A 56753-nucleotide genomic window follows, 5' to 3' on the forward strand; every position below is an offset into this window, starting at 1 on the left:
GGCTGGCGCTGTTCGTCGGCTGGTGGCTCTCGCAGCGCGCGCAACCCACCCTGTTCCCGGAGACCTCGCCCTGCTACGGCGCCGGCGCCCCGGTCTCGCGCTACTTCCCGCCGGACTCGTTCTGCCTGCACGACGACGGGGAGCTGCGGTCCGTCAACGGCCCGGCGGGCAAGCTCGTGTTCTGGCTCGCCCTGGGAACCGTCGGCGCCGTGCCGACGGCCGTCCTCGTGCAGCGCCGCACGGAGTCCTAGAACCCGCTCACCCTGGCTCCTGCACCGGTGGTTCGCCCTCGAAGCCGTTGGCCCAGTAGCGGCCGCGCAGGGAGAGGTCGAGGAGCATGCGGGTGGCCTCCTCGGGGGGCATCGGGCGGGGGTCCTCCTCCAGCCACCAGCTCAGGACGGCGAGTTGCTCGCCCACCCAGGCGCGTGCGAGGACGTCGACGCTGATCCGGGTGGTGACGCCCTCGTGCTCGGCGCGGGCCCGGAACACCCCGGCCGTCGCCTCCGCCTGGGCCCGCGTGAACTGGCGAAGGGCTCGGCCGTCACCCTCGCCGCGCAGGATCATCCGGTAGGCGTCCCGTTCCTCGTCGGCGTGCCGGAAGATCTCCAGCGCCGGCTTGCCGGTGAAGCCCACCTCGGAAGCCTGGACGAGCGGGTTCAGCCGGTCCTGCAACTCGTCGAGCAGGTCGGTCACCACGCGGTCGAGCAGGTCGTCCTTGTCCGTGTAGTGCTTGTAGAACGTGGCCCGGCCCAGGTCCGCCCGCTCCGTGATGTCCTCCACGGTCACCGTCGCGTAGCCCCGCTCAAGGGACAGCGACACCAGCGCGTCGCGCAACAGACGTCGGGTGCGGCGTACTCGGCGATCGCCCGCTTCCGGCGGCATGGTCCGGCTCCTCTCGCGTCCCCCGGTCGATTGCGGAAGCGTACACCCGATCATTGACACCCCGAAGGTTTGTAGACACGCTGTCTCCAACTGGTCGCCATGGCGATTTGAGCCGACGAGCGTGGGAGCAGTCCGTTGAACCTGGGCACGTACATCACTCGAAGCAGCACCTTCTGGCCCGAACGCGAGGCCCTGATCTGCGGGGAACGCAGGCTGACCTACGGAGAGCTCGAGCGGGTCACCAACCGCCTGGCCTCCGCGCTCATCGGGCGCGGCCTCGCGCCGGGGCAGGCCGTCGCGACGTACGCGGGCAACTGCGCGCAGGCCGTCGAGACCGAGATGGCCCTCTCCAAGAGCGGCCTCGTCCGGGTGCCGATCAGCCCCCGGCTCTCCGTCGACGAGGTCGCGCACATCCTCGACGACGCCGATGTGCGTGTTCTGTTCGTGGACAGCGAGCGCGTCGAGGCCGCCCGCGCCGCGTTGGAGCGGGCCTCCGTGGACTGTCTTCTGGTCGACTACGGGGAGCAAGGCGCCCTCGAGTACGGGGAGTTGCTCGCCGAAGGCGCCGAGGGCGCCGTCGCCGTCGAGGTCGACCAGCACGACGCCGCCGTCCTCAACTTCACCTCCGGATCCACCGGCAAGCTGAAGGCCGCCGTGCAGACCCACGGCAACCGCCTCGCCAACATGCGCAAACGGATGATGAGTTCGGACGCCTCGCCCGCGACCCGCGAGTGCTATCTCGCCGCCGGACCCATCACGCACGCCCCCGGCATGCCACTGCTCGCCCTCCTCGCCTCCGGCGCCACCGTCGTCGTCCTGCCGCGCTGGGACGCCGAGGAGTTCCTCGCCACGGTGGAAGCGGAGCGGATCAGCGCGACCTTCCTCGTGCCGACCATGCTCGGCATGCTGCTCGCCCACCCGAAGACCGCCACCGCCGACCTCTCCAGCCTCCGGTCGCTGCACGTCGGCGGCGCGCCCGTCTCACCGCAGCGGCTTCGCGACGCCGTCGAGGCGTTCGGCCCGATCGTCATGCAGGGCTACGGGCAGGTCGAGACGACCAGCGGCATCACCGTGCTCACCCGCGAGGACGTCCTCGCGGGCACCACCACCGACCCCGACCTGCTGCTCTCCTGCGGCCGGCCGGTGTTCGACACCGAGATACGGGTCGTGGACGAGGCGGGCACCGCGCTGCCCGCCGGAAGTATCGGCGAGGTCGTCGCCCGCGGCCCCGACTGCGTCACCGCGTACTGGCACGAGCCCGAACTGTCCGCCGAGACCTTCAAGGACGGCTGGGTGCACACCGGCGACCTCGGCTATCTGCGCGAGGACGGCTACCTGTTCATCGTCGACCGCAAGAAAGACATGATCATCTCCGGTGGCTACAACGTCTACTGCAGCGAGGTCGAGGCCGTCCTGTACGACCACCCCGCGCTCGCCGAGGCGTGCGTCGTCGGCGTCCCCGACGAGAAGTGGGGCGAGGCGGTGAAGGCGGTCGTCGTGCGCAGGCCCGGCGCCGAAGTCAGCGAGGGCGAGGTCGTCGACTTCTGCGCCGCACGCCTCGCCCGCGTGAAGAAGCCGCGAACCGTGGAGTTCGTGGACGCGCTGCCCGTCAACCGCAACGGGAAGATCGACCGCCGCGCCGTCCGCGCGCGCCACTGGGCCGGCGCCGAGCGCCACGTCCACTGACAGGAGACGAGCACCACCATGACCTTCACCCTCACCCCCACGTACGAGGACAATCCGCGGCTCCAGGACCTGGTCGGTCGACTGCGTAAGTACCTCGACGGCGAACTCGCCGACTACGAGACCGAGTTGGGTCTCGTCCCCGAGGCCGGTTACACCCGCGCCCAGCTCGAACCCGTCTGGCGGCGCAGCCGCGAACTCGGCTTCTACGGCATCCACCTGCCCAAGGAGCACGGCGGCCAGGACCTCACGTACACCGAGCTCGCCGCCCTCAAGGAGGAGGTCGGCGCCTCGGGGCGGATCCTCCAGCACAGCGTCCTCGGCGACATGGGCGGTCCGCTGCGCGCCGGGTCGATCCTCCAGTACGCCACCGAGCAGCAGATCAAGACGTACCTGGAGCCGGTCATCCGAGGTGAGCGCGCCTGCTGCTTCTCGCTCACCGAGACCGACGCCGGTTCCGACGTGCGCGCCATGAGCACCCTCGCCACGCCCGACGGCGACGGCTGGCGGATCACCGGGCACAAGGTGTTCTCCTCGGCCGGACCGTTCGCCGACTTCTCCGTCCTCATCGCGCGGATGGCGCCCGAGCCGAACGCGCCCGAGGACGCCAAGCCGGTGTTCTCCGCGTTCCTCGTCGACCTCGATTCCCCCGGCTGCACCGTGCTGCCCGGCGAGACGCCGATGTCCGGCGAGCACATCGAGAGCGACATCGTGCTCGACAACTGCCGTGTGGAAGCGGGGCAGTTGCTCGGCAAGGTCGGCGACGGGCTGCGCATCGGGCTCGGCCGCGTCACCACCAACCGACTGCTGCACTGCCCGACCGTCCTCGGCCAGGCCCGCCGCGCCCTCGCCCTCACCGTCGACTTCGCCCGCACCCGGCAGGTCTTCGGCGCGCCGCTCGGTGCGCTCCAGTCCATCCAGCACAAGCTCGCCGACATGGCCACCTCGTACTACGCGGCCCGCAGCATGACGTACGACGCGCTCGCCGACCTCGACGCGGGCAGGGAACCGCGCACGGAAGCCTTCATGTGCAAGCTGTTCGTCGCCGAGAACGCCTTCCGGATCGCCGACGAGGCCGTGCAGATCCACGGCAAGGCGGGCCTCGTGCGCGGTGCCGAAGTCGAGTCCATCTTCCGGAAGCTGCGGATGTTCCGCGTGCTCACCGGGTCCTCCGAGATCCAGAAGAACGGGATCGCCCGGCAGTTGCTGATGCCCGGCTGACCGGCGCGGCACCACGGCGCCACCGCACGTCCCGCTGTGCTCACCCCATCAGGAGGTTTCTCCCGCATGTCGTCCGTCACCGCACCGTCGTACACCGAGCGCGCCCACGACCTTCACCCCGAACTCGTCGCGCTGCGCCGCGCCCTGCACCGCGAACCCGAACTCGGCCTCCAACTGCCGCGTACCCAGGAGAAGATCCTCGCCGCGCTCGACGGGCTGCCCCTGGAGATCACCACCGGCAAGGACCTCAGCTCGGTCACCGCCGTCCTGCGCGGCGGCAGGCCCGGCGGCGCCGTCCTCCTGCGCGCCGACATGGACGCCCTGCCCATCACCGAGAACAGCGGCGTCGACTACGCCTCCGAACTGCCCGGCGCGATGCACGCCTGCGGCCACGACCTGCACACCGCCGGACTCGTCGGCGCCGCACGGCTGCTGGCCGAGCGCCGCGAACACCTCGCGGGCGACGTGGTGTTCATGTTCCAGCCCGGCGAGGAGGGCTTCGGCGGCGCCCGCGTCATGCTCGACGAGGGGCTCCTGGAGGCGGCCGGAAAGACCATCGACGCGGCGTACGCGCTGCACGTCGCCGCCGACCGGCTGCCCGGCGGCATGGTCTCCAGCCGGGCGGGCACCGTCACCTCCGCCTCCGACGTCCTGCGTGTCACCGTGCGCGGCCAGGGCGGCCACGGCTCGACCCCGTACGCCGCCAAGGACCCCATCGCCGTGGCCTGCGAGCTCGTCGGCGCGATCCAGACCTGGGTGACCCGCCGCTTCGACATCTTCGACCCGGCCGTCGTCACCGTCGGCACCTTCCACGCCGGCACCCAGCAGAACGTCATCCCCGAGACCGCGACGTTCGAGGCCACCGTCCGCAGCTACTCCGAGCCCGTCCACGCACGCCTCATCGAGGGCCTGCCGCGCCTGGTGCGCGGCATCGCCGAGGCGCACGGCGTCGAGGCCGAGGTGACGTACGACGTGCAGTACCCGGTCACCGTCAACGAGCCGGACGAGACCGCCTTCGCGCTCGACACCGCCCGCGAGCTGTTCGGCGCCGAGCAGGTCCACGAGTCGCCCAAACCGGCCAACGGCTCCGAGGACTTCGCGTTCGTCCTCCAGCGCGTGCCCGGCGCGATGCTGCTCGTCGGCGCCGCCCCCGAGGGCGTCGACCCGGCACGCACCGCCGGGAACCACTCGCCGCGCGCCGTGTTCGACGACCGCGTGCTGCCGCGCCAGTCCGCGCTGCTCGCCGCGCTCGCCGAGGGACGCCTCGCCCGAGGAGCCGCCGCATGAGCGCGGCCACCGCACCGCCCGCGGGCGGCAAAGTGCGCGCCGTGGTCGGCCTGCTCGTCGCCTTCGAGCTGATCAGCGGCTTCCTCCAGGGCGCCGCCGTGCCCCTGGTCCCCGAGATCCAGCACTGGCAGGGCATCGGCACCGGACAGGCCCAGTGGATCACCTCGGTGCAGTACCTGGCCGCGGCCGTCAGCGTCCCCGCCCTCGGCCGCCTCGGCGACCTGTACGGACACCGGCGGATGATCCGGATCGCCCTGGTCACCATCGCCGTCGGCACCCTGCTGGTCGCCTGCGCGCCCAACCTCGGCGTACTGCTCCTCGGCCGCGCCCTGATGGGACCGCTCGCCGCGCTGCTGCCGCTGGAGATCGGCCTCGTGCGCGACCGGCTCAGCGTCGACGGCGGGCGCCGGGCGGTCGGCCTCCTCGTCGGCTCGCTCACCCTCGGCTCCGTCCTGGGCCACGCGCTCGCCGGACCCCTGCTCGCGCTCCTCGGCGAGCTGCGCCCCACCCTGTTCGCCCTCGCCGGACTGGCCGTCGCGTGCGTCGCCCTGTCCTTCATGGCGATCCCCGAGTCCCGGACCCGGGCGAGCGGCCGGATGGACTGGTCGGGGGCGGCGCTGCTGGCCGTGGCCCTCGTCCTGCTGCTCGGCACCGTCTCCCGGGGCTCCAGCTGGGGCTGGGCGTCGGCGCCCACGCTCGGCGGCCTCGCCGCGGCCGTGATCCTGCTGTACGTCTGGGCCCGCCTCCAACTCCGCAACCCGGAGGCACTGGTGGACGTGCGCGCCCTCGGCCGTCGCGCGAGCGCCCCGTACTACGCCTCCGGGTTCGTGCTCGGCGCCGTCCTGCTGGGCGGCCAGACCGTCGCCGTCAGCTTCATGGCCACGGCGCCGAAGGACACGGGCTACGGGTTCGGCCTGGCGGCCTGGCAGATCAGTCTGTGCGGGATCATCCCGCACGTCATGGCCTTCGTCGGCTCCTCGCTGTGCGCGAACCTCGCGGGGCGGATCGGCTACCGCCGCCTCCTGCTGCTCGCATTCACGCTGCTCACCTGCGGGTACGGTGGGCTGATCGCGCTGCACACGGGCCTGGTGCCGTTCACCGTCGCCAACGCCCTGGTGGGCTTCGGCGTCGGCCTCGCGCTCGGCGGGCTGCCCACCGTGATCGTGGAGAGCAGCGCGGCCGACCGCACGGCGAGCGCCACCGCCGTCTACAACAACTTCAAGACACTCGGCGGCAGCGTCGGCGGCGCGGCGTTCGGCGTGGTCCTTGGCTCCTTGGTTCTGGCGGGTACGGACACACCGACGCTCAGCGCGTACGTGACGATCTGGACCTGCGCCGCAGTGGCCTGCCTTGCGGCGGTCGGCGTCCAACTCCTGGCGCGCCCGGCCCGGGCCACACCCACGGAGCCCGCCGCCCCCGTCGCGTCGGCGCCGAGCTCGTCCGCCTGAGGCCCGCCCCTCCGTGCCCTTGGCTAACCTGCACGGATGAGCACCGACCTGACCCTGCTGCCCCGCGTCGCCCACCGCGGGCAGGAGGTCACCGCGCCCCGGCTGCGCGGCCTGCTCGCCCTCCTCGCGAGCGAGCCGCGCACCGGGTGCAGCACGGAACGGCTCGTCGCCGGACTGTGGCCGGAGGAGCTGCCGCAGCGCCCCGGCAAGGCGGTGCAGGTCCTCGTCGCGCGGGCCCGGGCCCAGCTGGGCGCCGACGTCATCGAGAGCACACCGACCGGCTACCGGCTCGCCCTCACCGACGACCAGGTCGACAGCTCCGCACTGCTGCGGTACGCCGCCGTGTGCGCGGAACGGACCAGGGCGGGCGACCACGTGGGCGCGCTTGCCGCGGCAGAGGCCGGGCTCGCCCTGTGGGAGGGCGCCCCGGAGGAGGACGGCGGCACGGAGGATCCCGTGTCCGCGCTGCGCGCCGAACGGGCCCCGGCCCACCGGGACCTCGCCCGCGCGCGGGCCCTCGCACTCGCCCGGCTCGGCCGGTACGCGGAAGCGGCAGGACCACTGGAGCAGACCCTCGCGCGGCTGCCGCGCGACGAAGAGGTGCTCGCCGAACTGCTGCGCGCCGAGGCGGCCACGGCGGGACCGCCCACCGCGCTCGCCCGCTACGAGACGTACCGCCGCGGCCTGCGGGAGACTCTCGGCGCCGCCCCGGGCCCTCAACTCTGGGACATCCATGAGGAGTTGCTGCGCGAGGAACCGGCCGTCGTGTCGCACGGCGTACCCCACGAACCGAACCAACTCATCGGCCGCGACCAGGACATCGCCGCGGTGGAGCAACTGCTGCGCGACGCGCGGGCCGTCACCGTCGTCGGTCCCGGCGGACTCGGCAAGACCCGGCTCGCGTACGCCGTGACCCGCCGGGCGGGGCAACGCGTCGTGCACGCCGTGCCGTTGGCCGCCGTCCCCGCGGACGCGGACATCGCCGCCGAGGTGGCCTCCGCGCTCGGCGTGGGCGAGGGGCGGCACGGCGGCGTCGGCGGGCACGCCCCGGCCGACCCGGTGTCCGGCATCGTCGGGGCCCTCGGCGCCGGACCCGCGCTGCTGGTCCTCGACAACTGCGAGCACGTCGTCGGCGGCGTCGCCGACCTCGTCCAGGCACTGCTGTCCCGCGCCCGCGACCTGCGCGTACTCGCCACCAGCCGGTCCCCGCTCGGGCTCACGTCGGAGGCCGTGTACGCGCTGCCCGAACTGGATCCCGAGACGTCCGCCCTGCTGTTCGCCCAGCGGGCCAGGGCCGCGCGCCCCGGCGTCGACCTGCCCCCGGCCGCGGTCGCCGAACTGTGCGGACACCTCGACGGGCTGCCACTCGCCGTGGAGCTGGCCGCCGCGCGGGTGCGGTCCCTGTCCGTGCCCGAGATCGCGCGCCGCCTCGCCGACCGTTTCGCGCTGCTGCGCGGCGGCGTACGCGATGTGCCCGAGCGGCACCGCACCCTGCACGCCGTCGTGGAGTGGAGCTGGAACCTGCTCGCCGACGAGGCCCGCGCCGCCATGCGCACGCTGTCCGTCCTCCCCGGCGGCTTCTCCGCCGACACGGCGGAACGGGTCCTCGGTGACACCGCGCTGGATGTGCTGGAACAGCTCGTCGAGCAGTCGCTGCTGACCGTCGCCGACACTCCGTCAGGTGTCCGGTTCCGGATGCTGGAGACCGTACGGGAGTTCAGCGCGGCCCGACGCGCGGAGTCCGGCGAGGAGAAGGTGGCCGTCGGTCAACTCTGCACCTGGGCACGCGAGTTCGGCCTCGCCCACCACGACACGCTGCTCGGCCCGCGGTCCCCGGACACCCGGGACCTGATCAAGGCCGAGCAGGACAACCTCGTGACCGCCCTCCGGCACGCCCTGGCCCGCGACGAGGGAGCCACCACCGCCGCGGTCACCGCCGTGCTCGCCGCCCTGTGGTCCACCGACTCCGACTTCGCCCGCCTCTCGGCCCTCGCGGCCGACACCGGCGGACCGCTCTCGCACTACCGCCCCGAGGCCGAGTACGTCGAAGTGGCCCGCGCCGCAGCCGTGTTGTGCGCGGCGAGCCTCATCGTGGACCACGCACCGCGCGTTCTGCGCCACCTCGTCACGCTGCGCCGACTGCCCCCGGCCCCGCCGGACACGCTGCTGCGTGCCATCGCGGTGGTGCTGGTCGCCGTACCCGAGATGCTGCCTCCCGACTACGGCGTCCTGCGCGAACTCTGCGACAGCGACTACCCATTGGTGGTGTCCGTCGCCGAGAGTGTCGCCACCTACGTCTGGGAGTACGAGCACGACATCGACCGCACGCTCGCCTCGGCGCGCCGGGTCGTCGACGTCCTCGGGCCGGTCGACAGCCCGCCCCTGGAGGTCATGGGCTACTCACGCCTCAGCCAACTGTGCCTGACGACGGGGGACGGCGACGCCGCCTACCGCTACCTCGGGGCCGCCCGCGAGGCACTTCCCCGGTTCGGCGACGAGAACGACTACGTCGGCATCCGCTGGGGCTTCGCGCTCGCCTGCCTGCAGCGCGGGGACCCGGACGAGGCCGAGACCTGGCAGCGCCGCGCGGAGGCCGACGGCACCGCGCAGAAGGACCCCTTCTACAGCCCCGACCTGGGGGTACGCGCCGAGATCGCGCTCGCCCGCGGCGACACCGCGACGGGGCTCGACCTGTGGCGCCGCGCCGTCGACCGGCTGCCCGTGGCCGGCGCCCAGTACGACGGCGAGCCGTGGCACGACCCGTGGGCCCTGCAGATCCAGGCGACGGCGGTGACGGCGCACGCGTACGCGGGCCGGCTCGCACCGGTCGCCGACACGGTCGACCGACTGCGCGAGGTCCTCGCCGGACCGGCCGCCGAGCTCCTCTCGCTCCCCGTCCTCGGCACCGTGCTCCACGCGCTCGGCACGGCCGGCCTCACGGACCGCGCCCCCGAGGCCGCACGGGCGCTCGCCCTGGCCGAACGCCTGTGGGTGCTCCGCGACTTCCAGCCCACGATGTCCCCCACCCGGGCCCGCCGCGCGGCCGAACACGCGGACAGGGCGGCGTACACGGCCGCGGTGACCGAGTACGCCGCCCTGACCAGGGACGAACTGTGGGAGGCGGCCAGGGCGTCCACCTTGTAGACCGGGCGCGCCGGGGGTGGGTGACGCTTCGCCCCTACTTCGGATCGCGGTTGAACAACGCCCGCGACCAGAAGAACCCGAGCCCGGTCAGGCCCACGCACCAGGCGACCGCGAGCCACCCGTTGTGACCGATCTCCGAGCCGAGGAGCAGTCCGCGCAGCGTCTCGATCAGCGGCGTGAACGGCTGGTACTCGGCGACCGGCCGGAACCAGCCGGGCATCGCGTCGATCGGCACGAAGGCGCTGGAGATGAACGGGAGGACGATCAGCGGCATCGCGTTGTTGCTCGCCGCCTCGGCGTTCGGACTGGCCAGGCCCAACCCGACGGCCACCCAGCTCAGCGCCACGGCCACCAGCACCGTCAGGCCGAACGCCGCCAGCCACTCCAGGACCGTCGCGTCCGTGGAACGGAAGCCGATGGCCACCGCCACCGCGCCGACGACCAGTACACCGGCGACCGCCTGCAGCACGCTGCCCACGACGTGCCCGATCAGTACGGACCCGCGGTGGATGGCCATCGTACGGAAACGGGCCATGATCCCCTCCGTCATGTCCATCGTGACGGAGATCGCCGTTCCGGCCGGGACCGCGCCGATGGTCATCAGCAGGATGCCCGGCACGAGATACCCGATGTACGCGGCGCGGTCCGCGTGACCGCCGCCGATCCCCGCGCTCATCACGTCGCCGAAGACGTACACGAAGAGCAGCAGCAGAACGATGGGTGTCAGCAGGATGTTCAGGGTGAGCGAGGGATAGCGGCGGGCGTGCAGGAGGTTGCGGCGCAGCATCGTGGACGAGTCGCGCACTGCGAGGGACAGGGCGGTGCTCATCGGAGGGCCTCCTCGGGCCGGGTGGTGCGCTCGACGCCGCCGGTCAGGGCGAAGAACACGTCGTCGAGGTCGGGGGTGTGCACGGACAGCTCGTCCGCCTCGACGCCCGCCGCGTCCAGCCAGTCGAGCACGGAGCGCAGTTCGGCTTGCGTGCCGTCGCTGGGGATCCGCACCGTGAGCGCCTCGTCGTCCGTGGTGACGTCGCGGAGCGCGGCGACGGCGGCCCGGTAGCCGCCCGGATCGGTGAACCGCAGCCGCACATGGCCGCCCGGCACCAGCCGCTTCAGCTCATCGGCGGAGCCGGTGGCGGCGATCCGGCCCTCGCTCAACACGGCGATCCGGTCGGCCAGTTCATCGGCCTCGTCCAGGTACTGCGTGGTGAGGAAGACGGTGACGCCGTCGGCGACCAGCTCGCGGATCATGCGCCACATGGTGTGGCGGCTGCGCGGGTCGAGCCCGGTCGTTGGCTCGTCGAGGAAGAGGATCCGCGGGGAGCCGACCAGCGTCATGGCGATGTCGAGGCGGCGCGTCATGCCGCCGGAGTAGGTCGACGCGGGCCTCTTCGCCGCCTCGGTGAGGTCGAACCGGTCGAGCAGCTCGGCGGCCGCCCGGCGGCCCTCGCGCCGGGGCAGATGGTGCAGGTCCGCCATGAGATGCATGTTCTCCTCACCGGTGATCAGCCCGTCGACGGCCGAGAACTGCCCGGTCACCCCGATCGCCGCGCGCACGGCCTGCGGATCGGCCGCCAGGTCGTGCCCGCCGACGGAGAGCTCGCCCGCGTCGGCGGTGACGAGCGTGGAGAGAATCCTGACGGCGGTCGTCTTGCCCGCGCCGTTCGGCCCGAGCAGCGAGAACACGGACCCGGCCGGCACCGCGAGATCGATCCCGTCGAGAACGGTCTTCTCACCGAACGCCTTGCGCAGGCCCCGCGCTTCGATGGCGAGGGGCGGAGAACTGACTGTCGTGGTGGTCATGCGGCAGAGCCTGCGGCACGCCGCACTCAGCCCGGTTTCACCGTGGTTTCAGCCGGGGCGCCCGCACCTGAAACCGATGGCTCGTTCCCGCGCTCTTGCCGGAGCCGCCCGCCCGTGCTGTGATGCCAACTGCCCGTCCTCGCAACAATGTTCAACGAAGTCCAACGCAATACACCGCAGTTGCACAGACCCGAGCGGCGAGCCGCCACTCTTCCTCGACGCGCCCCAGCACAGGAGGATCCGTGCGCACCAGACGAGCCAAAAGTCTCAGAAGTTCCGAAGAATCCCGAACCCCCGGGCGTCGCGCAAGCGCAAGGCGCCTGTCCCTGCTCCTCGCCGCGGCGCTCGGCCTCAGCGCGCTCGCCGCGGCCCCGTCCGGAGCCGCCGCCGGCGCGGAAGACGACGATCCGGTCGTGGCCCACGGGCTCAAGGGCGAGTACTACACCCAGTCCGCCGCGGGCGCCTTCGACTTCGACAAGCTCAAGGCCACCGGCTTCGACCCGCAGATCGACTTCAACAGCCTGGAGTCCCGGCTCTCGTCCGCGACCGGTCAGGCGGACGACGCGAGCGTCCGCTGGACCGGAAAGCTGGTGCCGGAGAAGTCCGGGCCGACAACGTTGTCAATGATCGGTGACAACGGCTTCCGGCTCTGGGTCGACAACAAGCTGGTCATCGACCACTGGGTCGACGACTGGGACAAGGAACAGACCTCCCAGCCCGTCGACCTGACCGCGGGCAAGGCCGTCGACATCAAGGTCGAGTACTTCGAGCACTACGGCGGCTCCAACCTCCACCTGCGCTGGACCGAGCCCGGCGCGCAGAAGGAGGCCATCCCGTCCTCCGCGTTCCGGCTGCCCGACGACTGGAAGTACGACGGCGCCATCGGCACGACCGTGCTCGGCGACGGCCGCACCCTGAAGCTGGACTTCGCGCAGAAGCTCGGCGCCGTCCCCGGTGACATCGGCGATCACCTCAACGCCGTCATCGGCGGCGCCAAGTGGCCGCTCGGCAAGGTCGAGGCCGACCCCGACGACCCGCGCGCGCTGCTCGTCGGCCTCGACGAACCCGTCGTCGGCAACAAGGACGGCGACGCCTCCGGCCAGGCCGACGTCACGTACGACGGCAAGGGCGGGCTGACCGGCAGCGACGGCACGGCCGTCGGCTCCTTCTGGTCGAGCGGCCCGAACCACTCGACGCACGAGCTGACCACCAAGTGGGGCGACGACGTCACCCCGGCCAACGCCCACCGCGAGTACCCGCGCCCCCAGCTCACCCGCGACAAGTGGAAGAACCTCAACGGCAGTTGGCAGTTCGCCGCCGCCAAGGAGGGCGAGCAGCCGCCCGTCGGCAAGAACCTCGGCGAGAAGATCCTCGTGCCCTACCCCGTCGAGTCCCAGCTCTCGGGCATCGAGCGCCACGAGGACCGCATGTGGTACCGCCGCACCTTCACCGTGCCCGCCGACTGGAAGGTCGGCGACAAGCAGCGCCTCCGCCTCAACTTCGGCGCCGTGGACTGGAAGTCGGAGATCTACGTCAACGGCACGAAGGTCGCCGATCACAAGGGCGGCTACGACAAGTTCAGCGCCGACGTCACCGACGCCCTCAAGCCGGGGCGCACCCAGGAGCTGATCGTCGGCGTCTACGACCCGACCGACGCGGACAACGCCGAGAACCCGCCGATGGGCAAGCAGCGCCTCGACCCCAGCGGCATCTGGTACACCCCGTCCTCCGGCATCTGGCAGACCGTGTGGATGGAGCCGGTCGCCGCCGACCACGCCACCGACCTGATGGTGACGCCGAATGTGAAGACGGGCGAAGTGGCCGTGTCCGCCACGGGAGTTCGGGACGGCGTGCCCGTCACGGCAACCGCGTACGCGGACGGCAAGAAGGTCGCCACCGCCACCGGCACCTCCGGCTCCCCGCTCACCCTGAAGATCGCCAAGCCGCACCTGTGGTCCCCGGACGACCCGTTCCTCTACGACCTCAAGGTGAGCGTCGGAAGCGACCGGGTCGGCAGCTACTTCGGGATGCGCTCCATCTCCGTCGAGAAGGTGAACGGCACCCCGCGCACCCTGCTCAACGGCAAGCCGACGTTCCTGATGGCCACTCTCGACCAGGGCTTCTGGCCCGACGGCCTGCACACCGCGCCCAGTGACGAGGCGCTCGCTTACGACCTGAAGATGCACAAGAAGATGGGCTTCAACTCGGTCCGCAAGCACATCAAGGTCGAACCCGACCGCTGGTTCTACTGGGCCGACAAGCTCGGCCTGATGGTGTGGCAGGACATGCCCGCGATGGAGGCCGGGAAGAACCCGTCCACCGAGGCGCGCGCCGAGTACGAGCGCGAGATGAAGACGATGATCGACCAGCACATCAACCACCCGTCGGTCGTCATGTGGGTCACCTTCAACGAGGGCTGGGGCCAGTACGACGAGGGCCGCATCGCCGAGCAGGCGAAGTCCTGGGACCCGACCCGGCTGATCAACGGCCAGTCCGGGCTCAACCTCGGCCGCGACGGCGGCGCCGGCGACATCATGGACGAACACGGCTACCCGAGCCCCGCCCTGCCGCCGAAGCCCGACGGCGAACGCGCCCTGGTCGCGGGCGAGTACGGCGGCCTCGGCCTCGCGGTGCCGGGCCACGCCTGGTCGGTCCAGCAGTCCTACGTCGACGTGGACCCGGCGACGTACACGGACGACTACCTGGGGAAGCTGGACGAGGTCCACAAGCTGGCCTGCAAGGGCGGCAACGGCGCCGTCTACACGCAGATCTCCGACGTCGAGGGTGAGCTGAACGGCCTGCTCACCTACGACCGCCGTGTCGTCAAGCCCGACGTGAAGCGGGTGCACGACGCCCAGCAGGCGCTCATCCGTGACGCCTCGCAGGACACCGTGGCGAACTGCTCCTGACCCCGTACGCCCCCCCCGGGGCGGGCCCGTACCCACGGGCCCGCCCCCTTTCTCGTAGGAGGCAGCTCATGACTGTGACGCGACGCGGCGTGCTGCAGGCCGCGACGGTGGCCTGCGCGGCCACCGCGTGGGGCGGTGCGACGTCGGCGACGGCCCGCGCGGACGCGTCGGGACCGGCCGCCGACGTGTTCACGCGCCTGCCCGTCGGCAGTGTCACCGCCCGCGGCTGGCTCGCCGGCCAACTGCGGCTGGAACTCGCCGGATTGTGCGGGCGGTACGAACAGAAGTCGCACTTCCTGGACATGGACACCTGCGGCTGGATCCACCCGGAGCTCGGTGGCTGGGAGGAAGTCCCGTACTGGCTGCGGGGGTTCGTGCCCCTCGCGATCGCCACGCGCGACGCCGACGCGCTCGCCACGTGCAAGCGCTGGATCGAGCCCATCCTCGCCACACAGCAGTCCGACGGATTCTTCGGCCCGCGCGCCCTGCGCACATCGCTGAACGGCGGCCCGGACTTCTGGCCGTTCCTGCCGCTGCTCATGGCGCTGCGCACCTGGGAGGAGTACACGCACGACGAGCGCATCGTGCCGTTCCTGACCCGCTTCACGACATACATGGAGGCCCAGGGGAAGGGTGCCTTCGACAGCAGCTGGGTGTCCGTGCGCTGGGGCGACGGCATCGACACCGCGCGCTGGCTCTACGAGCGCACCGGCGACGCCCACCTCGTGAGCCTCGTCGACAAGATGCACCGCTACGGCGCCGACTGGACGGGCGAGCTCCCCACCCCGCACAACGTCAACATCGCCCAGGGCTTCCGCGAACCCGCCCAGTACGCCCAATGGGCCACTGGGGGAGGTGCGGAGCTGCGCCGCGCCACCTACCGCACGTACGACCAAGTGCTGGAGGACTACGGCCAGTTCCCCGGCGGCGGTATGGCGGGGGACGAGAACGCCAGGCCCGGCTTCGGCGACCCCCGCCAGGGCTTCGAGACCTGCGGCATCGTCGAGTTCATGGCCAGCCACGAGCTGCTCACCCGCATCACCGGTGACCCCGTGTGGGCGGACCGCTGCGAGGACCTGGCCTTCAACATGCTCCCCGCCGCCCTGGACCCGACCGGCAAGGGCATCCACTACATCACCAGCGCCAACGGCATCGACCTGGACAACTCCCGCAAGACCAATGGGCAGTTCCAGAACGGCTTCGCCATGCAGTCCTACCAGCCCGGCGTCGACCAGTACCGGTGCTGCCCGCACAACTACGGCATGGGCTGGCCCTACTTCACCGAGGAGCTGTGGCTCGCGGCCCCCGACGGCGGGCTCGTCGCCGCGATGTACGCGCCGTGCGAGGTGCGCGCCCAGGTGGGCGACGGGGTCGGGGCCACGGTGCGGGAGGAGACGGACTACCCGTTCGACGAGACGGTGACCCTGCGGATCGGCGTGGAGCGGGCCGTCGAGTTCCCGCTGCGGTTGCGCATTCCGGGCTGGTGCGAGGCGCCGCGCCTGACCGTCAACGGGCGTGCGGTGAAGGTCGCGAAGGGGCCCTCGTTCGCGGAGGTCCGGCGCACCTGGCGGGACGGCGACGAGGTGCGCCTGCGCCTGCCGCAGCGGACGTCGCTGCGCACCTGGAGCGGCAACCACGACAGCGTCAGCGTCGACCGCGGCCCGCTCACGTACTCGCTGCGGATCGGCGAGCGCTATGTGCGCACGGGCGGCGACGACACCTTCCCCGAGTACGACGTGCACGCCACCACTCCGTGGAACTACGGCCTGGTGCCCGGCGGTTCGATCACCGCACACCACAGGGAGGGGCCGCTCGCGGACAACCCGTTCACCCTCGACGGCGCGCCGCTCACGCTCACCGCCCGGGCCCGCCGGATCCCCGAGTGGATCGCCGACGAGGAGGGCGTCGTCGCACCCCTCCAGCCGAGCCCCGCGCGCAGCCGCGCGGCGGTGGAGGACGTGACCCTGGTGCCGATGGGCGCGGCCCGGCTGCGGATCACCGCCTTCCCGACGGCGGCCCCGAACGGCAGGCCCTGGACGCCGGAACCCGGGTACCACCGGGTGCTGAACCGGCACAGCGGCAAGGTCCTCGCCGTCGACGGCATGTCCACGGACAACGACGCGCGAGTCGTGCAGTTCCGCAACTCCGGCACCGGCGACCACGCCTGGCAGCTCCTCCCGGCCGGCGGTGGCGCACTGCGCATCCGCAACGGACAGAGCGGCAAGTACCTGGCGGTGAAGGGGAGTTCCACCGCCGACAGTGCCCTCGTCGTGCAGTACGAGGACGACGGCGGCGGCCGGGAGGACCTGCTGTGGGAGCGGGAGGACCAGGGCGACGGCTGGTTCCTGCTGCGCAACCGGCACAGCGGCAAGGTGCTCGGCGTCGACGGCATGTCCACCGCCGACAGCGCACAGGTGGTGCAGTTCGCCGACAACGGCACGGAGGACCACCTGTGGCGTGTGGAGTCCTGACGGTGGCCGGAGTCTTGACGGGCCGTTGGGGCACGCGAAGAATGACCAGCCATGCTGACAACGTTGTCGAGAGGTGCATGATGAGAAGGCGCAGAAGACCCGTCCGCCGCGCTCTGGGGGTGCTCGCCGGGGCGGTCGCGCTGCTCGGCGCCGGCCTCGCGGCACCCGCCGCGGCCTCGGCCCCGGCCGCGGGCGGTCAACTGACCGATCTGGTCAACCCGTTCATCGGGACGGAGAACGAGGGCAACACCTATCCGGGTGCCGCCGTGCCCTTCGGGATGGTGCAGTTCTCGCCCGACACCGGGCACAATACCGGCTACGACTACTCGGAGAACCACATCCGCGGGTTCTCCACCGTCCATCTGTCCGGTGTGGGCTGCGGACTGGGCGGTGATCTGCCGGTGCTGCCGACCGTGGGCGACATCGGGAGCACGGACTACGCCAAGTACGCGGCCGAGTTCAGCCACGACGACGAGAAGGCCTCGCCCGGCTACTACAAGGTGGGCCTGAAGTCCGGCATCGGCGCCGAGCTGAGTGCCACCAAGCGGACCGGCGTGCAGAAGTACACGTTCCCGGCCACCGACAAGGCCAACGTGATGATCAACGCCGGCCAGTCGCTGCACAAGACCGTGCACACCAAGGTCGACATCCTCGACAGCCGGACCGTGCGCACCGCCATCACCGGCAGCGGTTTCTGCCAGGACACCAAGCAGTACACGCTCTATACGATCACCAAGTTCGACCGGCCGTTCACCTCGTCCGGCACCTGGAAGGGCGACACCGTCACCGCGGGCTCCAAGGCCTCGGCCGCGGACGCCGAGCGCAACGGCGCGTACGTCCGCTTCGACACCGGCAAGGACCGCACCGTCGAGGCGACCACCGCGATCTCCTACGTGGACGCGCACGGCGCCTCGCTCAACCTCGCCAAGGAGGGCGGCCGTTCCTTCGACTCCGTGCGCGGCGCGGCGCAGGCCGCGTGGGAGGACCGGCTCGACGATGTGAAGGCGCAGGGCGGCAGCGAGACGCTGCGGCGCACCTTCTACTCCTCGCTGTACCGCTCGTTCCTCGCGCCGAACATCGGCAGCGACGTCGACGGCCGCTACACCGGCTGGGACCAGAGGATCCACCGCGCCGACGGGTTCACGTACTACCAGAACTGGTCGCTGTGGGACACCTACCGCACGCAGGCGCAGCTCCTGTCGCTGCTCGCACCGCGCGAGTCGCGGGACATGGCCCTTTCGGTGATCCGGATCGACAAGGACAGCGGCTGGCTGCCCAAGTGGGGCTACGGCACGGTCGAGACGAACATCATGACCGGCGACCCGGTCACCCCGTTCCTCACCAACGCCTACCAGCAGGGCCTGCTGAAGGGGCATGAGGAGGACGCCTACCGGGCCCTGAAGAAGAACGCCGACGGCGTGCCGCCGGCCGACTCCGCGCCCGTGGGCCGCGAGGCCAACAAGGAGTACCTGGCCGACGGGTTCGCGCCGTACATCAAGGACCGCGCGCACGTGAAGCCCGGCGACTCCGATTACGACCACGGGGCCTCGGCCACCCTGGAGTACGCCCTGTCCGACGCCATGCTCGGCCAGATGGCCAAGGAGCTCGGCCACAAGGACGACGCGAAGCGGTACGCCGAGCGGGCGCAGAACTACCGGAAGATCTTCGACGACTCGACCGGATTCTTCCGCGCACGGGACGCGTCCGGCGCCTTCACCGGGCCCGCCGACCCGGCCAAGAGCGAGGGCTTCCACGAGGGCACGTCCTGGCAGTACCAGTGGCTGGTGCCGCAGGACCTGCCCGGCATGGTCGGCCTGATCGGCGGCAAGGAGGCCGCGAACAAGCGGCTCGACTCCTTCTTCGCCTACGACCAGCTGGTGAAGGATCCTGCGAAGACCGCCCGTGAGGTGTGGGTCAACGGCCCGTACGACTACTACAACGCGGACAAGTACAACCCGCAGAACGAGCCCGACCTGATCGCGCCGTACACGTATCTCTCCACCGGCCAGCCGTGGAAGACCACCGACGTGGTGCACGCCGCGCTGACCCTGTTCACCGACACCCCGACCGGCATGACCGGCAACGACGACCTGGGCACGATGTCCGCCTGGAACGTCCTGTCGTCGATCGGGATCTTCCCGGTGCAGCCCGGAACGGACACGTGGAGCCTGTCGACGCCCGTCTTCGAGCGGGTCGACGTCACGCTGGACCGGCGCTACTACCCGAAGGGCGCGCTGACCGTCCGGGCGCCCGGCACCTCGGAGGGCAACCGGTACATCCAGTCGGCGCGGACGGACGGCGCCGCGTACGACAAGACGTATCTGACCACGGAGGATCTGCGGGGCCTGCGGAACCTGTCCTTCACCGTCGGCGGCGAGCCCTCGGCGTGGGGGACCGGTGCCGACGCGGCGCCGCCCGCCCTCAAGTGACGTAACAGACACGCCACTTGAGTGGTCCACTGAGTCACATGAGGCCCGCCTCTCCCAGAGAGGCGGGTCTTCATCAGTTGTTAACGCAGCGTGCCGTGATCGTACTTGACCGTAATCGACTGCGGGGGGTTGACTGCCCTCTCCCGTTGTCGACGCGAGAGCCCTCCATGACCTCTCTGAGTTCGGACTTGCTCGCTCCACTCGACCTGACCTTCTGGAACATCGAGACCGCCGAACACCCCATGCACCTGGGGGCGCTGGGCGTCTTCGAGGCCGAAGGGCCCGGCGCCGCCCGGCACGCCTTCGAACTGCTCGCCGCCCGCGCCGCGGGCGTGCCGGGCCTGCGCATGCGGATCGCCGGTGTGCTCGTGCCGGTCGGCGGCGCGGCCCGCGTGCCCGCCGCCGACTTCGACCCGCTCGAGCACGTGTGGCTGACCGGGCCCGTGGAGGACTTCCACGCCGCCGCCGGCGCGCTCATGGAACACCCGCTCGACCGCGGCCGCCCGCCGTGGGAGGCGCACGTACTGCCGGCCGCCGACGGCGCGTCGTTCGCCGTGCTCTTCAAGTTCCACCACGCCCTGGCCGACGGCCTGCGCGCCCTGACCCTCGCCGCCGGTGTCATGGACCCCATGGACCTGCCCGCCGGACGCGCCCCGAAGGAGACTCCCGCCCCGCCCCGCGGACTGCGTCTGCCGGTCCCCGGCATGCGCGCGATCACGCTCGGCGACCTCGACCCGCGCCGCTACGCCGACCACGTACGCACGCTGGCGGCCACCGCCACGCAGGCCGTGTCCATCGGCGCCTCCGTCGCCCGCGCCACCTGGGGCGTGCGCACGTCGCCCGCGCTCACCTCGAAGGCCAGCGGCACCCGGAGCACCGCCGGGGTCGTCCTCGACCTCGACGACGTGCACCGCATCCGCAAGACGGTCGGCGGCACCGTGAACGACGTGCTCATCGCCGTGGTCGCCGGGGCTGTGCGCCGCTGGCTCGACGAGCGCGGCGACGGCAGCGACGGCGTCGAGCCCCGCGCCCTCGTCCCGGTCTCCCGCCGCAGGCCCCGCACCGCGCACCCGCAGGGCAACCGGCTCTCCGGCTACCTGGTCCGCCTCCCCGTCTCCGAGCCCGACCCCGTCGAGCGGCTGCGCGCCGTCCGCGCGTCCATGGACCGGCACAAGGACGCCGGGCCCACGCGAGGCGCCGGCGCCGTCGCCCTGCTCGCCGACCACGTGCCACCGATCGGCCTCCGGCTCGGCGGCGGCCTCGTCGGCCAGAACGCCCGGCTGCTCTTCGACCTGCTCGTCACGAGCGTCCCGCTGCCCAGCCTCGGCCTGAAACTGGGCGGCTGCCCGCTCACCGAGGTCTTCCCGCTGGCACCACTCGCCCAGGGCCAGTCCCTGGCCGTCGCCGTGTCGACGTACCGCGGGCGCGTCCACTACGGGCTCGTCGCCGACGCGAAAGCGGTGCCGGACCTGGAGACCCTGGCCCGCGCGGTGACCGAGGAACTGACGGAGCTGCTCGAAGCCTGCGCGCTCCAGGCGTTCGGGCACGTGGGGGACGGCAGGCCCTAGGCAGGGTCCACGCCCGGCCTGCCCAGGTCCGTGCGGAGCTCGTCCAGGGTTCGGGTCAGCGCCTCGGCATTGGCCGGGGTGAACCAGGTGGTGCGGACCCGTTCGTTCGTGCCCTTCGGGGTCTCGTGGTCGCCCGCCAGCTGCTGGACGGAGCGCGCGCTGTCGCCCAGCGAACGCCCGACGTTGTGGAAGAGACCGCGGACGTACCGGTCGGCGTCCTCGGGGGCGACACCCTGCCGGGCGGCCCACTCGGTGAGCGTCGCCAGGTACCAGTAATGGGTGGTCAGGGTGGACGTCAGCGTCTGGAAGACGTCGAGCGTGGGCTCGTCGGCGACCGGCAGCGCCCCGCCGAGGCGGTCGAAGAGGCCGTCGACGGCGGGGTGGGCGGGGCAGGTCACGGTGACGGCGCCGCGCTCGCGCACGGCGGGCATCGGGATCGCGCGCACCACGGCGGCGGCGCCGAGCAGCCGGCGCACCTCGTCGATGCCGACGCCCGCCATGGCGCTGACCACGACCTTGTCCGGGCCCACCCGCAGCCCGGAGAGCGCCTCCACGCGGTCCTGAGGACGGACCGTGAGGATCACCGTCGAGCAGCGGTCGAGCACTTCCTGGTTGTCGGCGCAGACCCGCGCGTTCGCGAAGCGCTCGGAGAGCTCGGCCGCCGCCCGTGCGCCGCGCGGGGAGAGGAAGACGTCCGGCGGGTCCTCGACACCCGCGCTCAATCCGGTCACGAGGGCCCGGCCGAGCTCGCCGACGCCGATGATGCCTATGCGGTCCACTGGATGTCCTTTCACGCAGGTCTCGCGTCACGTTGGGCTCACGTCACGCAGGTCTCGCGCCACGCAGGTCTCGCGGGCGGGTCCATCCTTGATCCCCGCGGGAGCCGTGTCGACAGGGCGGTCCGCCGGTCCCGCGGCCTTCCGGCGGCGGCGTGGGCGCGTGACACCGGCCACTGAACAGGGGCCGGGGCCACCACGGGTTTGGAGACAGGCACCGCCGCTCCGTAAAATTCCGCCTTCGAGTGCTTTGGCAGCGAGCGCGGTCCGCGCGCGACGCGCGAGACCCTAGGAACGGCAGCGGCGATGACGGTGACAGACGACAACCAGGCCCCTCAGGCCTCCGTGGATCCGGAGGTCGCCTCCACGGACCCGGAGGCCGAGTTCGGTCCCGGCATCGACCCCGAGCGGCTCGCCGTCTGCCTCAGCGTGCTGGAGGAGCTCGACGAGATCGACGTCGACCACCCCGACGCGATCACCGTCCGCCGCGCCACCGCCGGCATCTACCGGACCGTGAAGCAGCGCCGCCGCCAGGAGCGCCGTGCCGCCAAGACCGCCCACGACAAGGCGGTCACCGAGGCGACGGCGACCGGCTCCGCGCAGCGCATCGACGACGAGACCGAGGGCATCCTGCCGTCCTCGCAGACCGAGGAGGGCAGGCTCGCCGGGATACTCCAGCGCCCGCGCTCCTGCTACACCTGCAAGACCCGGTACGTGGAAGTCGACTACTTCTACCACCAGCTCTGTCCCGCCTGCGCCCGCCTGAACCGGACCAAGCGCGACGCCCGCGCCGACCTCTCCGGCAAGCGCGCCCTGCTCACCGGCGGCCGCGCCAAGATCGGCATGTACATCGCGCTGCGCCTCCTGCGCGACGGCGCGCACACCACGATCACCACCCGGTTCCCCAAGGACGCCATCCGCCGCTTCAAGGCGATGGAGGACTCGGCGGACTGGATCCACCGCCTGGAGGTCGTCGGCATCGACCTGCGCGACCCGGGCCAGGCCGTCGCCCTCGCCGAGCAGGTGTCCGCCGCGGGCCCGCTCGACATTCTCATCAACAACGCGACGCAGACCGTGCGCCGCCTGCCCTCCGCCTACGCCGCCCTCGTCGACGGCGAGAGCGCGCCGCTGCCCGCGGGCGAGCTGCCGCCGCACACCGTCATCGGCGCCTTCAACTCGGGCTCCGTCGACGGCATCCAGGCGCTGCCGCTGGGCACCAGCGGCATCGACGCCCAGAAGGTCGCCGACCTCGCGCTCGTCGCGGGCAACGCGAGCGTCGAGCGGCACCTCGACGGCTCCGCCATCGACGCGGGCGGCCTCGTCCCCGACGTCGTCGAGTCCAACACCTGGGTGCAGACCATCGACCAGATCTCCCCGGTCGAGCTGCTCGAGACCCAGCTGTGCAACTACACGTCGCCGTTCATCCTGATCAGCGCGCTGCGCCCGGCGATGTCCGACGCCGCGAAGAAGGCGGAGAGCGGCCGCGCGTACGTCGTGAACGTCTCGGCGATGGAGGGTGTCTTCGGCCGCGGCTACAAGGGCGCGGGCCACCCGAACACCAATGCCGCCAAGGCCGCGATGAACATGGTGACCCGCACCAGCGCGCAGGAGATGTTCCAGGCCGACGGCATCCTCATGACCTCCGTCGACACCGGCTGGATCACCGACGAGCGCCCGCACTACGACAAGCTGCGCCTCGCCGAGGAGGGCTTCCACGCCCCCCTCGACCTGGTCGACGGCGCCGCCCGCGTCTACGACCCCGTCGTGCGCGGCGAGGCGGGCGACGACGTGTACGGCGTCTTCCTGAAGGACTACGAGCCCGGCAAGTGGTGACGCAGCCGCTGGTGGACGGCGTCGTTCGCGGCGCCGCCCGCTGAGGCCGCGCGCACCCGCGTACCGCCGTCCACAAGCAGGTCGGCGCCGGTGATCCAGGACGCCTCGTCCGACACCAGCCAGCGCACCGCGCGCGCCACGTCCTCCGGCTCCCCGATCCGCCCGGCCGGAAGGCCCGCCGCCACCGACTCCTCGGCCCGCTCCCACACGAAGCGGGCCATCTCGGTGCGCACGAGGCCGGGGGAGACGGAGTTGACCCGCACCAACGGGCCCATCTCGCCCGCCAGTTGAGCGGTCAGGTGCAGCAGCGCCGCCTTGCTGGTGCCGTACGCGCCGACGTTCGGGCCGACATGGCCCGCGCCCTCCGTGCACACATTGACGACGGCGCCGCCGTGCTCGCCCATCCACGCCCGCCACGCGCACTGCACCAGCCGCAGCGGCGCCTCCACGTTCACCGTGAACGCCGTGCGCCAGGTGTCCGGGTCGGCGTCCATGAGCGGGCCGTACGGCTGGTTGGTCGCCGCGTTGTTCACGACGATGTCGACACGCCCGAACTCCGCCATCGCCCGCTCCGTCACCTCCCACAGATGCGCCGGATCGGCCACGGACCCGGGCACACCCACGGCTCGCGCGCCGCGCGCCCGCAGCGCATCGACGGCCTCCCGCACCCCGTGCGGATCCCGGGCGGTCACGCACAACAGGGCGCCGCAGTCGGCGAGTTCCTCCGCGATCGCGCGGCCGATGCCGCGCGAGGCGCCGGTCACGACGGCCGCCCTGCCGTCGAGCACACGCGGGTGGTCCGTGGGACGCGAGGTCATGGGCGTACGGTCTCATGGGCGGCCAGTGCGTGACGATGTGTCAGCCGTGCATGGTTCGTGGCTGGTTGGTGGAGGCCGGGCTAGCGCACGTACGAGGCGTGGGCGGCCGCCACGAGTTCGAGGACCGGGCGCCAGTCCTCCATGACCCCGGCGTCCAGGCCCACGACCTTGCCCGCGTCGTCCGCGTGCCGCACCGTCACCGCGTCCTCCGCGTGCGGGTCCGCCTCGAACGCCGCCACCTCCCGCGGCGTCATCGGCCCGCCCTGAACGCCCAGCGTCAGCGCGCTCTGCGCGGACAGGCCGCGCCCCGGCTCGGTCGTCGCCAGATACCGCTTCGCCGGCACGTGCAGCCGTACGAGCCGGGCCACCCGCTCGCCGAGCAGCCCGCGCACCGCGTCCGCCGCCCGGTCCGCGTGCCCCGCGTCGTCGCCCGGGCACAGCAGATGCCCGAGGTCGTGCACGAGCCCCGCGACCTGCAACTCCTTGTCGCTCGGCCGGGAGCGGCGCAGCAGGGCCGCCGTCTGCAGCGCGTGGTCGTGCAGGTCGACGGGGTCGCCGCTGCGGTCCGGCGTGTCCCACGCGCCCCGGCAGGCGTGCAACGAGGCCATCAGTTCCTCGACGGTGCGCAGTTCGACGCGTTCCATGGACGACTCCTCCCGAAGCTCTTCCGCAGCCTGCCCGGAAGCCCACCATGGCGAACCGAGGACGAGCCGACCCACCGGTCAACAGGACGTGAACGCTGTCCCTTTTCCCCCATGGTGCAGAATTGCCCGCATGCGCCGCCTCACCCTCCCCGCTCTCCTGGTGACCCTCCTGGTCACCGTGGTGGGCGCGGCATGGGGCGGCGACTTCGGCGGCACACCCGCCGAACCGTCCCCGGCCCTCGCGTCCGTGCAGCAGCTGTCGTCGCCCGGCGGCACGACCGACTGCGACCCGCAGGGGCAGCACGCCCCCGACAGCCGCCAGGGCGTGCCCTCGCGTGGCACGAGCGCCCACGAACTCCTCGCCCCGCTCGCGTACGCGCACGGGCACGGCGTCACCGCGCCGCTCACCGGCATCGTGCCGCCGACCCCTGCGGGCCGCGGACCGCCGCCGCCCAAGGACCCGCCCACCCCGGTCGAACTGTCCGTCCTGCGCGTGTAGATGACGCCCCGCCCCACCCGTCATCACGCATTCCCCACGCACGCAAGGACGACTTCGTCATGCCCAAGAACACCACCACCGCCCGCGCCAAGCAGCGCCGCTCCGCCGCGATCGCCGCGGCCGTCGCCGTGGCCGCGATCCTCCTCGGCACCGTCTCGTACACCGCGACCAAGCCGGACGCCCGTACCGATGCCGCCGCATCCGACCAGCAGCAGGCGGACACCGCCGAGGCCAAGGACGAGCTGACCGACAAGCTCACCAAGCTCGCACGGCGCGACGCCAAGGACCCGCTCGCGCAGGGCCGCGCCGACGCGCCCGTGGTCCTCATCGAGTACGCCGACTTCAAGTGCGGCTACTGCGGGAAGTTCGCCCGCGACACCGAGCCCGACCTGGTGAAGAAGTACGTCGACGAGGGCACGCTGCGCATCGAGTGGCGCAACTTCCCGATCTTCGGCGCCGACTCGCAGTCCGCCGCGCGCGCCGCCTGGGCGGCGGGCCAGCAGGGCCGCTTCTGGCAGTTCCACAAGGCGGCCTACGCCGAAGGCGCCAAGGACAAGGGCTTCGGCGCCGACCGCCTCGACGCGCTCGCCCGCGAGGCCGGAGTGAAGGACCTCGACCGGTTCCGCACCGACCGCGAGGGCAAGGCGGCGCAGGCCGCGGTGAAGCAGGACAGCGACGAGGCGTACGCGCTCGGCGCCACCTCCACGCCGTCCTTCCTCATCAACGGGACGCCCATCGCGGGCGCCCAGCCCGAGGCCGCCTTCGAGCAGGCCATCGAGGCGGCGAAGGCGCAGTCCGCAGCGAAGTCCGGCGGCGGCAAGTGAGCGACATCGGCTACTTCGCGGCGTTCCTCGGCGGCCTGCTCGCCCTGCTCAGCCCGTGCAGCGCGCTGCTGCTGCCCGCGTTCTTCGCGTACTCCATCGACAGCCCGACCCGGCTCGTCGCCCGCACCGGCGTCTTCTACCTGGGCCTCGCCACCACGTTGGTCCCGCTCGGGGCCGCCGGCTCGTACGCGGGGCGCTTCTTCTACGGCAACCGTGACCTGCTCGTGTCCGTCGGCGGCTGGCTGATCATCGCGCTCGGCGTGCTGCAGATCGCGGGCCGCGGCTTCGCCTCCCGCCGCATGTCGGAGATCTCCGGCCGGATCCGCCCCACCAACGCGGTGTCGGTGTACGCGCTCGGGGCGGTCTACGGCCTCGCCGGATTCTGCGCGGGACCGATCCTCGGCAGCGTCCTCACGGTTGCGGCGCTCGGCGGGCACCCGGTCTACGGCGGGGCACTGCTCGCGGTGTACGCCCTGGGCATGGCCGTGCCGCTGTTCCTGCTCGCCCTGCTGTGGGAACGCTTCGACCTCGGCAAGAAGCGCTGGCTGCGCGGCCGCCCGGTCCGCATCGGCCGTTTCGAGACGCACTCGACGTCGCTCGCCTCCGGCCTGTTCTTCCTGGCGCTCGGCACGCTGTTCCTCGTCTTCGACGGGACGACGGCGCTGCCCGGGCTCCTTGACGTCGACAACTCGTTCGCCGCCGAGCAGTGGGCGCGCGGTATGGGCGACCGGGTGCCCGACCTGCTCGTCCTCGTCGTGGCGGTCGTGCTGGTGGGCGCGTTCTTCCTCGTACGGGCGCTGCGCGGGCGCGCGGAGAGCGTGCCGGTCGAGGCCGATTAGCGCCCGGCGGCAGGGGGCGAGTTGACGCCAATCTCTCGCGTCGGCCGCCCCCGCCCCACGCGCCCCGACGGCCCCGGACGACGCCTTGGGCCGCGCGGGCACAGCACGGCGACACGCCACGATGTCCTGAAGTGCCCCCGTACGAGCGAAAACCCGTCGCGCCGGGCCCGGTGGTCGTGGCTGAATGAACGCCAGGCGACCTCCGAAAGACCCAGAGATTTCAGCCCCAGTGAGCGGACCCCCGCTCATATGGTTAGGCTGTAGCCGCACGGTTACCGCAAGTGGGTCCGACACCTTGACCCATGGTGGCCGTACAGGGAGAGACCGAGAACCACGGCCGACCCCACCAGCGACAACCGGCGCCACCGCGCCCGAACTGGCCCTCTACACCAGCCCATCGGGCGCCGGACCCCGCGCGACGCTGGGCCGGAGCGCCGGAGCGGGTTACCCGACACACAAGGAGTGCGCGGTGACACCAGAGAAGACGAATCGCGAACAGAGCCCCAAGGATCGAGCAGAGCGGGCCGGCCGGCGCAGGCCGGAGAAGCTCGGCAGTCTCGACGTCTGGGCGAGGTCGGCGCCGATCCGCCTCGCGGGGTACGAGGACGATTTGGCGGAGCCGCACATTCTGCCCAGCGTGGATTGAGCCGGGTCTCTTCGTTGCGCCGTGCCGGGGCTGGGGTCGCGGGGCTCTGCCCCGGGCCCCGCGCCTCAATCTCCCCCAGCTAACGCTGGGAGGTGCCCCCTGCGGGGCTTGATTTGCCGGCGCGTCAGCCGGCAAACACCCGTTGCCCGTCCACGAAGGTCTGCTCGACCCTCGTCGAGCCGATCTCCTCCGGCGGGCCCGCGAACGGGTCCCGGTCCAGGACCGTCAGGTCCGCCAAGTAACCCGCCGCGATCACCCCCGTCTCCGCGTCCAGATGGTTCACGTACGCGCTGCCGGAGGTGTACGCCGTCAGCGCGTCCGCGAGGCCGATCCGCTGCTCCGGCAGGAACACCGGAGTGCCGGCGGGCGCGTCCGGCAGTACCCGGTTCACCGCCACATGGATCCCCTGCAAGGGATCCGGGCTGCTCACCGGCCAGTCGCTGCCCGCCGCGAGCGTCGCCCCGGCCCGCAGCAGCGCCGCGAACGGGTACTGCCGCGCCGAGCGCTCCGCCCCGAGGAACGGGATCGTCAGGTCGTCCATCTGCGGCTCGTGCGCCGCCCACAGCGCCTGCGTGTTCGCCGTCGCGCCCAGCTCCCGGAACCGGCCGATGTCATCGGGGTGCACCACCTGGAGATGCGCGAGGTGCGGGCGCGTATCCGTCCAGCCATTGGCCTCCCGTGCCGCTTCGACGGCATCGAGTGCCTCGCGGACGGCCCGGTCGCCGAGCGCGTGGAAGTGCACCTGGAAACCGTGGGCGTCCAGTTCGGTCACGTACTTCTTCAGCGCCTCGGGCGGTACGAAGCTGATCCCGCTGTTGTCCGAGCGGCAGCCGCAGCCATCGAGATACGGGCCGAGCAGTGCCGCCGTGCCGTTCTCCGCGACGCCGTCCTGCATGATCTTCACGGTCGTCGAGCTGAGCCGGCCGCGGGTGCCGGCCGCGCGCCGCGCGAGGAGTTCCTCGATCTGTTCGGTGCCGCGCGCCCGGTCCCACCACAGCGCGCCCACGACTCGCGCGGTGAGCCGCCCGTCGTCGGCGCAGGCCAGATACGCGTCCGTGGGGTCGGTCAGATTGGCGTGATCGCCGAGGATGGCGTCCTGCCAGGCCGTGACGCCGAGGGAGTGCAGGTGCTCCTGGGCGCGGAGCAGCCCCGCGATCCGCTCCTCGCGGGTGACCGGCGGGAGCAGCCGTCCGACGAGGTTCGCGGCGCCCTCCTGGAGCATGCCCGTCGGCACGCCGTCCGCGTCGCGCTCGATACGGCCGTCCGACGGGTCGGGGGTGCGGGCGTCGATCCCGGCGGTCCGCAGGGCGCGCGAGTTGACCCAGGCCCCGTGGTGGTCGCGATTGACCAGATACACCGGCCGGTCCGGCACCAGGGCGTCCAGCTCGGCCGCCGTCGGCAGCCCGCCGGGGAACGCCTCCATCGCCCAGCCGCCCCCGGTGATCCACTCGGCGTCCGGGTGCGCGCTCGCGTACGCGGCGATCCGCTCCCGGTACTCGGCGAGCGTGGTGAAGCCGCTCAGGTCGCACTGGCCCATCTCCATGCCCGCCCCGACGGGGTGCGCGTGCGCGTCCTGAAAGCCGGGGACCAGCAACTTCCCCTTCAGGTCGACGACTTCGGTGCGCGGGCCGATGAACTCGCGCACCTCGTCATGGCCGACGGCGACGATCCACTCGCCCCGCACCGCGACGCTCGTGGCGCGCGAGCGGGAGGGGGAGCCGGTGTGGACGGGACCGCCGGTGAGGACGAGGTCGGCGGGTGCGGGCATGGTCTCAACTCCTGGTACGTGTACGGGTGTTACAGGGGTGTGGTCAGGTGGCCGTCGGCCCGGCCAGTTCGACGGCATCGGCGTCCGTGCCGCGCCCGGTCCTGAAGTACGGGGAGCGGCGCCCGTACTTGGCGACGGCGGCCATCGCCAGACCGGACACCACGATCGTCGCGGGCACCGCCAGCATGAACCAGCCGTTGTCCGGCGACAGTTCGAGGTGGTCGCTCATCGTCGCGTACGAGTACGCCAGGTACGCCCCGATGCCGAGCAGGGTGAGCGCGCTGAGCCCCGGCACGACGACCGCGCGCACCGCCTCCCGGGGTGCGGTGCGCAGCAGCGCGCGGAAGCGGACCGAGCAGGCGAGGGCCGTGAGGCCGTAGTAGAGGGCGACGGTGAGCCCGATGGAGTTCACCGCGGCGAGGATCATCTCGTTCAACTTCGGTATCGCCAGGGCCAGCAGGGCGACCGCCGCCGCGATCGACATCACGACGACGGTGCCTGCGGCGGGCGAACCGTAGCGGGGGCTCACCCGCGTCCAGATCCGCCCCATCGTGCGGTCCCGGCCCATCGCGAGGAGTCCGCGGGCCGTCGGGATCACGCTGGCCTGCAGGGACGCCACCGCAGAGAAGAGCAGTGCGAGCAGCGGCAGGCTGGCGACCGGCTCGTCGGCGAGCTTCGCGCCGAGGTAGGTGAGGGCCTGCGGGCCCTGCTCGACCAGTTCGGGCAGGGACATCTCGCGCTGGAAGGCCACGGAACCGTAGAGGAAGAGCCCGAGCATCGCGAACAGGGCGATCAGTCCTCCGCGGCCCGCGTCCCGCACGTCCTTCGTCTCCTCGGTGACCGTGAACGCCGCGTCCCAGCCCCAGTAGAAGAACACCGCGAGGACCAGGCCCTGTGCGAAGGCGGTGCCGTCGTGGATGGCGAAGGGGTTGAACCACGACCACTGGAAGGCGTGCGAGCCGGTGACCAGGGACCAGCCGCAGAACCCGAGCAGCACGACGTACTCGAACCCGAGCAGCCACGCCTGGAGGCGGGTCGCCTTGCGGACGCCGGTCACCGCCGTGATCGTGACGGCGGTGAGCACGAGCAGGCCGACGACGGTCGAAAGCGCCGTCGAGTTCGGGTCGAGGTCGAGGCCGAACAGGGTATGCAGCCGGGCCTTGTTGGCGAACTGCAGGAAGACGGACCCCGTCACGGCGCTCGTGTACGCCATGAAGACCAGCGTGCCGACGAGGGTGACCCAGCCCGTGAGGAAGCCCAGCCAGGGGCCGAGGGAGCCGCCCACCCAGACGTAGCCGCTGCCCATGTTCGGTTCCTGGCGGTTCAGGCGGGCGTAGGCCACCGCGATCCCCAGGATCGGCAGGAACGCGACCAGCAGGACCGCCGGGGCGTGCAGCCCGACCGTCGCGGCGAGGGAGCCCATCCCGATGCCGATGCTGGTGGTCGCGGCGGTGCTGGACGCGGCGATGGCGATGCCGTCGACGACACCGAGGGAACGGCGCAGGCCTGGTGGTTCGCTTCTCATGGTCGATCTCCTGACGGCAGGGAGGCAGGGGAGAGGGAGGTGCGCGAGGGGCGGTGACCGCGATCAAATCGGGCTTGTCAGCTTGCGTCAATGGTGTTGTCATAAGCCGGACGTGCTGGGCGAGGGAGGGCGGACAGCCATGTCGGAGGGGCGGATTCCGGAGGAGCGGCGGCGCCGCAAGCCGACGAAGTCGGGGGTGCTGCTGTCGGAGGACGTGATCGTCGACTGCGCGCTGCGCCTGGTCGGACAGCACGGCCCCGACGCGCTGAGCGTGCGCCGTCTCGGCGCGGCCCTGGGCTGCGATCCGAGCGCGCTGTACCGCTACTTCCACAGCACGGACGATCTGCTGCTCGCCGTCTCCGACCGGATCATCGGCGAGGCCATGGACGGCTTCGAGCCCGAGCGGATGACCTGGCGCGACGGGCTGCGCGAGTTCGCCCTGCGCATCCATCGCGGGTATCGCGCGCACCCGCGGGTGGCGGCCCTCGCGGCGTACCGGGTCACGCGGCGCGCGCACGAGTTCCGGGCCGTCGACGCGGGTATCGGCCTGCTCCGCCGGGCCGGCTTCGGGGCGGAGGACGCGGTGCGGCACTACTCGGCCTTCGTCGACACCGTCCTCGGCCACGCGGCCCTGGACGCCGCGTACCTGGCGCTGCCCGCGGAGCGGCGGGAGGCGGACGACCGGGCGTGGACGGGGGAGTACGCGAACCTGCCGGCGGAGTCGCATCCCCAACTCGGCGAGGTGCGGGAGCACTTGCCGCTGATGGCGGGGAGCTCGTTCGAGGTGGCGTTGGAGCTGTTGCTGACGGCGGTGGAGGTGGCGGCTTCGGAGTGAGGGCGTGCGAAGGCCCCACGCCCGCGGCAGGCGTGGGGCCTTCGTGAACGTCGCGTCGCCGGTCTCAGAGGTGCTTGCCGAAGAAGTCGACGAGCTTGGCGGTGGCCTGGGTGACGGCCTCTTCCATGTCGTACAGGTCGACGTGTGTCGCGCCGGGCACGGTGAACAGTTCGGCGGTGGGTCCCGCCTTCTCCACCGCGTCCTGGCTGAAGGCGAGCGTGGCGGCCTCCGTGCCCGCGATCATCAGCAGCGGACGCGGGGCGATCCTGTGCACCTCGGCGTAGGCGTCGAACTGGGCCAGCTGATCGGCGCTGCGCAGCGCGTAGGCGCCGATCGAGCGCGGGTGCTGGGCGCGCGGCGTCCTGTAGTAGTCGAAGAACTCCCGGACGGGCGCGGGCGTCGACTCGTCCACCGCGTCCGGCAGTACGGGCACAAGTCGCACCGGTTCGCCCGCGGCCTCCTCGGTGCGGGCCTTCCCGGACCGGGCGACGAGTTCCTCGAAGCCCTCCGGGTCGGCGGAGTGGAAGAAGCCGGGCACGTCCGCCGCGCTCACGGTGGCGACCGCCTTCATCCGGTGATCGGTCTGCGCGGCGTACGGGGCGTAGCCGCCGGAGCCGCAGATCCCGAGGACGCCGATGCGCTCGGGGTCGACGTCCTCGCGGGTGGTCAGGTACGTGACGGCGTTGCGGAAGTCCTCGGCGCGCTGGAACGGGTTCTCCAGAGCACGCGGCAGGCCCTCGCTCTCGCCCTGGTGGGCGGCGTCGAAGGCGAGCGCGAGGTAGCCCGCGTCGGCGAGCCGCTGGGCGTAGAGGGCCGCGGTCTGCTCCTTGACGCCGGTCGTGGGGTGACCGACCACGACGGCGGCGCGGCGTTCGCCGTCCGGGCGGACGACGGGGGAGTAGAGGTGCCCCGCGAGTTTCATTCCGCTGCTGAGGAATGCGACGTCGGTCTTCATTTCTGTTTCCTCTTTCGAGTCGATGCGAGCCAATGCGCCGATACCGGGTGGCGACATGGAGACGGTCACACGCACCGCACGGGCACACAATGGGCCTTTTCGGGCCTGGGACAGCGGTGTCCTGGGACAGAACCGTCCCCCTCACGGAGGGGCCGCCCCCTGGCACACTTCAGACATGAGCGGTGACAAGCACCCCAACGAACTGGGCGCGTTCCTGAAGGCCCGCAGGGCCGAGCTGAGCCCCCGGACGGTCGGCCTGCCCGATCCCGGGGTGAAGCGCCGTGTCAAGGGGCTGCGCCGTGAGGAGGTGGCCTTGCTCGCCTCCATCAGCACCGACTACTACACCCGCCTCGAGCAGGGGCGCAGGCAGGCGTCGGGCCCGGTGCTCGACATCCTCGCGCAGGTCCTGCACCTCGACGACGAGGAGCGGGCGTATCTCTTCGAACTGGCGGGGAGGACGACCGCGGCCCGGCCCCGCAAACAGTCCGCGCAACAGGCGCAGCCCCAACTGAGGCGCGTCATCGACGAACTCACCACGACACCGGCGATGGTCCTCGGCCGACGTATGGACATTCTGGCGTGGAATCCGATGGCGGCCGCACTGCTCGTCGATTTCTCGGCGGTCCCGGAGAAACGCCGAAATTACATCTGGCTGTTGTTCACGGACCCGAAGATGAAGTCGGTGCACGCGGAATGGGAGAGGACCGCACGTTCCTGTGTCGCGATGCTGCGCAAGGAGGCGGGGCGCAATCCGCAGGACCAGCGGATGGCCCAGCTGATCGGTGAGCTGTCGATGCGGGACGAGGACTTCCGTCGCTGGTGGGGCGACCACCGAGTGGCCTCGCTCGGCCGTGGCAGCAAGGTCCTGCACCACCCCGTGGCCGGCGAACTCACCCTGGACTGGGACGCCCTCGCCTGCGCCACGGACCCCGACCAGCAACTGGTCGTCTGGACGGCGGAGCCGGGCACGCCGTCGCACGACGGGTTGCGCATCTTGGCGTCGTGGTCGACCACGACGAGCCCCGCCGGAGGGGCGAGCGCGCGCTAGGGGGACCGTCGGGGCGCGGGGGCGTCAGTCCAGCTGGCCCCGCAGCCACTCCTCCACCTCGCCCACATGCGCCGCGGCGGCGGCCCGTGCCGCCTCCGGGTCGTGGGCGGTCAGGGCGCGGAGGATGCGGGCGTGTTCGCGGCGGGTGCGTTCGAAGGCGCCCTCCTGTTCGTAGCCGCGCCACACGCGGGCGCGGAAGGTCCGGGAGGACAGGCCTTCCAGGATCGCCGCCATCGTGTCGTTGCCCGCGGCCGCCGCGATCGTCCGGTGGAACGCGAGGTCGTGCGAGAGGATCTCGTCCGGGTCGTCCGTCGCCTCCATCGCCGCCAAGTGGTCTTCCACCTCGGCGAGTTGAGCGCGGGTGATGCGGGCCGCGGCGAGCGCCGTGGCCGTCGACTCCAGGATGCGGCGCACCTCCAGGAGTTCCACCAGTCCAGGCCCGCGCGACAGGTCGGCGACCACCCCGAACGTCTCCAGGAGGTCGCCGGCCTCCAACTGCGTGACGTAGATGCCTGATCCGTGCCGTGCCTCCAGGGCGCCGAGCACCGTGAGCGCCCGGATCGCCTCCCGCATGGAACTGCGCGAGATGCCGAGCTGCGCCGCCAGGTCCCGCTCGGTGGGCAGCCGTTGGCCCGGCTGCAGCTCGCCGCTGCCGATCATCGCCTTGAGCTGTTCAATGGCCCGCTGGGTGACGGTGGCCTTCTGCATGCCGCGCAGTGTAGCCAGCCGGGTGGTCGGACCACTAGCGGGAAAGTCGGACCTCTTCACGGAGTCGGGCCCAGTAAATACCCAGAAAACTTGGGTACGAAGGGTGTTGGGGCGGCGAAGTGGTCTGATAAATATCTCGGCGCGGGCCGGATCCGGAGGGGTGGAGACCGGCCGCGCCCATGACTTCAGGAGCCGAGGAGCAGTCCGATGACTGGCACCACGATGGACTCGAAGGGGACGACCAGGAGGAACGGGGCGGCACGCGCCCGCAGTTCCCGAAGGCGAGGGCTGGGCGCCGTGGCCCTGTTCGGCTGCGCCGCGCTCGCCCTCGCCGCCTGCGGCAGCACCAAGGACACCGCCGCCGGAGCGGGCGGTGGCGGTGGTGGAGGCGGCGACGGCAAGGGCAAGGTCGGCGTCGTACTGCCGCTGCTGACCTCGCCGTTCTGGCAGTCGTACAACGACTACGTGCCGAAGATGGCGAAGTCCGAGGGCGTCGACGCGCTGAAGACCGTCAACTCCAACAGCGACCCCTCGCAGCAGATCACGGACATCAACAACCAGCTCAACCAGGGTGTCAAGGGCCTCGTCGTCGCACCGCTCGACAGCGCCGCCATCGGCGCCGGGCTCGACCAGGCCGAACGCAAGGGCGTGCCGGTCGTCGCCGTGGATGTCGCGCCCGACAAGGGCAAGGTCGCCATGGTCGTCCGCGCCAACAATGTCGCGTACGGCAAGAAGGCCTGCACCTACCTCGGTGATCACGTGAAGTCGGGAAAGGTCGTCCAGATCATGGGTGACCTCGCCTCCGTGAACGGGCGCGAGCGCTCCAAGGCGTTCCGGGACTGCGTCAAGGAGAAGTATCCGAAGCTGAAGGTCCTGGAGATCCCGGCGAAGTGGGAGTCGGACACCGCCGCCTCCAAGCTCGACACCCTCCTCAACGCCAACCCCGACATCAAGGGCATCTACATGCAGGCGGGCGGCGTCTATCTCGCGCCGACCCTGCAGACCCTCAAGTCCAAGGGAATGCTGGAGAAGGCGGGATCCGCCAAGCACATCACGATCGTGTCGAACGACGGCATCCCGCAGGAGTTCGACGCCATCCGCAAGGGTCAGATCGACGCGACGGTCTCGCAGCCCGCCGACACGTACGCCAAGTACGGCATGTACTACATCAAGGCGGCCATGCAGGGGAAGAAGTTCAAGCCCGGACCGACCGACCACGGCTCGAAGATCGTGAAGCTGCCCAGCGGCACCCTCGAGGACCAGCTGCCCGCCCCGCTGGTCACCAAGAAGAACGTCGACGACCCCGAGCTGTGGGGAAACACCGTCAAATGACCGCCGCCACCCCGCCCTTGGTCGAGGCCCGCGGCATCGTCAAGCGCTACGGGCCCACGGTCGCCCTCGCCGACGGCCGGCTCACCGTGCGCGCCGGCGAGTCCCACGCGCTCGTCGGGCGCAACGGCGCGGGCAAGTCCACGCTCGTCCAGGTCCTCACCGGACTCCAGGCCGCCGACGAGGGCACGCTCACCTTCGACGGGCGGCCCGCACCCGCGCTCGGCGACCGCGAGGCCTGGCGTGCCAAGGTCGCCTGCGTCTACCAAAAGCCCACCGTCATCCCCGAGTTGACCGTCGCGGAGAACCTGTTCCTGAACCGGCAGCCCGGTTCCCGGCGCGGCTTCTTCAGCTGGAAGAAGCTCGACGCCGAGGCCGGCGAACTGCTCGACACCTGGGACGTTCGCGTCGACCCCGGCGCGCGCACCGCCGACCTCAAGGTCGAGGACCGGCAAATGGTCGAGATCGCACGGGCGTTGAGCGGCGGCGCCCGCTTCATCGTGCTCGACGAGCCGACCGCGCAGCTCGACAACCGCGAGATCGAGCGTCTCTTCGCCCGCATGCGCGCCCTCCAGGACTCCGGCGTCACCTTCCTGTTCATCTCGCACCACCTCCAGGAGGTGTACGAGGTGTGCCAGACGGTCACCGTGCTCCGCGACGCCCGCTGGATCACCACCGCTCCCGTCGCCGAACTGCCCCGGCCCGCCCTCGTCGAGGCGATGGCGGGGGAGGCGGTCGCGGAACAGGCGGCGGCAGCGGCGGAGGCCGTCGTCGAGCAGGCCGCCGAGGAGGCCGTCGAGCCCGTCGTGCTCGAGGTCGCAGGCCTCACATCGGAGACGTACGAGGACGTGGAGCTGACCGTGCGGCGCGGCGAGGTCGTCGGGCTCGCGGGCTCCAGCGGCAGCGGCAAGATCGCCCTCGCGGAGTCCCTCGCCGGACTGCACACACCCACATCCGGCACCGCCCGGCTCGACGGGCGTCCGCTGCCCTTCGGAGACGTGTCCGCCGCGCTCGCCGCGGGGGTGGGGTGTGTGCCGCGCGACCGGCACGACCAGGGTCTCGTCACCGGGATGTCCATCGGCGACAACTCCACGCTGTCGGTGCTCGGGCGGCTCGGCCGGCGCGGATTCATCGGCACGGAGAGCCGCCGACGGTTCGCCCGTGAGCTGATCGAGCGGCTCGACATCCATGCGGAGGGGCCCGACCAGCCGGTCTCCGACCTGTCCGGCGGCAACGCGCAGAAGGTGGTGATGGCCCGAGCGCTCGCCTCCGACCCGCGGCTGCTCGTGCTCATCAACCCGACCGCCGGGGTCGACGTGAAGTCGAAGGAGTCGCTGCTGCGGAGGGTCGACAGCGCGCGGGACGACGGCACGGCGGTGCTCGTCGTGTCGGACGAGCTCGACGACCTGCGGCGCTGCGACCGGGTGCTTGTGCTTTTTCACGGGCGGGTGGTTGCGGAGCATGTCGCGGGTTGGGCGGACCATTCGCTGATCGCGTCGATCGAAGGGGTTTCCAGTGACGTCCACCCGTAAAGTTGCGGTCACTCCGGTGCCCAGGCCTCGGGGCTCTGCCCCGGACCCCGCTGGCTCTCGTCCAACAGCGGGGCTCAAAAGTGCCAAGGGCGTCCTGCTGCGCCGTGCACGCGAACTCGCCCTCGTCCCCGCCCTGTTGCTGCTCCTCGTCCTCGGTGCCGTGCTCAACGACTCGTTCCTGACCGAGCAGAACATCATCTCCATCCTCGGCTCCTCCGCCGCCCTCGCGATGGTGGTGCTCGCCGAGTCGCTCGTGCTCATCAGCGGCAAGTTCGACCTGTCGCTGGAGTCGGTCGTCGGTATCGCGCCCGCCTTCGGCGCCCTGCTCGTGCTGCCCGTCGCGCAGTCCGGGTTCGGGACCGAATTCCCCGTCGCCGTCTCGCTGTTGGCGGTGCTCGTGGCCGGGGCCTGCATCGGCGCGTTCAACGGTGTGCTCGTCGTCAAGCTGAAGCTCAACGCGTTCATCGTGACGCTCGCGATGCTGATCGTGCTGCGCGGACTGCTCGTCGGCGCGACCAAGGGCAAGACGCTGTTCGGGATGCCCGACGCGTTCTTCGCGCTCGCCACCTCCACGTTCCTGCGCATCCCGATGTCGGTGTGGTTCGCCGCCGTCGCGTTCGGGATCGCGGGGCTCGTCCTCAAGTACCACCGCGTGGGCCGCGCCCTGTACGCGATCGGCGGCAACGCCGAGGCCGCGCGCGCCGCCGGCATCCGGGTCGAGCGCGTCATGCTCGGTGTCTTCGTGGTCGCGGGTGTCCTCGCCTCCGTCGGCGGCATCATGCAGACCGGATACGTGGGTGCCATCAGCGCCAACCAGGGCAACAACATGATCTTCACGGTGTTCGCCGCCGCGGTCATCGGAGGCATCAGCCTCGACGGCGGCAAGGGCACCATGTTCGGCGCCCTGACCGGCGTGCTGCTGCTCGGTGTCGTACAGAACATGCTGACCCTCGCCCAGGTGCCGTCCTTCTGGATCCAGGCCATCTACGGCGGAATCATCCTGCTCGCCCTCATGGTCGCCCGTGTCACCACCGGCCGCGCCCAGGACTGACGCCGCCCGCCCACGCCCCCGCCCGAAAGGCAGCACGTGTCCTCCACCTCGCCCCGTGTCACCGCCGTCGACACGTACGACATCCGGTTCCCGACCTCCCGGGAGCTTGACGGCTCCGACGCCATGAACCCCGATCCCGACTACTCCGCCGCGTACGTCGTGCTGCGCACCGACGACCCGGACGGGCACGAGGGGCACGGATTCACCTTCACCATCGGGCGCGGCAACGACGTCCAGGTCGCCGCGATCCGCGCGCTGAGCCACCACGTCGTGGGCCGCCCGCTCGACGCGCTGTGCGCCGACCCCGGAAGCCTCAACCGCGACCTGATCGGCGACAGCCAACTGCGGTGGCTCGGGCCCGAGAAGGGCGTGATGCACATGGCGATCGGCGCCGTCGTCAACGCGGCCTGGGACCTCGCCGCCAAGCGTGCCGCCAAGCCGCTGTGGCGGCTGCTCGCCGAGGCCGAGCCCGAGTGGCTGGTGTCCCAGGTCGACTTCCGCTACATCGCCGACGCGCTCACCCCCGAAGAGGCCCTGGAGCTGCTTCGGGCGGGACGGCAGGGCGCCGCCGACCGCACCGCACGCCTCGTCGAGCGCGGCTACCCCGGCTACACCACCTCGCCCGGCTGGCTCGGCTACAGCGACGAGAAGCTCACCCGCCTCGCCCGGCAGGCCGTCGCCGACGGCTTCACCCAGATCAAGCTGAAGGTCGGCGCCGACCTCGACGACGACATCCGCCGCTGCCGCACCGCCCGCGCGGTCGTCGGCCCCGACATCCGCATGGCCGTCGACGCCAACCAGCGCTGGAACGTCGGCGACGCCGTCCAATGGACCAACGCCCTCGCCGAGTTCGCGCCCTACTGGGTGGAGGAGCCCACCAGCCCCGACGACATCCTGGGGCACGCCGCCATCCGTCGCGGAGTCGCACCCGTGAAGGTCGCCACCGGCGAACACGTGCAGAACCGCGTCGTGTTCAAGCAGCTCCTCCAGGCCGGCGCCATCGACATCCTGCAGATCGACGCCGCACGCGTCGGCGGTGTCAACGAGAACCTGGCGATCCTGCTGCTCGCCGCGAAGTTCGGCGTCCCCGTGTGCCCGCACGCGGGCGGCGTCGGCCTGTGCGAACTCGTCCAGCACCTGTCGATGTTCGACTACGTCGCACTGTCCGGCACCACCGAGGACCGTGTCATCGAGTACGTCGACCATCTGCACGAGCACTTCGTCGACCCGGTCGTGATCCGCCAGGGCCACTACGCCGCCCCGACGGCCCCCGGCTTCTCCGCGACCATGCACGCCTCGTCCATCGCCGAATTCACCTACCCGGACGGCGAGTTCTGGGTGAAGGACCTCGCCACCGAACCGAACGGAGCCGCCGCATGAGCGATGCCAGTGTCCTGAACGTGAAGGACTTCGCAGGCCTGAAGGCCCTCGTCACCGGCGGCGCCTCCGGCATCGGCCGCGCCACCGCGGAGCTGCTCGCCGAGCGCGGCGCCGAGGTCGCCGTGCTCGACCGCGACATCACCGACGTGGAGAAGCCACTGCGCGGATACGCCGCCGATGTCACCGACGACACCGCCGTGCGGGCCGCCGTGGCCGCGGCCGTCGGGGACCTCGGCGGACTCGACGTCCTCGTCAACAACGCGGGCATCGGCGCCCAGGGCACCGTCGCCGACAACGACGACGCCGAATGGCACCGCGTCCTCGACGTCAACGTCGTCGGGATGGTCCGCGTGGCACGGGCAGCGCTCCCCGCGCTGCGGGACTCCGAGTCCGCCGCGATCGTCAACACCTGCTCCATAGCCGCCACGGCGGGACTCCCGCAGCGGGCCCTGTACGCGGCGTCCAAGGGCGCCGTCCTCTCCCTCACCCTCGCGATGGCCGCCGATCACATCCGCGAGGGCATCCGCGTCAACTGCGTCAACCCCGGCACCGCCGACACACCCTGGGTCGGCCGCCTCCTCGACAAGGCCGACGATCCGGCCGCCGAACGCGCCGCCCTCGAAGCCCGCCAGCCCACCGGTCGCCTGGTCTCCGCCGCCGAAGTCGCGGGCGCCATCGTCCACTTGGCGAGCCCGCTGTCCGGCGCGACGACCGGCACGTCCATAGCCGTGGACGGCGGCATGCAGGGGCTGCGCCTGCGCCCCGTGGAACAGTGACCCGCATGCGCACCCGCACGCTCGGCCGCACCGACGTCCCGGTCAGCGCGCTCGGCTTCGGCGGCGCGGCCATCGGCAACCTCTACACACCCGTCCGCGACGACGAGGCCCACCTCGCTCTGGACGCCGCGTGGGAGGCGGGCCTGCGCTACTTCGACACCGCGCCGCACTACGGCCTCGGCCTCTCCGAGCGCCGGATCGGGGAGTACCTGCGCGGCCGGCCCACGGGCTCGTACACCCTGTCCACGAAGGTCGGCAGGCTCCTCGAACCGTACGACGGGGGTGGCGACGACAGCGCCCACGGCTTCGCCGTGCCCGCCACCACGCGCCGGGTGTGGGACTTCAGCGCGGCCGGGGTGCGCCGCTCCATCGAGGAGAGCCTCGGCCGGCTCGGCCTCGACCGGATCGACGTCGCCTACCTCCACGACCCCGACGACCACGCGAAGGAGGCGTTCGGCGAGGCCTACCCCGAGCTGGAGCGGCTGCGCGGCGAAGGGCTCGTCGGTGCCATCGGCGCGGGCATGAACCAGTCCGCGATGCTCACCCGCTTCGTCCGTGACACCGACGTGGACGTGGTGCTGTGCGCCGGCCGCTACTCCCTGCTCGACCAGCGGGCCCTGAAGCAGCTGCTGCCCGCCGCCACCGAACGCGGCGTGTCCGTCGTCATCGGCGGCGTCTTCAACTCCGGACTGCTCGCCGATCCCAAACAGGGCGGCACCTTCGACTACGCCCTCGCCCCGCCCGAGGTCCTCTCCCGCGCCCGCCGCTTCCAGGACCTCGCCGAACGTCACGGCACCACGCTGCGCGCCGCCGCGCTGGCCTTCCCGTTCGGCCACCCGGGCGTCACCAGCGTGCTCGTCGGCACCCGCTCGGCGGCCGAAGTCGCCGACACGGCAAGGCAGTTCGCCGCCGAGGTCCCCGCCGCGTTCTGGCAGGAGGCCCGAGACCAGCACCTCCTCCCGGCCGACGTGCCCGTCCCCGCTGAACAGGAGCCGCACACGTGAGAATCGCCCTGCACACCAAGGTCCGCGCCGACCTGATCGACGCGTACGAGGCCGCCCATCGCGAGGTGCCGGAGGAGCTCGTCGCCGCGATCCGCGCGGCGGGGGCCCGGCAGTGGACGATCTGGCGCAGCGGCACCGACCTGTTCCACGTCATCGAGTGCGAGGACTACGCCCGCATGCTCGCCGAACTCGAGAAACTGCCCGTGAACATCGCCTGGCAGGCCCGCATGGACGAACTCCTCGACGTCGCCCACGACTACTCCGCAGAAGGCACCGACGCCGGACTGCCCGTCGTGTGGGAGCTGCCGTGACCCCCGGAATCGTCGACGCGCACCACCACGTCTGGGACCTGTCCGTACGCGACCAGGACTGGATCACCGGCCCCGAACTCGCCCCGATCCGCCGCACGTTCACCCTCGACGAGCTGGCCCCCGAGCTGCGGGCGGCCGGCGTCGAGGCCACCGTGCTCGTGCAGACGGTGACCGTCGCCGAGGAGACGCCCGAGCTCCTGGCGCTCGCCTCGCGCAGCGGCCTCGTCGAGGGCGTGGTCGGCTGGACCGATCTCACCCGGCCCGACGTCCGCGACACCCTGGAGCGGCTGCGCGAGCTGCCCGGCGGGCGGCACCTGGTCGGCATCCGGCACCAGGTGCAGGGCGAGAGCGACCCCGAGTGGCTCCTGCGGCCCGACGTGCGGCGCGGGCTCGCCGCCGTCGCGGACGCCGGGCTGGTCTACGACCTGGTGGTCCTGCCGCACCAGTTGCCGGCCTGCGTCAAGGCCGCCGCCGAGCATCCCGGACTCACCTTCGTCCTCGACCACTTGGGCAAGCCGCCGATCGCGGCGGGGGAGCTGCTCCCCTGGCGGGACGACGTGCGCGCGCTCGCCGCTCTGCCCAACACCGTCTGCAAACTCTCCGGCATGGTCACCGAGGCCGACTGGGCGGACTGGACGGTCGACCATCTGCGGCCCTACGCGGACACGGTCGTCGACGCCTTCGGCCCCGCCCGCGTGATGTTCGGCTCCGACTGGCCGGTGTGCACGCTCGCGGCGACGTATCAGCAAGTGCTTGGCGCGGCACGGGAGTTGGTCGGCGGCGCGGACTCGCACGTCTTCGGGGAGACCGCCCGCCGTGTCTACCTCAGCCGGGTCGGCGGCAGGAACTCCCGTACGTAGGTCCGCTCCCACCACGCCCCCGTCTCCCGCAGCTCCCGCCAGGACGTGAAGCGGTAGCGGTACACGCGCGCCCGGATGTGCACGGGCGGCGCGTCGGCCGGGAAGGGGGAGCGGCGCAGCAGCCGCAGGGTGTCCCGATCGCCCTCCAGGAGCCGCTCGACCAGGCCCTGGAACCACGACCGGGCGTAGGCGGGGGACAGTGCGGCGAACCACATCATCCAGTCGAGCCGCAGATGGTACGGCGCGAACTGGCGGGGCAGGCGGCGCGGATCGCCCGGCTTGCCCTTGAACTCGTAGGCCAGCCAGCCCGATTCGGGGCGCGGCACCTCGTCCGTCGTGCCCTCGATCACGATCTCCTGGCGGACCCGGCCGACCGAGCCGAACGCCCCGTACGTGTTGACCAGGTGCAGGGAGTCGTACGAGCGGTTCATGGACTGGCGGGGCGAGAGCAGATTGCGCACCGGCCGGTAGCTGAGCGCCGCGACCGCCGCCGTGAGGGCGATGACCACCACCTCGTACCAGAGCGGCGCTCCGGGCAGCGCCGGTGCGGTGTGCAGGGAGGACAGGTCGAGGGCGGAGGCGGCCAGGACGATCGCCAGCCAGTTCAGCCACGCGAAGTTGCCCGAGGCGACCAGCCACAGCTGGGTGACGATCATCAGGGCGGCCGCCCACGTCGCGACCGGCTGCGGGGCGAAGAGCAGGAAGGGGACCACCAACTGGGTGACGTGGTTGGCGGCGACCTCCACCCGGTGCAGCGGGCGCGGCAGGTGGTGGAAGAACCAGCTCAGCGGGCCCGGCATCGGCTGCGTCTCGTGGTGGAAGTCGAGACAGGTCAGCTTCCGCCAGCACTCGTCGCCGCGCATTTTGATCAGCCCGGCCCCGAATTCGAGGCGGAACAGCACCCAGCGCAGCAGGAACAGCACCAGGACCGGCGGCGCCACCTCGTCGTTGCCGAGGAACACCGCCAGGAAGCCGACCTCCAGGAGCAGCGACTCCCAGCCGAAGCCGTACCAGGTCTGGCCGACGTTCACGATCGACAGATACAGCGCCCACGGCACCAGCCACAGCGCCATCGCCGCCCACAGCGGCAGCAGCCCGTCCACCCCGGCGAGCAGCCCGGCCGACACCGCCGCGCCGCCCCACGCGCACCCGGCGAAGAACCGGTCCGAGTAGTGCAGCCGGAACAGCGAGGGCGCCGCCTTCCACGGCACGCGCGCCACGAAGCGGGGGACCGGCGTCATCCCGCGCTCCCCGATCAGCGCCCGGAACTGCAGCGCCGCCGCCACGAACGCGACGAGGTAGAGCGCCGCGAGCCCGCGCTGGAACACCAGGCGGGCGAGCCAGAGGTCCGAGGCTCCGAACCAGTCCATGCCTCCAGTGTGTCCCCGGTTCCGCATCAAGGTCACGACGTGCGGGCACAGGGGGCTCGGCCTAGCGTGGGGCCCATGGGCGCGGGTGACGGGGGCGGCGAGGAGCCCGGGAGCGCCCCAGGCGGCGAGAGCCCGGAGGACACCTCACGCGGATTTCTGGAGGCCTACGGCCGCGGGCTGCGCATGGGCAGCTTCGACTGGGACCTCGACACCGGCCTGATGGCGATGGACGCCCAGGCCCACGAGGTCTTCGACCTGCGCCCCGAGGAGTACGACGACCACCCGGAGACGCTGGCCGTGCGGGTGCCGGTCAGCGAGGGCGGACGGCTCGACGGCCTCGTGGCGCGGGCCCTGAAGAGCGGCGAGGAGACCTACGGGACGTACTTCCGCATCCGTACCCGCACGGGCGACATGCGCTGGACCCACACGCGCGGCTACATCCGACGCGACGAGCACGGCCGCCCGCGCCGCATCGTGGGCATCGTCCGCGACGCCACCGACGAGCTGAACGACGCCACCGTGCACGCCGAGCGCGAGGCCCGGCGTGCCCTGCGCAGCGGCGACACCGGCGTCGTGCAGAGCACCACGGCCGCCCTCGCGCACGCCCGCACCGTCCAGGACGTCATCGACGTGCTGCGCGACACCCACGGCGTCGACGAGCGCGGCTCGGCCAGCTTCGTCATGGGCCTGGTCAGGGCGGGGCGCATCCACCTCGTGGCCGAGGGGCCCCAGGGCACCTTCGTGCCGGGCATCCACGCCACCCGCATCGACGATCCGTACCCGATGAGCGAGGCCGTGCGCAGCCTCCAGCCGCGCTTCATCGAGTCGCCGCAGGAGTTCGCCGCCGACTACCCCGAGCTGTGGCCGCACATCTCCCACATGGAGATCACCTCCGCCGCCTACCTGCCGCTCATCGCGCAGGCCAAGCCCATCGGCGTGGTCGGCCTGCTCTTCCACGACCGCCAGGGCTTCACCGACTCCGAGCGCAACGTCATGGTCGCGCTCGGCAGCAGCATCGCGCAGAGCCTCCAGCGCGCCATGTTCTACGAGCAGGAGAAGGACCTGGCCCAGGGCCTCCAGCAGGCCATGCTGCCGCGCACCATCCCCGACGTGCCGGGCGCCGACCTCGCCGTCCGCTACCGCGCGGCCTCCCTCGGCCGGGACATCGGCGGCGACTGGTACGACGTGATCCCGCTGCCCGGCGGCCGGGTCGGCGCGGTCATCGGCGACGTCCAGGGCCATGACACGCACGCCGCCGCCGTCATGGGCCAGCTGCGCATCGTGCTGCGCGCCTACGCCGCCGAGGGCCACACGCCCGCCACCGTCATGGCCCGCGCCTCCTCCTTCCTGCACGAACTCGACACCGACCGCTTCGCGACCTGCCTGTACGCGGAGGCCGACCTGTCGACCGGCGTCGTCCAGCTCGTGCGGGCCGGACACCTCGACCCGCTGCTGCGCCTGACCGGCGGGAACTGCCGCAGGCTCGCGGTCGCGGGCGGCCTCCCGCTCGGCCTGTCCGCCGAGTTCGGGCGCCTCGAATACCCGGTGACCACCGCCGAACTCGACCCCGGTGAGGCGCTCGTGATGTGCACCGACGGCCTCGTCGAGCGGCCCGGCACCGACCTCGACGACGGGCTCCAGACCCTCACCACGCTCATCGGCACGGGCCCTGACGACCTCGACCTGCTGGCGGACCGGCTCGTCGCCTCCGTCGAGGACCGCGACACCGAGGACGACGTGGCGCTGCTGCTCCTGCGCCGCCGCGGCGCGGGCGCCGTCCAGAGCGGCGGCCGGCTCACCGAACACGTGCCGCCCGGCGACCCGGACGCGCTGAGGGCGGCCCGCCACATGATCCGGCACGCCGTCCGCGCCTGGGGAGCGCGGGACAGCGCCGACGAGATCGAACTCGTCGCCGACGAGATGATCACCAACGCCCTCATGCACACCGAAGGCCCCGCCATCGTCACCCTGCGCGTCCTGACCGGCGCCGACCGCAGACTCAGGGTCGACGTGGAGGACACCTCCAGCGCCCTGCCGCGCCGCCGCGAGGCGGGCGAGGACGGCGTCTCGGGGCGCGGCCTGTTCCTCGTCGACCAGCTCGCCGACGTGTGGGGCGTGGAGGCGCGCGGCGTCGGCAAGTGCGTCTGGTGCGAATTCGTGGTGCCCGCGCGCGAATGAGAGGCTGGAGGGCATGCCGGAGCTTCCCGAGGTCGAAGCGCTCAAGGACTTCCTCACCGAGCGCCTGGTGGGACACGACATCGTGCGCGTCCTGCCGGTCGCGGTGAGCGTCCTGAAGACGTACGACCCGCCGCTCACCGCGCTGGAGGGCCGCACGGTCACGGCCGTGGCACGGCACGGCAAGTTCCTCGACCTGAGCACGGGGGACGGGCCCCACCTCGTCACCCACCTGGCCCGCGCGGGCTGGCTGCAGTGGAAGGACCGGCTCCCCGACGGCCCGCCCAAACCCGGCAAGGGCCCCCTCGCGCTGCGCGTCGCCCTGGAGACCGGCGAGGGCTTCGACCTCACCGAGGCCGGCACCACGAAGAAGCTCGCCGTGTACGTGGTCCGGGACCCCGGCGAGGTGCCGGGCGTCGCCCGCCTCGGCCCCGACCCGCTCGCGGACGACTTCGACGAGCCGGCGTTCGCCCGCCTCCTGACGGGGGAGCGGCGCCAGATCAAGGGCGCCCTGCGCGACCAGTCCCTCATCGCGGGCATCGGCAACGCCTACAGCGACGAGATCCTGCACGCCGCCCGCATGTCCCCGTTCAAGCCGACGTCCGGGCTGAGCGCCGACGACGTGCACACCCTGTACGAGGCGATGCGCACGACGCTGACCGAAGCCGTCGAACGCTCGCGCGGGGTCGCCGCCGGGAAGCTCAAGGCCGAGAAGAAGAGCGGCCTGCGCGTGCACGGACGGGCCGGGGAGGCGTGCCCCGTGTGCGGGGACACCGTGCGCGAGGTCAGCTTCAGCGACAGCTCGCTCCAGTACTGCCCGACCTGCCAGACGGGCGGCAAGCCACTGGCCGACCGGCGGATGTCGCGGCTGCTGAAATAGCCGGTCACCGCAGGGGCAGCGTCAGCAGCGGGACTCCGTCCGCCGCCCGCACCTCGAACCGCGCGAGATCCGCGGGCCGCGCCGCCGCCCCGCCGTCCAACGCCACCGCGTCCCCGCGCACGGTCCACGTCGCCACCGTCTGCTCCGAGCCGTCCCGGCCCACCGCGACCAGCTCGCACACCCGTGGCCCGCCCGAGTCCCTTACGTCCAGGCCCACTTGGGTGCCCCAGTCCCGGTCGTCCGCGGTCACGGTCGCCGCCACGCCGGTCCGGGCGTCGTGCCCGCTCAAGGTCGCCGTGTGCCCGGGAGGACCGGCACCGGCCCCGGTGAACATCGCGACGCCCTGCCCCGCCGCGGCGAGCACCAGCACCGCCGCGACGGCCGCACCCCACAGGCGGCGCCGCGTCCTGCGGTGCAGCGCCCCGAGCCGGTCCACGGCCCGGTCGAGAAAGGTCGGCGCGGGGCGCGCGAGCACCTCCACACACGGCGGCGTCGCCCGCGCGTACACCGCCAACGCACCGGCCGTGGGCGACAGTTCGCCCACAAGTGCCGCGCACGCGGCGCACTCGGGCAGATGATCCTCGAAGCGGAAGCGTTCCGCGGGGTCGAGAACCCCCAGCGCGTAGGCGCCTACGTCGCGATGCCGTTCCAGGGACCACATGCCTTCCTCCGTCTTGTCGCCCACCGGTACGCAGGAGGCGGCTGATTCATTCAAGCGACCGCGCGATTACACTCCGCCGCATGTTGCGCGTACTGGCCGTCGACGACGAGGAACCCGCCCTCGCCGAACTCCTGTACCTCCTGCGGGCCGACCCGCGCGTGCGCAGCGCCGAGGGCGCCACCGACGCCAACGAGGCGCTGCGCCGCATCGGCCGGGCCCTGGAGGGCGGCGACGGCGCGATCGACGTCCTCTTCCTCGACATCCAGATGGCGGGCCTGACAGGACTCGACGTGGCGCGCCTCCTCGCCGGCTTCGCCCGGCCCCCGCTCGTCGTCTTCGTCACCGCCCACGAGGACTTCGCGGTCAAGGCCTTCGACCTGAAGGCCGTCGACTACGTCCTCAAACCGGTGCGCCGCGAGCGCCTCGCGGAGGCCGTCGGCCGGGTCACCGAACGCGTCGCGAGCAGCCCGCCCCCGGCCACCGTCGCCGACCGCATCCCCGTCGAACTCGGCGGCATCACCCGGCTCGTGGCCGTCGCCGACATCACCTACGCCGAGGCCCAGGGCGACTACGCGCGCCTGCACACCCAGGACGGCGTCAGTCACCTGGTGCGGATACCGCTCAGCACCCTGGAGGAACGCTGGCAGGAACTCGGCTTCGTCCGCGTCCACCGCAGCCACCTGGTCGCCCTCCACCGCATCGACGAACTCCGCCTCGACGGCGCCGGAATGACGGTCCGGATCGGCGAGGCGGAAATCGCGGTGAGCCGCAGACACGCAAGCCGGGTACGAGAACTCCTGATGCGTAGACCGTGAGCGCTTCGCTTGCCGGTCAAGCCCGGTGCCGGCAAATCAAGCCCCGCCGGCGATTGAGGCGCGGGGTCCGGGGCAGAGCCCCGCGACCGCAACCCCGTGGGGCCGGGAGCAACCCCTTCCGCGAACCAACCTCACCTGCCTAAACTCCGCCCGTGCCCGATCACCCCCAACGCGAAACCGTGACCGGCGAACCCCGCCAGGTCCCCGGCCCGGCGGGCCTCCGTACGCAGTGGGAGATCGACGAACAAACCACCCTGGGCGCCGCCTACGTCCGCTCCCTCATGCGCAGCCAACTCCGCGCCGGCATCACCGCGTTCGCCCTCCTCGCCGTCCCGGTCGCCGTCCTGCCCCTCTTCTTCGGCGCCCTGCGCAACGCCCCCGTGCAATGGCTCGTCCTCGGCTTCGGCTGCTACCCGTTCCTCGTGCTGATCGCCTGGTGGTACGTCCGCCGCGCCGAGCGCAACGAACGCGACTTCGCCGACCTGGTGCGCGGCCGCCCCGCCGACCACGGAGCGCCGTGAACGAGGCGTACGCGATCCCGGCGGTGGCCGTCGTCGTCCTCGCCACCGTCCTCATCGGCGGCTTCGGCCTGCGCGTCTCCCGCACGACGTCCGACTTCTACGTGGCGTCCCGCACGGTCGGCCCCCGGCTCAACGCGGCGGCGATCAGCGGCGAGTACCTCTCGGCGGCCTCCTTCCTCGGCATCGCGGGCCTGCTCCTCATCCACGGCCCCGACATGCTCTGGTACCCGGTCGGCTACACGGCGGGCTACCTCGTCCTCCTGGTGTTCGTCGCGGCGCCGCTGCGCCGCTCGGGCGCGTACACGCTTCCCGACTTCGCCGAGGGGCGGCTCGAATCCCGGCAGGTGCGGCGCGTGGTCAGCCTGTTCGTGGTCGGGGCGGGCTGGCTGTATCTGGTCCCGCAGCTCCAGGGCGCGGGCCTCACGCTGCAGATCCTCACCGGCGCTCCCCGCTGGTTCGGGGCGGCACTCGTCGCCGCGGTCGTGGTGCTCGCGGTCGCGGCGGGCGGCATGCGCTCGATCACCTTCGTCCAGGCCTTCCAGTACTGGCTCAAGCTCACCGCCCTCCTGGTGCCCGCCTTCTTCCTCCTGCTGGCCTGGCGCGGCAACGGCGCCCCGCCACCGGAGGCCGCGACCCTCACCCCGCCGTCCGCGGGCGTCGGCGCGGGCCAGCCCCTTGCCACCAGCCGCGCCGACCACCCGCTCTACGCCACGTACGGACTGATCGTCGCCACGTTCCTGGGCACGATGGGCTTGCCGCACGTCGTCGTCCGCTTCTACACCAGCCCCAACGGCCGCGCGGCCCGCCGCACCACCGTCGTGGTCCTCGCCCTGATCGGCCTCTTCTACCTCCTGCCGCCCGTGTACGGCTGGCTGGGCCGCCTGTACGCGCCCGAACTCACCGCGACCCAGGATGCCGACGCCACCGTGCTGCTGCTGCCGGGACGCGTCTTCGACGGAGTGGCGGGCGACCTCCTGGGCGCGCTGGTCGCGGGCGGCGCCTTCGCGGCGTTCCTGTCCACCGCGTCGGGGCTGACGATGGCGGTCGCCGGGGTCGTCAGCCAGGACGTGCTGCAGGCGCGCGGCGTACGGCACTTCCGGCTCGCCGTGTTGCTCGCGATCGCGATGCCGCTCGGCGGGGCGCTCCTGGTGGACGGGGTGCCGGTGGCGGACGCGGTGGGCATGGCGTTCGCGGTGTCGGCGTCCTCGTTCTGCCCGCTGCTCATCCTGGGCATTTGGTGGCGCCGCCTGACCCCGCCGGGGGCGCTCGCGGGCCTGTTCCTCGGCGGCGGCTCGGCCCTGGTGGCGGTGACGCTGACGGTGGCCGGGCCGGTCACCTCGGGCTGGCTGCACACGCTGCTCGCCTGGCCGGCCGTGTGGTCGGTGCCGGTCGGCTTCCTGGCGATGATCCTCGTGTCCCTGGCGACGCGGGACGCGATCCCGCCGCACACGACCGCGACGATGACGCGGCTGCACCTTCCGGAGTCGCTGAAGGCATCCGGGCGCGGGCTCGAGCCGTCGGCCGGCCGGGCGCGTGCGGGGGAGCCGGGAGGCGGTCCCGAGTGAGCGGCACCGTCACCGCGGTCCTGATCGCCCTGTGCCCGCTGCTGCTGGGCGCGGGCTTCCTGCTCGGGCGGCGCACCGCCCACCCCGACGGGCGCAGCGACGTCGGCACGCCCGTGGAGCGCGCCACCTTCGAGACCCTGCACACCGCCTCCCTTGCCGCCCCGGCGCTGCGCGCGGGCCTCACCGAGGACACGGCCCGCAAGTCCGCCCGCCGCCTGCGCACGCTGCTCGGCACCGACGCCCTCGCCGTCACCAACCGCTCCACGGTCCTCGCCTGGGACGGGACGGCCGAACACGCCCACGCCGCGCACGTGATGGAGCGCGTCGAGCCGGTGCTCGCCGGGGGCCGCAGCGCCGCGTTCGGCTGCGGCTGCCCGAACGACGACTGCCCGCTGCGGTGGGCGGTGGCGGCGCCCGTGGTCGCGGACGGCCGGGTGCTCGGGGCCGTCGTCGCCTACGCGGCCCGCGAGTCCGCGGTCCTCGCCCGCGCCACCGACGAGGTCGCCCGCTGGGTCTCCGTCCAGCTCGAACTCGCCGAACTCGACCGCTCCCGCACCCGGCTCATCGAGGCGGAGATCAAGGCGCTGCGCGCGCAGATCTCGCCGCACTTCATCTTCAACTCCCTCGCCGCGATCGCCTCGTTCGTCCGCACCGACCCCGAGCGGGCCCGCGAACTCCTCCTGGAATTCGCCGACTTCACCCGCTACTCGTTCCGCCGCCACGGCGACTTCACCACGCTCGCCGACGAACTGCACTCCATCGACCAGTACCTGGCCCTGGTGCGCGCCCGCTTCGGCGACCGGCTCTCCGTGACGTTGCAGATCGCCCCGGAGGTCCTCCCGGTCACGCTGCCGTTCCTGTGCCTGCAGCCGCTCGTCGAGAACGCGGTCAAGCACGGCCTGGAGGGCGCCGTCACCCGCAGCCGGATCTCCATCGGCGCCACCGACGCGGGCGCCGAGGCAGAGGTCGTCATCGAGGACGACGGAGTCGGCATGAACCCCGCCGAGCTCCGCGCGATCCTGCGCGGCGAGGGCGGCCACGGGCGCGGCATCGGCCTGTCGAACGTCGACGAACGCCTGCGCCAGGTCTTCGGCGACGCGTACGGCCTGGTGATCGAGACCGCGGAGGGCGCCGGCATGAAGATCACCATCCGCATCCCGAAGTACCGGGCGGGCGTGTACGCGCCGTAGCGTCCGCGGCCCCGCTCAGAACAGCGAGATCGCCAAGTGGCCGAGCGGTAAGCCCAGTTGCCAGGCCGGCGTCCACACCTGCGGGCCGTCCTCCTCGTCCGGCACCGGCACCGCGTCCAGGTCGGGGGCGAGCAGCTCGGTCTCCTCCAGCCATCTCCACGCGGCCTCGGCGAGCAGCAGGTCGGGCGAGGGGCGCCGGGCCCGCGCGTCCCGGTCGAGCCGCTCCGCGAAGCGGTCCCGCACCCACGACTGCCACGGCTGGTCGTACGCCGTCAGCGACAGCCAGTTCTCCAGCTGGGACACGACGCGGATCCCGGAGAGTTCGTCGCCCGCGTCGGACAGGAAGATCGTCAGCGCGAGCGCGTCACGGCCCGCCTTGAACTCGAAGGACGTGGGCGGCATCAGGTCGCCGGTCCGCAGCAACTCGTCCGCGATGTACTCCGCGTACAACCACGCCATGGGGACGACGAGTCCGTCGCCCGGTCCACCCTCGGCGCCGGACGTGCCGTCCGTGCCCTCATCGCTCCCGTACCGCATCGCCTTCCTGCCTTCCTCCGGTCCGTGTGCTGCTTCGGCCCCCGGACCCACCCGTCTCAACTCACCGGGGAGGACAGCGGATTACTCAACCGAGGAAAGGGTGTGCGGAGCAAGGCGCTTTACCGATGCTTGACCCGGCCTTCGGTTTCACCGCAGGTCGGGTGCGTATCCCGGAAGGACACGACGCAACGCCCGCAACGCGTAGTACGCACGGGACTTGACCGTACCGGGGGGAATGCCGAGTGTGTCTGCGGCCTCGGCCACACTAGCGCCCCTGAAGTAGACCTCGAGCAGAACCGCGCGGTGTTCGGGTGTGAGGGTCGCCACGGCGTCCCGCACGTCGAGCGCCGCCGCCGAGCGCTCCGCGTGGTCCGCGCACACCCGGGCGTTCTCCAGGACCGCGTCGCCCACCTCGGCGGGCCGCGAGAGCCGGGCCCTGCGCGCGTCGATGGCGAGCCGCCGCCCGACCGTGAACAGCCAGGGCCGCACCGACTCGTAGCGCGGATCGAGCGCCTCGGGATGCTGCCAGGCGCGTACGTACGTCTCCTGGACCAGGTCCTCCGCGCGCTGGGCGTCACCGTCGCACAGGCGCAGCAGGAACGAGAACAGCGGACCGCCGTGCTCCCGCTGGACCTGGGCGAGGTCCTCCTCCGTCGTCGTGGGTGTCGTGAGCGCCGTCGTCATGGGCGTCATGGCAGCGCAGCCCGACCCGCGCGCCCAGGGGACGCGCGGGGCTCTGCGGCGGGCGGGGCGAAGCCCTCGACGAGCGGTGCGGTGAGCGGGACGGGCGGAGTCCCGCGGGCCAGTGCGGAATCAGCCGAATCAGTCGGATGTGCGGGCCAATTCGGACTTCCTGTAGGAGTAGCCGAAGTAGATGACCAGACCGACCAGGAACCACACGGCGAACCGCACCCACGTCTGCCACTGCAGGAACGTGATCAGCCAGATCGAGAACACGATGCCGATCGCGGGCACGAACGGCATGGCGGGCGTGCGGAAGGTGCGCGGCAGCTCCGGCTGGCGGTAGCGCAGCACGATCACCGCGACGCAGACCACGACGAACGCCAACAGGATGCCGATGTTGGTGAGTTCGGCGGCCTCGCCGATGGGCAGGAAGCCGGCGATGGCGGCGGAGCAGACGCCGACGATCCACGTCACGCGGGTCGGCACGTGTCGCGTCGGGTGGGTCTTGGCGAACCACTTCGGAAGCAGGCCGTCGCGCGACATCGCGAACCACACGCGCGTGACGCCCAGCATGAAGGTGAACATCACGGTGAGGATGCCGATGATCGCGCCCACCGCGATCACGTCCGCGAGGCCGCTGAGGCCCACCGACTTGAACGCGGTCGAGAAGCCGCTCTCGGGGTCGATGTCCTTGTAGTTCTGCATGCCGGTCAGGACGAGGCAGGCGAGCACGTACAGGACCATCGAGATGATCAGCGAGTAGATGATCGCCTTCGGCATGTGCCGCTGCGCGTCCTTCGACTCCTCGGCCGCCGTCGACATGGCGTCGTAGCCGAAGACCGCGAAGAAGACGGTGGCCGCGCCGGTGAACGCGCCGCTGACGCCGAACGGGAAGAACGGCGTGTAGTTGTCCGAGTTGATGTGGAAGACGCCGACGCCGATGACGAGCAGCACGACGAGGACCTTGAGCACGACCACGAAGGTCTCGAAGCGGGCCGCGTTCTTCATGCCCATGTTCAGCAGCCACGCGATGAGCAGACACAGCGCGGCGGCGAACAGGTCGACCTTGTGCCCGCTGCCGGTGCCCGGCGCGCCCAGCATCCAGCTGGGCAGGTCGAGACCCATCTCGCCCAGCAGGAAGCTGAAGTAGCCGGAGATCCCGATCGCGACGACGGCGACGATCGCCGTGTACTCCAGGAGCAGGTCCCAGCCGATGAACCAGCCGACGAGCTCACCGAGCACGGCGTAGCCGTAGGTGTACGCGGACCCGGCCTTCGGGATGAGCCCGGCGAACTCCGCGTACGACAGGGCGGCCGCGGCGCTCGCGACGCCCGCGATGAGGAACGAGATGAGGACCGCGGGCCCGGCCGTGCCGTTGGCGACGGTGCCTGCGAGGGTGAAGATGCCCGCGCCGATGATGCCGCCGACACCGATCGAGGTGAGCTGCCACAGCCCGAGGGAGCGGGTGAGCTTCCCGCCGGACTCGGTGTCCTCGATCTGCTCGATGGGTTTGCGGCGCAGTACGCCCTGCCCTCTCGAGATGTTCGGGGGGACGGCCATGGGGACCTCACCTCTTCGCTGCTGCGACGACGGCTGACGGCCGATCATGATGCCCCTGTGACAGCGGGTTCGGAAGACAGCAGCGCCGTAGAGGCACCCACGGAATTTGTTTACGGGACGACCGTGACCGGCCAGCGGCCGGCCTTCACCAGGCGTACGGCGACCGAGCCGACGATGCGGTGGCCCGCCTGCTCCGACGCGCCGACCACCACGGCGTCCGCCTTCAGCTCGTCGGCGGCCGTGACCAGGCCGTTGAACGGGTCGCCGCGGAAGGTGTGGAACTCCCAGCGCACGTCGTATATGCCCTTGACCCGCGCGGCCGAGGCGCGGATCTCCTGGATGAGCCCCTCCGCGATCTCGTCGGTCGTCTCGGCGACGGGCACCCCGAGCGCGGCCCCGCCCGTCATCACGGGCTGTACGTAGACCACGGCGAGCAGCGCGCGCTGCCTGCGGGCGAGACCCCCCGCGTAGGCCGCCGCGCGGAACGAGGAATCGGAGCCGTCGACACCCACGACGATCACTTTCGGTCCGTCGGTGCCACGTTCGAACTGATGGGGCTGCTCTTCGGTCACGCGGCAGAGGTTAACCGAGAAGCCGCCGATCAGGTGCTTTCCCGCGTCCCATCCGGTGGTTCCGTGCACGGCGCCCGCGTGCCGTGTCACGCATTAATCATGACAAAGCATCAGGACACCACGGGGCGGCGCGCATTGCTGCGCGGCTTCACCGCCGTCGGCCTGGCCGCGGTCACCGGATGCGCCGGGGCCGACCGGCAGGGCGCCGCCCCGGCCCCCGCGGGCGGGGCCGCCCGGCCGGTGCGCGAGCCGTCGACGTACCGGCTGCGCCCCCTGGCCGGACCCGGTGGCCCGCGCCGCGCCGCGCTGAAGGTGCGCAAGGCGCCCATCCTGAGGCTCGACACGAAACCCGGCGACCGGGCCATGGCTCTCACCTTCGACGACGGCCCCGACCCCGCGTACACCCCCGAGATCCTGCGGCTGCTGCGCGAGCACGACGTGCGCGCGACGTTCCTCGTGTGCGGGAACCGGGCGCGGGAGAGCCCCGACCTGCTGCGCAGGATGGCCGGCGAGGGGCATGTCATCGGCAACCACACCTGGACGCACCCGCTGCTGCTCAAGCTGGACAGGACGCGGATCCGCGCCGAGATCGAGCGCACCAGCGAGCTCGTCGAGCGGACGATCGGCGAGCCGCCGCTCTGGTTCCGGGCGCCCTACGGAGCGTGGAACCGCCACGTCTTCGAGCTGGGCACGGAACTCGGCATGGAACCGCTGGCCTGGACCGTGGACTCGCTCGACTGGGACAACCCCGGCGCTCCCACGGTGATCTCCCGGGTCGTGAACCGGGCGGCGCCCGGCGTGATCGTCCTCAACCACGACGCGGGAGGGGACCGCTCCCAGACGCTCACCGCCGTCCGCAGCTATCTGCCGCGCCTGCTGGAGGCCGGATACCGGATGACGGTGCCGCGCCCCTTCGGCGTGTGACAGGGCATCGGGGGCAGGCGGTGTCAGCGCGTCTTCACCAGGCGCGCGAACGCCACGACGTTGCCCTCGTAGCCCTCGCGCTTCGAGAAGCGGCCGCCGCACGTGATGAGCCGCAGCTCCGGTGTGGCGCCCGAGCGGTAGACCTTGCGGCCCGGAAAGCGGGACTTGGCGAACACCTCGACGCCGTAGACCCGGAAGACGGCCGTCCTGCCGTCCCTGCGGCGGATCTCCACGTGGTGGCCCTCGCGCAGCGAGCCCAGGCCGTAGAAGACGGCCGGGCCGCGCGCGTTGTCGACGTGGCCGACGACGACGGCGGTGCCGCGTTCGCCGGGCGCCGCCGCACCCGTGAACCAGCCCGCCAGGTTCGCCTCCTTCGGCGGCGGCGCGTCGATCCAGCCGTCCGCGTCGAGGCCGACCTCCGTCACCGGGGCGTCCACCCGGATCGCCGGGATCCGGACCCGCTCGACCGGCGAGAAGGGCAGCGGGCGGGCCG

The 56753-nt window shown here is 71.9% G+C and carries 49 protein-coding genes (2 of these 49 only partly in view); 32 read left to right on the plus strand and 17 right to left on the minus strand.

What is annotated here, in order from left to right; all coding sequences use genetic code 11:
* Positions 1-251, plus strand: partial view of a hypothetical protein gene (locus tag ACZ7L4_RS01860; protein WP_472098826.1) — the 3' portion only. Its footprint begins 127 nt before the window's first position; only the last 251 of its 378 coding nucleotides appear in the window; the start codon falls outside the window, past its left edge; its stop codon occupies positions 249-251.
* Between the two features lie 7 nt (positions 252-258).
* On the opposite strand, the gene ACZ7L4_RS01865 is transcribed toward ACZ7L4_RS01860, so the two are convergent.
* Positions 259-882 (minus strand): TetR/AcrR family transcriptional regulator, encoded by a 624-nt coding sequence (locus tag ACZ7L4_RS01865; RefSeq protein WP_472098828.1) that lies wholly within the window; start codon positions 880-882, stop codon positions 259-261.
* Positions 883-1017: 135 nt separating this feature from the next.
* Between ACZ7L4_RS01865 and ACZ7L4_RS01870 the strand changes: the two genes are divergently transcribed.
* From ACZ7L4_RS01870 to ACZ7L4_RS01890, 5 genes are all read left to right on the plus strand, one after another.
* Entirely contained in the window at positions 1018-2568 is a 1551-nt protein-coding gene (locus ACZ7L4_RS01870) for an acyl-CoA synthetase (protein ID WP_472098830.1), read from the plus strand.
* Positions 2569-2586: 18 nt separating this feature from the next.
* A complete protein-coding gene (locus ACZ7L4_RS01875; RefSeq protein ID WP_472098832.1) occupies positions 2587-3786 on the plus strand; it encodes an acyl-CoA dehydrogenase family protein in 1200 nt (399 codons plus the stop codon).
* Between the two features lie 66 nt (positions 3787-3852).
* Complete coding sequence (locus ACZ7L4_RS01880; RefSeq protein ID WP_472098834.1) at positions 3853-5073, plus strand: M20 metallopeptidase family protein; 1221 nt, start codon at positions 3853-3855, stop codon at positions 5071-5073.
* Positions 5070-6521, plus strand: coding sequence for an MFS transporter (locus ACZ7L4_RS01885; RefSeq protein ID WP_472098836.1), 1452 nt, complete (start codon positions 5070-5072; stop codon positions 6519-6521). Before ACZ7L4_RS01880 ends, ACZ7L4_RS01885 begins: the two co-directional genes overlap by 4 nt.
* Positions 6522-6557: 36 nt before the next feature.
* On the plus strand, positions 6558-9665 hold the full coding sequence (locus ACZ7L4_RS01890; protein WP_472098838.1) for an ATP-binding protein: 3108 nt from the start codon (positions 6558-6560) through the stop codon (positions 9663-9665).
* 34 nt (positions 9666-9699) lie between these two features.
* On the opposite strand, the gene ACZ7L4_RS01895 is transcribed toward ACZ7L4_RS01890, so the two are convergent.
* Positions 9700-10494 (minus strand): ABC transporter permease, encoded by a 795-nt coding sequence (locus ACZ7L4_RS01895; protein WP_472098840.1) that lies wholly within the window; start codon positions 10492-10494, stop codon positions 9700-9702.
* Entirely contained in the window at positions 10491-11468 is a 978-nt protein-coding gene (locus tag ACZ7L4_RS01900; RefSeq protein WP_472098842.1) for an ATP-binding cassette domain-containing protein, read from the minus strand. The genes ACZ7L4_RS01895 and ACZ7L4_RS01900 overlap by 4 nt, the downstream gene beginning before the upstream one ends.
* 320 nt (positions 11469-11788) lie before the next feature.
* Here ACZ7L4_RS01900 and ACZ7L4_RS01905 point away from each other — a divergent pair, with 320 nt between their 5' ends.
* The 4 genes from ACZ7L4_RS01905 (at position 11789) to ACZ7L4_RS01920 (ending at position 20845) form a co-directional block, all read left to right on the plus strand.
* Positions 11789-14377: a PA14 domain-containing protein gene (locus tag ACZ7L4_RS01905; protein ID WP_472100343.1), complete on the plus strand. Its 2589-nt coding sequence runs from the start codon at positions 11789-11791 to the stop codon at positions 14375-14377.
* A gap of 68 nt (positions 14378-14445) precedes the next feature.
* Positions 14446-16848 (plus strand): beta-L-arabinofuranosidase domain-containing protein, encoded by a 2403-nt coding sequence (locus ACZ7L4_RS01910; protein WP_472098844.1) that lies wholly within the window; start codon positions 14446-14448, stop codon positions 16846-16848.
* Between the two features lie 80 nt (positions 16849-16928).
* A complete protein-coding gene (locus tag ACZ7L4_RS01915; RefSeq protein WP_472098845.1) occupies positions 16929-19277 on the plus strand; it encodes a GH92 family glycosyl hydrolase in 2349 nt (782 codons plus the stop codon).
* A 176-nt stretch (positions 19278-19453) separates the two neighbouring features.
* A complete protein-coding gene (locus ACZ7L4_RS01920; RefSeq protein WP_472100345.1) occupies positions 19454-20845 on the plus strand; it encodes a wax ester/triacylglycerol synthase family O-acyltransferase in 1392 nt (463 codons plus the stop codon).
* Here ACZ7L4_RS01920 and ACZ7L4_RS01925 read toward each other — a convergent pair.
* Positions 20842-21624 (minus strand): NAD(P)-binding domain-containing protein, encoded by a 783-nt coding sequence (locus ACZ7L4_RS01925; RefSeq protein WP_472098847.1) that lies wholly within the window; start codon positions 21622-21624, stop codon positions 20842-20844. The two genes, ACZ7L4_RS01920 and ACZ7L4_RS01925, sit on opposite strands and share 4 nt — an antisense overlap.
* Positions 21625-21927: 303 nt before the next feature.
* On the opposite strand from ACZ7L4_RS01925, the gene ACZ7L4_RS01930 reads away from it, so the two are divergent.
* Positions 21928-23454, plus strand: coding sequence for an SDR family NAD(P)-dependent oxidoreductase (locus ACZ7L4_RS01930; RefSeq protein ID WP_472098849.1), 1527 nt, complete (start codon positions 21928-21930; stop codon positions 23452-23454).
* Here ACZ7L4_RS01930 and ACZ7L4_RS01935 read toward each other — a convergent pair.
* Together ACZ7L4_RS01935 and ACZ7L4_RS01940 are read right to left on the minus strand one after the other, a co-directional pair.
* The gene (locus ACZ7L4_RS01935) at positions 23433-24272 is read right to left on the minus strand and encodes an SDR family oxidoreductase (RefSeq protein ID WP_472098851.1); all 840 of its coding nucleotides are present in this window, start codon (positions 24270-24272) and stop codon (positions 23433-23435) included. The genes ACZ7L4_RS01930 and ACZ7L4_RS01935 overlap by 22 nt on opposite strands.
* Positions 24273-24352: 80 nt before the next feature.
* Entirely contained in the window at positions 24353-24916 is a 564-nt protein-coding gene (locus ACZ7L4_RS01940; protein WP_472098853.1) for an HD domain-containing protein, read from the minus strand.
* Positions 24917-25046: 130 nt separating this feature from the next.
* On the opposite strand from ACZ7L4_RS01940, the gene ACZ7L4_RS01945 reads away from it, so the two are divergent.
* The 4 genes from ACZ7L4_RS01945 to ACZ7L4_RS01960 all read left to right on the plus strand — a co-directional run bounded on the left by ACZ7L4_RS01945 (position 25047) and on the right by ACZ7L4_RS01960 (position 27724).
* Positions 25047-25415 (plus strand): hypothetical protein, encoded by a 369-nt coding sequence (locus tag ACZ7L4_RS01945; protein WP_472098855.1) that lies wholly within the window; start codon positions 25047-25049, stop codon positions 25413-25415.
* A gap of 59 nt (positions 25416-25474) precedes the next feature.
* Positions 25475-26239 (plus strand): DsbA family protein, encoded by a 765-nt coding sequence (locus ACZ7L4_RS01950; protein WP_472098857.1) that lies wholly within the window; start codon positions 25475-25477, stop codon positions 26237-26239.
* The gene (locus ACZ7L4_RS01955) at positions 26236-27078 is read left to right on the plus strand and encodes a cytochrome c biogenesis CcdA family protein (RefSeq protein WP_472098859.1); all 843 of its coding nucleotides are present in this window, start codon (positions 26236-26238) and stop codon (positions 27076-27078) included. Before ACZ7L4_RS01950 ends, ACZ7L4_RS01955 begins: the two co-directional genes overlap by 4 nt.
* A 469-nt stretch (positions 27079-27547) precedes the next feature.
* Positions 27548-27724 (plus strand): hypothetical protein, encoded by a 177-nt coding sequence (locus ACZ7L4_RS01960; protein ID WP_267072111.1) that lies wholly within the window; start codon positions 27548-27550, stop codon positions 27722-27724.
* Between the two features lie 124 nt (positions 27725-27848).
* On the opposite strand, the gene ACZ7L4_RS01965 is transcribed toward ACZ7L4_RS01960, so the two are convergent.
* Together ACZ7L4_RS01965 and ACZ7L4_RS01970 are read right to left on the minus strand one after the other, a co-directional pair.
* Positions 27849-29492 (minus strand): amidohydrolase, encoded by a 1644-nt coding sequence (locus ACZ7L4_RS01965; protein WP_472098861.1) that lies wholly within the window; start codon positions 29490-29492, stop codon positions 27849-27851.
* Between the two features lie 43 nt (positions 29493-29535).
* A complete protein-coding gene (locus tag ACZ7L4_RS01970) occupies positions 29536-31017 on the minus strand; it encodes an APC family permease (protein ID WP_472098863.1) in 1482 nt (493 codons plus the stop codon).
* Positions 31018-31156: 139 nt separating this feature from the next.
* Here ACZ7L4_RS01970 and ACZ7L4_RS01975 point away from each other — a divergent pair, with 139 nt between their 5' ends.
* A complete protein-coding gene (locus tag ACZ7L4_RS01975; RefSeq protein WP_472098864.1) occupies positions 31157-31852 on the plus strand; it encodes a TetR/AcrR family transcriptional regulator in 696 nt (231 codons plus the stop codon).
* A 64-nt stretch (positions 31853-31916) separates the two neighbouring features.
* Here ACZ7L4_RS01975 and ACZ7L4_RS01980 read toward each other — a convergent pair whose 3' ends face one another.
* Positions 31917-32807 carry an alpha/beta hydrolase gene (locus tag ACZ7L4_RS01980; protein WP_472098866.1) on the minus strand — a complete coding sequence of 297 codons (891 nt, stop codon included), beginning with the start codon at positions 32805-32807 and terminating at the stop codon, positions 31917-31919.
* Positions 32808-32982: 175 nt separating this feature from the next.
* On the opposite strand from ACZ7L4_RS01980, the gene ACZ7L4_RS01985 reads away from it, so the two are divergent.
* Entirely contained in the window at positions 32983-33855 is an 873-nt protein-coding gene (locus ACZ7L4_RS01985) for a helix-turn-helix domain-containing protein (RefSeq protein ID WP_472098867.1), read from the plus strand.
* A gap of 24 nt (positions 33856-33879) precedes the next feature.
* Here the strand turns inward: ACZ7L4_RS01985 and ACZ7L4_RS01990 are convergent, their stop codons facing one another.
* A complete protein-coding gene (locus ACZ7L4_RS01990; RefSeq protein ID WP_422429201.1) occupies positions 33880-34563 on the minus strand; it encodes a FadR/GntR family transcriptional regulator in 684 nt (227 codons plus the stop codon).
* A gap of 222 nt (positions 34564-34785) precedes the next feature.
* Here ACZ7L4_RS01990 and ACZ7L4_RS01995 point away from each other — a divergent pair, with 222 nt between their 5' ends.
* From ACZ7L4_RS01995 to ACZ7L4_RS02030, 8 genes are all read left to right on the plus strand, one after another.
* Positions 34786-35895, plus strand: coding sequence for a sugar ABC transporter substrate-binding protein (locus ACZ7L4_RS01995; RefSeq protein ID WP_472100346.1), 1110 nt, complete (start codon positions 34786-34788; stop codon positions 35893-35895).
* The gene (locus ACZ7L4_RS02000) at positions 35892-37424 is read left to right on the plus strand and encodes a sugar ABC transporter ATP-binding protein (RefSeq protein ID WP_472098868.1); all 1533 of its coding nucleotides are present in this window, start codon (positions 35892-35894) and stop codon (positions 37422-37424) included. The genes ACZ7L4_RS01995 and ACZ7L4_RS02000 overlap by 4 nt, the downstream gene beginning before the upstream one ends.
* Positions 37425-37518: 94 nt before the next feature.
* The gene (locus ACZ7L4_RS02005) at positions 37519-38475 is read left to right on the plus strand and encodes an ABC transporter permease (RefSeq protein ID WP_472100348.1); all 957 of its coding nucleotides are present in this window, start codon (positions 37519-37521) and stop codon (positions 38473-38475) included.
* Between the two features lie 36 nt (positions 38476-38511).
* Positions 38512-39855: an L-fuconate dehydratase gene (locus ACZ7L4_RS02010; protein ID WP_472098870.1), complete on the plus strand. Its 1344-nt coding sequence runs from the start codon at positions 38512-38514 to the stop codon at positions 39853-39855.
* A gap of 20 nt (positions 39856-39875) precedes the next feature.
* Positions 39876-40631 (plus strand): SDR family NAD(P)-dependent oxidoreductase, encoded by a 756-nt coding sequence (locus tag ACZ7L4_RS02015; RefSeq protein WP_472100349.1) that lies wholly within the window; start codon positions 39876-39878, stop codon positions 40629-40631.
* Positions 40632-40636: 5 nt separating this feature from the next.
* Positions 40637-41635, plus strand: coding sequence for an aldo/keto reductase (locus ACZ7L4_RS02020; RefSeq protein ID WP_472098871.1), 999 nt, complete (start codon positions 40637-40639; stop codon positions 41633-41635).
* Positions 41632-41946, plus strand: a complete 315-nt coding sequence (locus ACZ7L4_RS02025) for an L-rhamnose mutarotase (protein ID WP_472098873.1) — start codon at positions 41632-41634, stop codon at positions 41944-41946. Before ACZ7L4_RS02020 ends, ACZ7L4_RS02025 begins: the two co-directional genes overlap by 4 nt.
* The gene (locus ACZ7L4_RS02030) at positions 41943-42806 is read left to right on the plus strand and encodes an amidohydrolase family protein (RefSeq protein ID WP_472098875.1); all 864 of its coding nucleotides are present in this window, start codon (positions 41943-41945) and stop codon (positions 42804-42806) included. Before ACZ7L4_RS02025 ends, ACZ7L4_RS02030 begins: the two co-directional genes overlap by 4 nt.
* On the opposite strand, the gene ACZ7L4_RS02035 is transcribed toward ACZ7L4_RS02030, so the two are convergent.
* Positions 42767-44176: a lipase maturation factor family protein gene (locus ACZ7L4_RS02035; protein ID WP_472098877.1), complete on the minus strand. Its 1410-nt coding sequence runs from the start codon at positions 44174-44176 to the stop codon at positions 42767-42769. The genes ACZ7L4_RS02030 and ACZ7L4_RS02035 overlap by 40 nt on opposite strands.
* 75 nt (positions 44177-44251) lie before the next feature.
* Between ACZ7L4_RS02035 and ACZ7L4_RS02040 the strand changes: the two genes are divergently transcribed.
* Both ACZ7L4_RS02040 and ACZ7L4_RS02045 read left to right on the plus strand, forming a co-directional pair.
* Entirely contained in the window at positions 44252-46354 is a 2103-nt protein-coding gene (locus ACZ7L4_RS02040) for a SpoIIE family protein phosphatase (protein ID WP_472098879.1), read from the plus strand.
* A 13-nt stretch (positions 46355-46367) separates the two neighbouring features.
* Positions 46368-47231 carry an Fpg/Nei family DNA glycosylase gene (locus ACZ7L4_RS02045; protein ID WP_472098881.1) on the plus strand — a complete coding sequence of 288 codons (864 nt, stop codon included), beginning with the start codon at positions 46368-46370 and terminating at the stop codon, positions 47229-47231.
* A gap of 4 nt (positions 47232-47235) precedes the next feature.
* Here ACZ7L4_RS02045 and ACZ7L4_RS02050 read toward each other — a convergent pair whose 3' ends face one another.
* Positions 47236-47892 carry a zf-HC2 domain-containing protein gene (locus ACZ7L4_RS02050; RefSeq protein WP_472098883.1) on the minus strand — a complete coding sequence of 219 codons (657 nt, stop codon included), beginning with the start codon at positions 47890-47892 and terminating at the stop codon, positions 47236-47238.
* 80 nt (positions 47893-47972) lie between these two features.
* On the opposite strand from ACZ7L4_RS02050, the gene ACZ7L4_RS02055 reads away from it, so the two are divergent.
* From ACZ7L4_RS02055 to ACZ7L4_RS02070, 4 genes are all read left to right on the plus strand, one after another.
* Entirely contained in the window at positions 47973-48707 is a 735-nt protein-coding gene (locus tag ACZ7L4_RS02055) for a LytR/AlgR family response regulator transcription factor (RefSeq protein WP_472098885.1), read from the plus strand.
* Between the two features lie 179 nt (positions 48708-48886).
* A complete protein-coding gene (locus tag ACZ7L4_RS02060) occupies positions 48887-49228 on the plus strand; it encodes a DUF485 domain-containing protein (protein WP_472100351.1) in 342 nt (113 codons plus the stop codon).
* On the plus strand, positions 49225-50793 hold the full coding sequence (locus tag ACZ7L4_RS02065) for a sodium/solute symporter (RefSeq protein WP_472098887.1): 1569 nt from the start codon (positions 49225-49227) through the stop codon (positions 50791-50793). Before ACZ7L4_RS02060 ends, ACZ7L4_RS02065 begins: the two co-directional genes overlap by 4 nt.
* Entirely contained in the window at positions 50790-51983 is a 1194-nt protein-coding gene (locus ACZ7L4_RS02070) for a sensor histidine kinase (RefSeq protein WP_450817797.1), read from the plus strand. The genes ACZ7L4_RS02065 and ACZ7L4_RS02070 overlap by 4 nt, the downstream gene beginning before the upstream one ends.
* 15 nt (positions 51984-51998) lie before the next feature.
* Here the strand turns inward: ACZ7L4_RS02070 and ACZ7L4_RS02075 are convergent, their stop codons facing one another.
* From ACZ7L4_RS02075 to ACZ7L4_RS02090, 4 genes are all read right to left on the minus strand, one after another.
* Complete coding sequence (locus ACZ7L4_RS02075; RefSeq protein ID WP_450817798.1) at positions 51999-52520, minus strand: hypothetical protein; 522 nt, start codon at positions 52518-52520, stop codon at positions 51999-52001.
* A gap of 147 nt (positions 52521-52667) precedes the next feature.
* On the minus strand, positions 52668-53213 hold the full coding sequence (locus tag ACZ7L4_RS02080; protein WP_450817799.1) for a sigma-70 family RNA polymerase sigma factor: 546 nt from the start codon (positions 53211-53213) through the stop codon (positions 52668-52670).
* A gap of 129 nt (positions 53214-53342) precedes the next feature.
* On the minus strand, positions 53343-54764 hold the full coding sequence (locus ACZ7L4_RS02085) for an amino acid permease (protein ID WP_472098889.1): 1422 nt from the start codon (positions 54762-54764) through the stop codon (positions 53343-53345).
* 110 nt (positions 54765-54874) lie between these two features.
* Positions 54875-55336: a universal stress protein gene (locus tag ACZ7L4_RS02090; RefSeq protein ID WP_450817801.1), complete on the minus strand. Its 462-nt coding sequence runs from the start codon at positions 55334-55336 to the stop codon at positions 54875-54877.
* Positions 55337-55435: 99 nt separating this feature from the next.
* On the opposite strand from ACZ7L4_RS02090, the gene ACZ7L4_RS02095 reads away from it, so the two are divergent.
* Positions 55436-56260: a polysaccharide deacetylase family protein gene (locus ACZ7L4_RS02095; protein ID WP_472098891.1), complete on the plus strand. Its 825-nt coding sequence runs from the start codon at positions 55436-55438 to the stop codon at positions 56258-56260.
* 23 nt (positions 56261-56283) lie between these two features.
* On the opposite strand, the gene ACZ7L4_RS02100 is transcribed toward ACZ7L4_RS02095, so the two are convergent.
* On the minus strand, positions 56284-56753 hold the 3' portion of the coding sequence (locus tag ACZ7L4_RS02100; protein ID WP_472098893.1) for a class F sortase. 190 nt of this gene lie beyond the right edge of the window; the window shows 470 of its 660 coding nt (coding positions 191-660); its start codon lies beyond the right edge, outside the window; it ends in the stop codon at positions 56284-56286.

The organism is Streptomyces sp. NPDC107575 (assembly GCF_055657265.1).

Coding starts and splice junctions, on each gene's coding strand:
- ACZ7L4_RS01910 (WP_472098844.1), top strand. CDS start 14,446: ATGACTGTGACGCGACGCGGCGTGCTGCAGGCCGCGACGGTGGCCTGC.
- ACZ7L4_RS01940 (WP_472098853.1), bottom strand. CDS start 24,916: ATGGAACGCGTCGAACTGCGCACCGTCGAGGAACTGATGGCCTCGTTG.
- ACZ7L4_RS02000 (WP_472098868.1), top strand. CDS start 35,892: ATGACCGCCGCCACCCCGCCCTTGGTCGAGGCCCGCGGCATCGTCAAG.
- ACZ7L4_RS01900 (WP_472098842.1), bottom strand. CDS start 11,468: ATGACCACCACGACAGTCAGTTCTCCGCCCCTCGCCATCGAAGCGCGG.
- ACZ7L4_RS01915 (WP_472098845.1), top strand. CDS start 16,929: ATGAGAAGGCGCAGAAGACCCGTCCGCCGCGCTCTGGGGGTGCTCGCC.
- ACZ7L4_RS01865 (WP_472098828.1), bottom strand. CDS start 882: ATGCCGCCGGAAGCGGGCGATCGCCGAGTACGCCGCACCCGACGTCTG.
- ACZ7L4_RS01995 (WP_472100346.1), top strand. CDS start 34,786: ATGGACTCGAAGGGGACGACCAGGAGGAACGGGGCGGCACGCGCCCGC.
- ACZ7L4_RS01930 (WP_472098849.1), top strand. CDS start 21,928: ATGACGGTGACAGACGACAACCAGGCCCCTCAGGCCTCCGTGGATCCG.
- ACZ7L4_RS01935 (WP_472098851.1), bottom strand. CDS start 24,272: ATGACCTCGCGTCCCACGGACCACCCGCGTGTGCTCGACGGCAGGGCG.
- ACZ7L4_RS01890 (WP_472098838.1), top strand. CDS start 6,558: ATGAGCACCGACCTGACCCTGCTGCCCCGCGTCGCCCACCGCGGGCAG.
- ACZ7L4_RS01975 (WP_472098864.1), top strand. CDS start 31,157: ATGTCGGAGGGGCGGATTCCGGAGGAGCGGCGGCGCCGCAAGCCGACG.
- ACZ7L4_RS02075 (WP_450817798.1), bottom strand. CDS start 52,520: ATGCGGTACGGGAGCGATGAGGGCACGGACGGCACGTCCGGCGCCGAG.
- ACZ7L4_RS01945 (WP_472098855.1), top strand. CDS start 25,047: ATGCGCCGCCTCACCCTCCCCGCTCTCCTGGTGACCCTCCTGGTCACC.
- ACZ7L4_RS01980 (WP_472098866.1), bottom strand. CDS start 32,807: ATGAAGACCGACGTCGCATTCCTCAGCAGCGGAATGAAACTCGCGGGG.
- ACZ7L4_RS01875 (WP_472098832.1), top strand. CDS start 2,587: ATGACCTTCACCCTCACCCCCACGTACGAGGACAATCCGCGGCTCCAG.
- ACZ7L4_RS01895 (WP_472098840.1), bottom strand. CDS start 10,494: ATGAGCACCGCCCTGTCCCTCGCAGTGCGCGACTCGTCCACGATGCTG.
- ACZ7L4_RS02040 (WP_472098879.1), top strand. CDS start 44,252: ATGGGCGCGGGTGACGGGGGCGGCGAGGAGCCCGGGAGCGCCCCAGGC.
- ACZ7L4_RS02050 (WP_472098883.1), bottom strand. CDS start 47,892: ATGTGGTCCCTGGAACGGCATCGCGACGTAGGCGCCTACGCGCTGGGG.
- ACZ7L4_RS01950 (WP_472098857.1), top strand. CDS start 25,475: ATGCCCAAGAACACCACCACCGCCCGCGCCAAGCAGCGCCGCTCCGCC.
- ACZ7L4_RS01880 (WP_472098834.1), top strand. CDS start 3,853: ATGTCGTCCGTCACCGCACCGTCGTACACCGAGCGCGCCCACGACCTT.
- ACZ7L4_RS02095 (WP_472098891.1), top strand. CDS start 55,436: ATGACAAAGCATCAGGACACCACGGGGCGGCGCGCATTGCTGCGCGGC.
- ACZ7L4_RS02035 (WP_472098877.1), bottom strand. CDS start 44,176: ATGGACTGGTTCGGAGCCTCGGACCTCTGGCTCGCCCGCCTGGTGTTC.
- ACZ7L4_RS02020 (WP_472098871.1), top strand. CDS start 40,637: ATGCGCACCCGCACGCTCGGCCGCACCGACGTCCCGGTCAGCGCGCTC.
- ACZ7L4_RS01990 (WP_422429201.1), bottom strand. CDS start 34,563: ATGCAGAAGGCCACCGTCACCCAGCGGGCCATTGAACAGCTCAAGGCG.
- ACZ7L4_RS01965 (WP_472098861.1), bottom strand. CDS start 29,492: ATGCCCGCACCCGCCGACCTCGTCCTCACCGGCGGTCCCGTCCACACC.
- ACZ7L4_RS02055 (WP_472098885.1), top strand. CDS start 47,973: ATGTTGCGCGTACTGGCCGTCGACGACGAGGAACCCGCCCTCGCCGAA.
- ACZ7L4_RS01970 (WP_472098863.1), bottom strand. CDS start 31,017: ATGAGAAGCGAACCACCAGGCCTGCGCCGTTCCCTCGGTGTCGTCGAC.
- ACZ7L4_RS02080 (WP_450817799.1), bottom strand. CDS start 53,213: ATGACGCCCATGACGACGGCGCTCACGACACCCACGACGACGGAGGAG.
- ACZ7L4_RS01985 (WP_472098867.1), top strand. CDS start 32,983: ATGAGCGGTGACAAGCACCCCAACGAACTGGGCGCGTTCCTGAAGGCC.
- ACZ7L4_RS01885 (WP_472098836.1), top strand. CDS start 5,070: ATGAGCGCGGCCACCGCACCGCCCGCGGGCGGCAAAGTGCGCGCCGTG.
- ACZ7L4_RS02045 (WP_472098881.1), top strand. CDS start 46,368: ATGCCGGAGCTTCCCGAGGTCGAAGCGCTCAAGGACTTCCTCACCGAG.
- ACZ7L4_RS02085 (WP_472098889.1), bottom strand. CDS start 54,764: ATGGCCGTCCCCCCGAACATCTCGAGAGGGCAGGGCGTACTGCGCCGC.